Consider the following 47,809-nt stretch of genomic DNA (forward strand, 5'->3'; position numbering starts at 1 on the left):
GCCATGGCCCGCGCCGCTGCGCTCGCGCGCGGGCGGGGCCTGCGGCGGCGGCTTCGCGGAGCTGCCGCCGTAGAATTCGGCGGCGCGGGCTTTGCGTGCCGCCAGCCGCTCGAGGCCGGCGTCACGCGTGGCCTCGCCGGCAGGTGCCGGACGCCTGCGGAGCAGGGCGGCCAGCCTTGCGCCGATGGCGCCCCATGGCAGAGCCAGGCGCCGCACGGCAATGTCGGCGACCCACAACAGCAGGGCCGCCGCCAGCAGCGGATAACTCCAATCATGGAGATTCATCCGCGAGGTCGCCTGCCGGTCAAACACTTCGGCCGGGTTGTCCCAGGATAACACGCGGCCTCCGGTCGCCTCGGCCAGCCGTTTTATGGCTTCCTCTCCACTGCCAGAGGACAACCGGTATTCCGGCGAATACGGAACCACAAAACCGGTGCCTGGCGCCGCCTGCAGTGCTTCTTCCCCACTGGCATCCTCAAGAGACATGAGAAATGCTCCCGGCTTAGTAACCTTGACGAGTCCGGTATAACGGCCGGGAGCTTCCTGGATAAGCTCCACCGTCTGCTCGCCGGCTTCATCATCCCCGATCACCGCATTCAGCTTCTCCGGCGGATTCTCGCCCTCAGCCATAACCTGGAGCTTGACTTGGTTGCCGGCCGTTTCGGTAGTCACTTCATAGGGCGACGACGTAAACTGCGGGAACGTCCACTTCACAATTTCCGTCAACGTGTTGGCGAAGCTGGACCACGATACCCATTCCTTGGACCACTTTCCGCTTAAATCGCTCGTCCATGCCACCGTTCGCCCGGATCCGTATTGCCAGCGCGACAGGATCGGGTCCGGCTCCGGACTGGACAGAACCGTCTGGGCGGAAGACTTCGGCGTTGTTGCTACATAACCATATAGCCCCGGTACGCCCTGCTGGAATAGACTCGCCCAATCGCCCGCATTCTGAACGGCCGGGATAAAGGGTTTATCCACGATATAGGATTTGGCCAGCATCACGGCCTCCCGGCTGAATACCGCCGGCAGCGTCGTTTCATCCTCAACGAAGTAATAACGGCCTTTGGCCGCATCCGCCAAGGATTGAAGAAGGTTGGTGTCCGCGTCCATCCCAACCGCCACAGAAGACATCGTGATTTTGTTCTCCACCATCGTGTCGGTCAGATCCTGATAACCGGAATTCATGGCGGATTGTCCGTCGGTCATCAGAATGATATGTCTGCGCTGGGCGTTAATCTTCAGCATTTCCTCAAGCGCCGAGGAAACGGCAGGATAGATGTTGGTCCCTCCGGCGCTCGGAATCGACTGGATGCTGCTAAGTACCTCTTCCTTGTCCCCGAGCTTCTGCGGCGGAACAACCCACCACGGCTGATCGTCAAAGGCGACGACACCGACCGTATCCTTGGCTCTCAGGAGCTCCACCGTGCGCATCGCCGATTCTTTGGCCAATTCGATCTTATTTCCATCCATGCTCCCCGAACGGTCAATGACGAGGATGAGACCAAGCGATGGAATCTCCCGTTTGCCTTCCAGCTCCATCGAGACCGGCAGTGCTTTTTCAATTGGGGTTTTAAAATATCCGCCCATCCCAAAGCTGTCCTCGCCGCCCGCCATCATAAACCCGATGCCGAAGCTTCGGACCGCCTGCTCGATCAGCTCCATCTGCTTGCCGCCGACGTCACTGCCCGAGACGTTATTAAAGATGATGCTGTCGTACACGGCATACTTGGCAGCTTCCAGCGGAAGCAGCTCCGGCGGAATCACTTCGGTGCCAATCATTCCGGACTTGAGGGCTGCCGTGATATTACCCGACGTTCCCGGGGTTCCTTCAACGATCAGTACGTTCGGCGGGCCTTCCACCCGGGTAAAATCGAACGCCGCATTATTGGCGGATGCCTCATCCCCGTCCATGAAAATTTCGGCACGGTAGCGGTGAAGTCCCGGGCTCTTAGCCAGGCCTTTTACGGCATACCGGTTCTCGCCCGGGGTTACGTCGACGCGTTCCCGGCCGATCTCACGGTTGTCCTCGTAAATGCGCAATTCACCGGAGGTCTTAAACGTGCTGCGGATCATAACCTCCACATAGAAAGACTCCGCTTGATACAGCTTATCCGGTACCTTCAGTTCCTCCACCGCAACGTCACGGATAGCCTGCTTCGGAGTCGGAAGCACATCAACCGCAATGCCCCGATCCTTCAGCAGCCTTCCCGCCGCTGCCATGCTGCCTACATTCTCCTCCCCGTCCGAGATCAACACGATTCTGGAATCGCTGTTGCCCTCGAACAGGCTCCCTGCGAGCTGAAGACCGGACTCCAGCCCCGTAAACTGCTGCTCCAGCAGCGCATTTAAAGAGGCTCCTGCATTCTCCGTAGAGGATAATCGCCGTTCCACAGCGCCCTCAAGACCTGTAGAAACAACAGCGGTGCCATCCTTCTCGCCTTTTGCCGCAAGGGAATCATTAATCCAGTTCGAGATCCGGGCCGAATCCCCCATACTGCCGGAACGGTCCGCCAGGTACACGACCTGTTTATCCCGCAAGACCGTATAACCGTGCAGACCCGAAATCATAAGAATCAATAACAGAATGACGCAGGTTCTAAAGAATAAGGCCAATTTCTTGCGAAAGCCGCTGAGCCGAAAATCCGATTTGTGTGCGTAATAGAGAAAGACTCCTGCCGGGATCAACAGCAGCAACAACCATGGTTGGCTAAATTGAACGCCCACGCTGGTACACCCCCCATTCCGCTGCGATCACAGCAAGTGCCAAGGCCGCCAGCCACGGCATTAACGAACCGGCATCGCTTGCCGTCTCACTGTGCCCAGACGTCCCGGCACGTTCACCAGCTGCCGTATCATCCGAGTTCGGTGACGTTTGACTCACGACAGGGCCCTGATCGTTGCTCCAATCTGCCTCGTACGGGTCTGCCGTTACGGCCAGCCAAAACTTAAGCTTCTCGCCCGCTTCATTCTGCTGTTCAAAAGCGTACAGCCCCGGATATTCCGGCACGAGCTGTACCGGCGATATCCCTTGCTCGTTCCGGAGGGCTTCCGCAGCAGGAAGGCCGTCAGCAAGAGCAAGACCGCTCTTGGGTACCCATTTTGCTGCTACCGTATCCGCCGCAATCGGTATATCCGCCTGCGCGCCCGCCATATATCGGCCAAGACCGCTTCCCTTGCCCGAGGTCATCCACTCCAGTGCATTGCTGACCATGACCGGGAATTCCGGCGATAACGGAAGATCGCTATCCTGAAGCAGGAAATTAAACGACAACCGCGGTCGCCCGTTTTCGCTTCCCGCATAGACGATAGGTTGATCTCCCAGCTTGACTACAGGTTCCCCCCAAGCAGGGGCCTGATCCACCAGCGTACCGAAATAGACGCCCGATAAGGTTACATAGGCGGTCACCGGATGCTTCGCAAGCACGGCGCGTCCTCCTTTGCTTCCGACTTTGGTGCCTTCTCCGCCGATTGTCCAGAGCGCCGTTTTGGCGGTCAGCTCCGCCCACTTCCCTTGCTTGAACCCTTCTGGCATACTCCCGTCTACGACGAGCAGATCAAATTCGCCATCGGGTACGGGCGGTACATCCAATGCTGCGCTGCCCTTGTCCGTATTTTGATCCGTGACTGGATTCCCATCCTTCTTGTCTTCGGAGCCGTCCCAGGCAACCCGGGTGACTTCGGCTCCGCTTAGCTGCAGTGCCTTCTCCAGAAACAAATTGCCCGAAGTCAGCAGAAGTACGCGCGAGGAACCGTGACCCAAACCGAATGCAAAGGAATAATTGTCTGCCGCATACCCGTCATTCTCGGATAACTCAAGCCGATACACCTCCGCAAACGGGAGATCGGCAAAGGATTCCGTTAATTTCTTCCCCGGCGTAAGATTCAACACCTTGCTGGCCAGCAGCTGTTCATCCCCGTAAAGATTCACTTCGGCCGACATCGCTTCCTTGGCATTCGTGCTGAGGACAGCGACCGCCCCATAGGATGAACCTGTTTCACCCTTAGGTGAAATACCAAATTGGTCGATGGAAACGTTAAGAGGGGGTTCCCCCTGTACCTTCTCTACGGATACCGGAACCTGAAACGTTATGGGAGCTGTATCCTGCTTCCAGAAGCTGTCCGTAAAAATAACGACCTCTGCATCACGCTCTTCCCGTGTCAGAGCGGAAGCGAGCGATAAGGTTTCCCTGTAGGATGCCTGGCCGTAATAAGGCCGCAACCCATCCACGGCCTTATCGATGGCGGCGCGGTCGCTTTCATGGGAGACCAGCGTCGTGGGACTTGCTCCCACAGACAGGAGGGTAATCTCGCTCCGTCTCCCTTGGTCCTTTACGTACTCCTTAATTCGTTGCTGCATCATTTGCAGCCTGGATGCGGCTTCGCCTTCTGCCGAAGGCTGAATCTGCGCGCTCATGCTGCCCGAGGTATCGGCAACGATGACCACATGGGCGCTGCCTCCGCCAGACACCTGCATAAAGGGCTGCATCAGTGCGAAAACCATCAGCGCAGCAGCAAACAGCTGGAGCCACAGCAGGAGCCGATTCTGCAGCTTCTGCCACGGCCTATTCGCCTCCAGGTTCCGAAGCACCCTCTCCCACAGCAAGTGGCTGGGAACGGTTGTATCCACATATTTTCGTTTGAACATATACATAAGCACGATGGCCGGCAGCGTTAAACCGAACCATAGACTCAGCCAAGATTGAATCCCCAACGTGTCCCCTCCTCACTCCCGTGGCCCCTGACTAACACGACTTGGATGTTTTCTCAAAGCATCGGATGAAGGCTCGTCCATCTTTTCCTATTTGAATGAGTTCTCTTCTTATTTGTTCTAAAGATCACAGACAGGTGCTCGTGAAGCCTGCATTTCATAGTGTATATATTTACCGGTGTTACCCTGTCTACAAGCTTCCCAAAGCGTATGAAGTCCGGCAGATGCTTGGAACACTGCGTCCTGTATGAGGCTTGCTCTATCCAGTGACCAGACCTGCTCCTGCCAGCACCCCGAACATCGCGTCCGTAAGCGGCATGTCCGCCGGAATGAGCACGTAAGACATTCCCCGCTCCGCGCACACGCGGGACAGCATCTTCCGATACCGCTCCAGCTCCTCTTTGTAAGCATCGAGTACTTTACCCGTCAACGCCACTTCCTTGCCGCTCATCGTTTCGCTGTCGACCAATCGCAAATCGCCGGTCAATTTAGGCTCTAGTTCTTCCCTTGACAAAACATGCACCAGCACCACTTCCTGTCCGGTACTGGACAAAAGGGATAGCCCCCTGAACAATTCCTCCTCGCCGCCCGTAAGCCAAAAATCCGAGAACACCCAGGTCATCCCCGGCTGCCGAGGGAGTGCGCCAGGAACCGCAAGCGCGGCGCCCAAACTTCCCTCACCTCCCGTTTCTGCCCCTTGCAGGAACGAAAACAGGCGATGGGCCGAGCCCTTTCCTCTCATGATCGGAAGACGAGCATTAATCGAACGGCTGTAACAGGCGACCTGCAGCCTGTCGTAGGAGGACAATGCCATGTAGCCGATGCTTGCGGCGAGTTGACGTGCGAGCAGCCATTTCGTGCTTCCCTTCGTTCCTGCCGGATCCGCAGCGGATAGTTCGGATGACGATGACATAACGGCCCCCATCGATGCCGAGCAATCCACGAATAGGCTGACCGTCAGCTCCTGCTCGTCCATGAATTGACGCACGAATGCTTTTCCCGTACGAGAATAGACGCCCCAGTCAAACCTGCGGACATCATCCCCGGGAGTATACACTCGGTAATCGGCGAACTCGAGGGACGATCCGAGCCGACGGGATCGTCTCTTTCCCTGCAGCGTTCCGGCAACCCGTCGCTTGGCATCAAGACTCAATCGCTCCAGGCGCGGAAGCCATTCCGGAGGAAGCAGGTGCCCGCCCCCGCTCACGCAGATGCCTCCAGCGCTTGCAGAACCTCCTGAATGACATGGTCTGTCGTAATGCCGAGCGCCTGCCCCTCGAAATTCAAGAACAAACGGTGACGCAGCGCAGATAAAGCCACGGCTCGAATATCCCCCGTCGATACATGCATCCGCCCGCTGCACAATGCACGGACCTTGCTCACGGATATGATGGACTGGATGCCCCGCGGTCCGGAACCGAACTGGACGTATTTTCGTACCGCCTCCGGGGCTGCTGCCTCTTCCGGATGCGTCATCATAAGCAGACGAACCGCATAGTCCAAAATCTCCTCGGCAACCAGCACTTCCCGGGCTCCGCGCTGGATTTCCAGCAGCTCGTCTCCGGTCATTTGCCGTTCCACCTGGAATTCGTGGGAGGACGTCGTCCGCCTCACGATTTCCTTTAATTCATCCGCACTCGGATACGACACTTCGATCTTCAGCAGAAAGCGGTCAAGCTGCGCCTCCGGCAATGGATACGTCCCCTCGTTTTCCAGCGGATTTTGCGTCGCCAGAACAAAGAACGGTTTTGGCAGCTGATGGGTTACCCCACCCACCGTAACGGTCTTCTCCTGCATGGCCTCCAGCAAGGCACTCTGGGTTTTGGGCGTGGCCCGGTTAATCTCATCAGCCAGCACGATGCTGCTGAACAGCGGACCCTTTTGAAAGGTCATCCCGGTGTCCCCATGATGTCCGAACGACAAGATGTTGGTGCCCGTTATATCGCTCGGCATCAAATCCGGCGTGAACTGAATGCGGGAAAAGGACAATTCCAACGCTTCCGACACCGTGCGGACGAGCATCGTTTTACCGAGACCCGGAATCCCCTCCAGGAGGGCGTGCCCTCCTGCAAAGATACACCAGAGCATCTGCTCCACAACATCCTGCTGCCCGACAATCACCTTGCCGATATGTTCCCGCAGACCTGATATTTTCTCCATCCATTCCTGTGGTCTCACTGCAATATCCGACATGGACGAAACCTCCATCTTCTTGGTAAAGTTCAAGTACTCATTCTATATAAGGTGAACTAAAGATTCTTAGCCTGAGCATCACTACGAATACGGATTATTCTTCCGATCGCTGTTGCCCCCAGATTTCTCCTATTCATCTATATCTCGGTTGAAATCCGGGAGCAAAGGCGACCTCTTCGTTTCTCCAGAATAATTCCGCCTTCTCCGTTGAAGTTCTTCTTTTCTTTAGTCCAATCTTTATAGCTTCCGTTATTGGCTCTTCCATCCCTCACGGATTCGGATTGATTTGTATGAAATATTCCTCAACCAACCCTTGCATCTGGTCAGGCAGCGGATTGCGATCTAATGTTTTACGCGCTTCGGTCTCATAATCGCGGTACACTTCCTCATAAGGCCTGGACATGCCCGGAACGGTCGGCGAAACGCCGCCCTTCTGAATATCACCGCCACTGCCCTTGATCTCGCCGGAATCGTTCTGCACATTGCCGCTGCCCTTGTAATCCCGAGGGATCGTCACAAGCTCGCGACCGCCGGAGCCAAAGCCGGCTCCGCTGCCGGTCCCGCTTCCCGATCCTCCGCTGCCACCTGAGCCGGAGCCACTCCCCGAACCGGACCCACTGCCAGCGCCTTGACCTTCACCGGCCCCGGAGCCGCCTTCCCCGGAGCTTCCCTCCGAGCCTTCGCCTTCTTCTCCCGAGCCTGCCCCGGATCCGGCCTGCGCCAACGCCTCGGCACTGCCTCCGTTACTCCAGGCATCGGATACCGACATCCCTGCAGCCGTCATCTGATCGGCCAAGCTTAGTCCTTGCGAAGCAAGGGAGGACGCCAGCGAAGCGGCGGATTGCGACTGACTGTCCGACGCGGCTTTGGCTTGCGCCGCTTTAGCCAGCTCCTCGGCCAGCTGCTGGAGCGCTTCTTCCAGCTCCTTCGGCAGCTTGCCTTCCTTCAGCGAGTCGGCTGCTTTCTTGAGCTCTTGCTCCAGCTTCCCGTCCTCCAGCTGCTTGGCAGCTTCCTCAGCCAACTTTTTCAAAGCATCGGACAGCTCGTTCTTCTCTTCTTGGGACATCTTTTTCACCTGCTCGGTGAGTTTCTTCATTTCCTGCTTGAGCTCATCGGCCATGCCTTCGGCAAGCTTTTTCCCCACCTGGGACAACGCCTTCTGCTGCTGCATTTTTTGGGCCAGCTCAGACAATGCCTTCGCTTTTTCCTCCTGCTGTTTCGCCATTTTTTCAAGCTCTTTCATCGCTTCTTCCAGCTTCTCCAGCGCTTGCTCGGGATGTTTCTCACGGTCCAACGCTTTTTTCAAAGCATCCAGCTTCTCCTGCAGCTTCTTCCTGTCGGCAGGATCAATCGTTTCTTTCTGGAGCTCCTCCGCAAGCTTTTCGGTTTTGGCTGCCTGCTCCTTCATCCAGCTCTGCGCCTCTTTTGCCGCTTCCACTTTCTTATCCATCGGGTTCGGAACAAAAACAAGGATGAGCACGGCAGCCAGCGAAGCGCCACAGATCAAAAGATGTCTTTTACGATTAGGGTAAGGAAGACGCTCCGGCAATTGCTCCGCAAAACGCGCGCCATAGCGTTCCGCCTGCTCACGCTGCCATTTAGCGGCCTGCGATTCCTGTTCTTTGAACGATAGTGCCGTGACCATCATGTCGCTTCGCTCCGCTCCGTCCGGAACATGATCCATCGCAGAAGCGGCCTCTTCGATCGGAACCCGGTGCAGCCATCCCCATAACAAACCTACGAAGCCGGCTCCGACAGGAACGGCCACGGATGCAACGGGAAGCCAGGCAATGGGTATGAATCTCCCCAGCACCAGGAGCAGCAGCAGCGCGGCAAATCCTGCCATCAGTCCGTATAAAACATACGTTATGACGCGAAATCGCTGCAGCCGCCGTCTCGCAGCTTCGATAAAACGCACGATGTTGTCCATTGCTCTTCCTCCTTATCGTACTCTTATACTTTCAAGTTACGCTTCATCCCGCGTCATTTCCGATACTTGCGGGAGCTGTGCCTCATCCTTATTCTTACGTTTTCGCCTTGCGATTGGACGTATTTTCCGGATGGCAACCCACAGGGCAAGAACAATCACAACCGAATACACAATGAAGAATTCCAGCCACAATTCAATGGGGGCCTTGCTGTTCAAACTTCCGCCGTGCAGCAGGAATACGTCTTTTGAGAAGGACGGGTTAAACAAACTCATCATCGCCCCAGCCGGATTCAAACCCAGCAAGTATCCGACCCAGGAATAGCTGCCCGGCGCAGGCGCCTGCCCGCTTTGATACATATTCTGCTGCTCAATCCCCATGAAGAACAAATACAGCAGTCCTGTTATAAGGAAGATAATGAGTCCCGCACCGTAGGTGATAATAATCGCGACGATGGTTCTTTTGAATAAAGTCGAGAACATCACGCCAAGCGAACCGAGCAGCAGCATCACGAATAAATAAAAAACAAAAACGGATATAAGCTGTTTTGGGGAAATTCCCCCATACAGGAAAACAATGCTGTATACCGGCAGGGTGGCCAGCACGATCAGTGTCATAAAGCTGAGTGCCGACACCAGCTTGCTCAGCACAATCGTGGCCGAGCTCTGCTGCGTCGTCAGCAGCATGCTCAGCGTTTGCTTCTCCCGCTCGCTGCTGATGACGCCGGCGGTAAGAGCAGGTGCCATGAACGCGATGAGGACAAGCTGCGCAAAACTCAGCACATAGAACATCATTTGGCTCATCTGCGGATCGAATCGCTGAGGTCCCCGCTGTCCCAAATATAAGAAGAGGTAAATGAAGCCCATCGCAACAGCTCCGAGCGCCAACACATAAAATAACACCGACAGCATAGAACGCGTAGAACGCATCCGCAGCCGAAATTCCTTGTCAATGACCGGATTAATTAGCTTTCTGCTCCAATTCATTCGCGGGGTCCCCCTTTGGTAATTTCGAGGAATACATCCTCCAGATTGCTCTGTGCTTCCTGAAACGAGACAATCGGAATTTCCCAGGAGACCACCTGCCGCAGCAGAGCGCTTTGCTGCGCATCATCCCCGCCGTAATGAACATGGACACCGGTGTTATCCGTTAATACCGACGAGACAAAGGGTTCGTCCCGCAGCTTCTCGGCCAGTTCCTCTTCACGCTCGAGCGTGCGGATATGGATGACTTTTTTCACGCGGAGACGGCTCTGAATATCGGCCACCTTACCTTGGGCAACCATCTCGCCGTGCTCGATTACGCCGATTTCATCCACCATCTCCGCCAGCTCTGGCAAAATATGCGACGAAATGATGATCGTCTTGCCCATAAGCTTCAATTCCTTCAAGATTTCACGCATCTCGATCCGCGCCCGTGGATCCAGCCCCGAAGCCGGCTCATCCAGAATCAATACATCCGGATCATGCACCAGACACCGGGCAAGGCATAAACGCTGCTTCATGCCGCGCGAGAGACTGTCGACGTACGTATCCGCTTTGTCACTCAGGTTGACGAGCTCCAGGAGCTGCGGAATGAGCTGCTCCCGCTCAGCGCGCGGGATGCCGTAACTTGCCCCGTAAAAATGCAAATATTCGGTAGATTTCAGCTGGTCATACACGCCAAAGAAATCGGGCATGTAGCCGATCCGCTTGCGGACCTCTTTGGGATGCTGGGTCACGTCAAAGCCGCCGACCTTGGCAACACCCGAGGTTGGTAGCATCAGGGTGGCCAATATGGACATCGTCGTGGATTTGCCTGCTCCGTTCGGGCCGACAAATCCAAATACCGTCCCTTTTTCGATATGAAGACTGATGTCCTTCAACGCATGGAACGTTCCGTATTTTTTACTCAGGTTTCTAATCTCGATCATGGAGTGGTCTCCCCCTTCACAGACAGCTCCGGCATCATAAAGTTGGTCTGATCCTTGGCGGTGATCATGAAGCGGATCCGATTCCCTACGATATACTGCTCCGGATTTTTGGTAATGGTATGCACATTGTTCACGTCGGTAACAGGCTCCCATTCACTCTTCTTCGAGTTCCAGATCTCCATCGTAACGTTGTTGTTGAATTTGGTGCCTTTCAAGGACAATTCCGAATACTTCACGTTGCCTTCCGATATTAACGGGAATTCGGCGGTCAAGCTGCCCTGTCCCATCTCGACCCCATGAGGGGAAACCCCGAACATCGGCGCATTCACCTGCGATATTTCAGGAGACAGGAAGCCGTAAGGAATGTTGATCTCCCCGTTTAGTCCCCAATCCATCTCCACGGGCTGTATCCAGAAATTGAGCTGATCACTGTCCACCTCGGCGCCTTTCAGCGTATAATTCGTCAAATGGTCCTTGCTCCAGCCCAGAATGTAAGCATCCCTGTTGACCATTCTGTTGGAATATCCGTATTGGGACAAAATATCGCGCTCACGCTGTTTCGGATCATTCTGCGAATACGGGTACAGCATCCCAGACAAGTCACCGCCCGTAAACTTGATGATTTGTTTCGGGTCCTGAGGAACGGCAGCCGCCTCTCCCTTCTTGATATCTCCCAGCTTATAGGCTTTGCCTCCAATAACCAATGCAACCTCGGTCAAATCGTTAATCGTGTCATTGGTAACCTTACCGTTTAATTCTCCTTTGGCATCCAGCTTCAAATCCATGCCCAGACGTCCCATCTCCTCAGTCCCCTGATGGTCCACCCATACCTTGGCTAATGACCATTGGGACATGTCGCGAAGCTCCAGCGTCGTGGAGGCCTGCTCCACTCGGACAAAATTCTTATTCTCGCCCATTCCCCCAAACGTGTTTCGGGACTGCGCCGTTCTCAAATACGTATTCTCCGGAAATTCCAAGGCATAGTTCCCGCTTCGAGGCGTGAAAAATGCGGAAGCTGTCGATTTAACCGCATCCCCCTGACCGTTTAGTTCAATCAAGTTGATAGTATGTGCGAGTTCCCGCGTCTTGTCCGATGAACCGGCCACGTAAACGGAACCGCTCGCGATGACGGCAATGATCGGGATCAAGAACCAAGCCCATTCCCGTTTGTCCGCCTTTTTCAAGATGTAGTAGAGCAGCGGCGCAACGACCACCGCATAAATAATGAGCATCCACAACAGCAGCGTGAAGGAAGGCATCTTCAGTGATGGAAAATACTCCAGAACGTAATTCAAATTGTCCATCAGCGAATTGTAGTACATGCCATTCTGCGCACTCATCATGGGAAGGTTATTGCGCAGTATCGACGCCCAAGCATCCGGATGGCCTGCCCACGAGCTCACCGGTTCCATAGCCAGATCATAGGCCGCATATTGAACACTTCCTTGGCCATAGGTCTTCGAAGCAAACAAAGGTTGTCCATCCGCTTCAATCCCGATTTGGGCGCCTTCCACCGCTTTCGCTGTAGAAATGGTAAATGCCCCATCCAGTTTCAGCGGTTTCCCGCCAAGCTTCTCCAGCTCCGCCAGCGAGTTAACGGTGGTGGTGCCATTCGCAACGACCGGCGTTATGTCGGCAAACGGCGCCGCTGTTTTGGTATATCCCGCGCCTCCGGCCAGAATCAGGGTGCCGCCGCCATTTACCCAATCTGTAATCGCCTTGCGCTGAGGCTCTGACAGCGTATCGGAAGCAAAATTGTTGATAACAATGACGTCCAATCCGTTTAGCAGCATTCCATCCGACGGAACGCTGGCGTTCTTAAGCGGAAACACGTTCACGCTGTTGCCCTTGCCGTTAAGGACATTCATGAAATTCATCGTATCCGGATCATCCGATAACACGGCAATAAGTGCGCCTTGATAAGGAGAAGCCTGCATGTAGTTTTTACCTGTGGCAAACGGAATCTGCTTCCCTTTGGTATAAGATCCTTCATAGAAGAGGATCTGGTTATTATCTTTATTCAGCATGGCCCCTGGAATGCCGATCACGACTTCCTTCGGCGTATCCTTCGGCAGGTCCACCTGCTGGACGTAGGAAGTTTGATATCCGAAGCCATTGTAGTTCTGAATCTGCACGACCACGTCACCGGATATATCCCGGTCACTGGTTAAGGTCAGTTTGAGCGGATTCCATTTATCATGTTTAATCTTGCCTTGATAACCCATTTCGGATTGAATGCCAATCTTCGCTCCGTCGGCGTAGACGTTTCCGGCCGGAATCGACAAGGATAACGTGGCAACAATCAGCAGCGCCACCATCGGCAGCAACATCCACGTTTTTTTTGTATAAAACGACAACTGATGATTCCCCTCTCCACATATAAATTACTTTCACATGAAAAATGACACATATGTTCCGAAGACGTATGTAAAGGTTCTCTTCACAAGTTCAACTATATTGACGAGTCGAATTCATGAAAAGTTTGACGTTTCCTTCCACAAAGAGATATATTGGACTGTATTTTCAGCATTCCAGGGGAATTTAGCGTTTTTTACCAAGTCAACTATAAATAAAAATCCCACTCCAATAAGTGGAGCGGGATCAAGGGGTAATCCATTGCAGCGTTAAAGTGTTGGGCTGCTCCATCGTACTATCTATGATGAATCGTCCGAATACAGCCTCATATTCTTACTTGTATCTCAGGCACAGGCCCGGTTATTCCGGCATCGCTCGCCATCGTGTTCGGGCTGTTTCCGAACCTGCTGGCTGTCTTCCTGTCTGATTATACTTCCGCTTGCAAACCGTTAGTTGAATACAACCGTCTTATTGTTATGCACCAGAATCCGATCCTCGACATGCCACTTGACGGCTCTTGCAAGCACCACGCGTTCGATGGTACGGCCAATACGCTTCAACTCGTTGACATCGTCCCGGTGACTAACGCGCTGCACATCCTGCTCAATAATCGGTCCGCCATCCAACTCTTCGGTTACATAATGGGCGGTGGCTCCGATAATTTTCACCCCGCGGTTATAAGCTTGCGCATAAGGCTTGCCGCCGACAAAGGCCGGAAGGAAGGAATGGTGAATATTGATAATCCGGTTCCGGTAATGTTCGATAAAGGTTGGCGAAATAATCTGCATGTAACGCGCAAGGATAATCACGTCGATGTCATCGCCGATCACATCTAGCTGACGTTGCTCCGCTTGAGGCTTCGTATCCGCCGTAACCGGAATGTGGTGATACGGAATACCGAACGATTCCACGTATTCCTTCATATCCAGATGGTTGCTTACCACCAGTGCGATATCCGCATCCAGATCGCCCGCCTGCCATTGCCACAACAGCTCTACAAGGCAGTGATCTTCTTTTGAAACAAAAATCGCCAGTCGTTTCTTACGGACCGCATGATAGATATTCCATTCCATACGGAATTGATCGGCAACTTCCTGGAAGGACTCCTCCAGCTTGGGAAGCTTCGTATTCAAATCCTCCAGATCAAATTCAACCCGCATAAAAAACATGCCGCCGGCCGGATCCATCGTATATTGGTCAGACTGAACGATGTTCGCGCCATGCTGGTACAGAAACTGGGAGACCGCCGCCACAATTCCCGGTCCATCCGGACAGGAGATCAGCATGCGGGCACGATTAGGGTACTGACCTGCCGCAGACGGCAGATCCTTCTTGATGTGAATTTCCATGAGACTCGGTGATCCTCCTTTTAAATCTGCAATTAACGTCAAACGGCCTCGCAGGAAAACATCCCGCGACATGCGGACGTTATCCTGCGAATGCCTTAGTATTCTTAATATAAAGCCATTTCTAATGAAGCTTATGAATTCAGGGGAACACCGGACAACCAAGCGATCAGGCGCTGATTGATCTGCTCCTCCGAAAGGTCGGACAGCAGGCCTGCTGCCATGACCATATCGTACAGGCGCTCCATCGGTTCGCGTGGATCGGCCTTTTTGGCTTTCGCGTCATTCTTCAGAAGCGTCCAGGTATCCAGAACGAACGAACGGGATTCAATGCCTTCCTTAACAAAGAAAGCACCCAGTTCTTCTACTTGCTGAGCAAAAGTTGACCCGAAACGGCCTTCCACATCCCCACGCAGAAGCGCAATCTCGATCTCATACATCGGACGCTGCGTCTTCGGATCTTTACCGATCCACGGCGTCTCCAGAATGAACGGTCTGCCCTGGAGCTTCTCATGATGAACCACTCTTTGAATAGCTTCATAACCGATCCATCCGGTTCCAATCGGCGTATGACGGTCTTTACCCGCTCCACGCGGATTCTTGCTGTCATTCACGTGCACGACCGTTAACCGGTCGAGTCCGATCAGCTTGTCGAACTGCTCCAGCACGCCGTCCAGATCATTTACGATATCATAACCCGCATCATGAATATGGCAGGTGTCGAGGCAGATGGCCAAACGGTCATTGTACTTCACCTTATCAATAATGGAAGCAATCTCTTCAAAACTGCGACCCATCTCAGTGCCTTTGCCGGCCATCGTCTCCAGCGCAATCTTCACTTCGGTCTCATCCGTACCGCCGAGCACTTCATTGAGGCCTTCGGCAATTCGGTCGATGCCGTATTCCGCATCCTTATCGGTATATGCACCCGGATGGAGAACGATATTCTTCACACCGACCGCATGCGTGCGGCGAATCTCCTCTTGCAGAAAGCTCACCGCCAGCTCAAACGTATTGGGCTTGTACGATCCAAGGTTGATAATATATGGCGCATGGACCACAATCTCATCAATCCCGCTTTCCTGCATAGCGGCTCTGCCTTCTTCGATAAACATGGAATCGATCGGCTTGCGGCGCGTGTTTTGCGGTGCGCCGGTATATATCATGAACGAGCTTGAGCCATATGATGTAGCTTCAGCCGTCGCAGTCAGCAATCCCTTGTCCGAAAACGACACGTGGGAACCAATTTTCAACATGCTGTATCCCCCTTTTTTAACACACAATTACACCTATTTTAGCTTGTATATCGAAATAAATCTAGAAATGCGTTATAATTCTCATGAAAGTGTCATGTGACAATAATCATTGAGGTGATATACAAATGAAGAGCACAGGGGCCGTCATGGGCTATTTGTCGTCCAGTGCGCCGCCGTCATGGTTCATGAACTCCATTGCCTTCTGGGGATGGGTCATGCTTGGGCTGATGGGCATCGGCGGATTTTTCATGTTCCGCAAGTTTCTGAAAGTGCTTCCCAAAGCCGACGGTAAATCAAAGCTCGATTGGCAAAATTACTGGGTAGAGCGAAGCCTCCCGCTGTGGACGGATGAATCCAAAGCATTTCTGGACGAACTGGTGCAGCCTGTTCCAGGACCGTTCCGGGATATCGCCAAACACTCCATTGCAGCCGAAATCGGCAAAATCGCCGTCGAATCCGGCGCAACCGAAGTAACCCGGGATCACTGCATCAAAGGTTATATCGTGGCTACGCCGAAGCGGGATTACAAATTCTTGATGAATTTCCTCCAGAAGAAGGAAATCGACTACAAGCCTTATCAGCATTTGATTAATAAGTAATAACACAACCTTAAATGGAACGGCGGTACTTGCTTCATTCAAATGTTCGGACAAACCGTTTGGTCCGGAAAATAACTCCCCCTAGTCCTCATACAGAGGATCAGGGGGATTCGTTTTTTAATTTCGTTAAATGGAAGGGATACGAATGAACTTGGCCTGTTTTTTTACTCTTATACAGAAACAACAGCGTATTCTCCTCCTGTTTATTGAAGCGAATGATAAGCTCGCGGTCCGGTTCATTATTTCTGTCCAAGGCAACTTCTTCAAGGAACTGTTTCTCCGCAGGCGGAAGCGGGAGTATCTCATGAACATAAGCTGTGATCTCGCGCATTCGATGATAGAGTATCAGATGCTGCGTACCATATTCCCGTAAGATCATATACGAATCCGTGACATATTCGATCATATAGACCTCGTCTTCTTTTCCCGTCAACTCTCCTAGATTATAGGAAGCCACCACTTCCCCTTCATGATTTAGAAACTCTGCATGCTTGCCATCCGTGAACAATAATTTTTCTTGCAAATCGTATAGGTTATACGTATTGGTATCCGGATAATATCCCATGAATCCGAAGTGCGATTCCTTTATGATTTGTCCGTTCTTCACAAAAACCTGGCCGGATCTCTTACCTAATGCGGACATCCCTACTGCTTCATATAGTCGCACGTACGAACTGTGGTCGGACAGTCTATCCACTTGGAGATGTCTCAGTTCCTCCACCCTAATATCTAATGTCCCGATAAACGACGGCACTTTGTTCCCGATGGCTTGATAGAACTCGCCGTTCTTTCGATTAAGCCAAAATGTAATGCCCTTATCTGTTCCCACAGCATAAGTACTGCCAACAGATAGCGTCTTCGTATGGGAGTTCCACTTTACCTCTTCATTCACGGCTTCGGCAACAAACCGGAGAGGAATGTACAGCTTTCCGTTGATGACTTCCGCAGAAGTCTGGAGTTTTTTCTTTTCCTTGTTCACGTAAGCAGCATCGTTGCCGGGTTGCAGCGTCATTTCAAGATTTACGCCATACAGACTCGCCCTTTGCTGTGCTTGATTCCAATGAACCTTCAAACCCAAAATATCGCCGACCTCCCGCAGAGGAAGCAATACTCTCCCATCCTTCATCATTACCGGGTCTTCCAAGGTGAAGAGCGATTTGAATTGCCCATATTCCACGTTTGCTTTTACGAAAGATGTGGCCGCATGGGATGGGCTCGGTAGCAGCAACCATAACATAAAAAACAAGGCTGACCATAATAAGGCTCTTTTTATCACATCGATCATTCTCCTTCATTTCCATGAAATTAGAATCCTATGTATTAAACCCTTATATATGGGTAGTGGTTACGGCGCGGAATAAACAGTTCATCTCATAGCCAGATAAGATGATGAAGCAGGTTGATATCGAGAAAATTATGGAAATTAGCCATGGTTCAAGTATAATAGACTGTTATAAGAAATATAATCCGATAGTCCTAGGAGGAACGAATGGCGTGAAGTTGAAATTAGCAATTATTATAGTTTTACTATTTACATGTATTGTACCGGCCGCAGGAGCGGCACCAGCCAATATCGTCAATGTGGATGGCGTTAAAGTGGGGCTGCGACAGTCCCCTATTTTGCGAGACGGGGTGACCCTGGTACAATTCGCTCCTATATTCAAAAGCTTAGGTCTCTCTGTAAAGTGGGATCCCGCTAAACAGCAGATTACAGGGACTAAAAAAGGAATCAACCTTGTACTGACTGTTGGCAACAAAAACGCCTATGTAAACGGCTCGCGAATGCTGCTCGAATCTCCCCCGGTATCCTTGAACGGAAATATTTTCGTTCCGCTTCGCTTCATTAGCGAAGCCACTGGAGCAACCATGGCCGTAAATGGAAACACCATCAACATTACCAGTTACAAAGGGACAGAGCCCTTTGTTCCTAAGCCTACACCGATCCCACCGGTAAAAACGAAAGCCGTAAAAATCGAAGAGGAGTTGGAATCCAAATACTCGAATCTCTCTTTCGGAAAATTGCACCTAAACAACTTAACTTATGGCGTAACCGACGATTCGGATACACTTTCCATTGCCGTAGAAATTTCGGATGAACAAACGATGCAGAACATTATCGACACCTTTGACAGCAAACCTTCAACGGGGCATCAGCTGACCAAAAATATTGCCAATCATGTACATAAAAAATATGGCTACAAAAAAGTTAATATCTTTATTATTACTTTCTTTATCCATTCGTCTTATCCAAGCGGATATGATGCACAATATAATATCTTCGTTCCGGAATACAATGTGTACGTTACACGCTGGCCCTTATACGGAGGATCTTATAATTACTCAAAAAAGGTCGCTAACTGGTACCTGGACCCAACCGGAGATACGGAATACCTGATCTATTCAAGCTCGTTATAAAAATTCCGCACTCACACTTCAATAAAAATTAGAAAAAGAACCCTGGGTATTATGTTAAGGCAGATCACTGCCTTTCAAACCCGGGGTTCTTTATGTACTATAAAATATTATCTCTTACGCAGGGTAAACGACCATGCGGCAATAATAAAGACATCCCCCTCCATTAGAGGATATTGTTTATAAGGCACCATGGGCTCCCCCTTCAACACCGTGCCGTTTCTCGAACCTAGATCCTTCAGGACGTAACCTCCGCCTTCACGCGAAAGTTCGACCCTTGAGGTCGCCTCGCCCTGAATATAGAGGAGATCTTAGCCAGTTAAATTAAATAGATACACCATTATCCCTACAAGCAAAGGTCCTATCACTAAAAACCCGAATATCAGGGCAATAACTTTTAGAGTTCCTGATATTCCTTTTGACGAGTTCAAGGTGTCTAGTTTATTATTGATTTCTTTTAGCTCTTTCAATATTTCTCTATTTAGATCTTCAGACACATCAAAATCCTCCCTAACATATGAATCAAAAAACACAAGATATTTTTTCAATTAATCGTTAACATATACAAACTTAATCATATTATAGTCATTCGGTATATTTTACCATAAATCATACCAGATGTTTTTATAGATCTAGTAAAAACAAAAAAACCAAAAGCACCTACACCTTTGGTTTTCTGCAATATCCGAATTTTCTCTAAACTTCATAGAATAGCTTTGCAAATCTTACTTCTACTATAATAACCCCGTATCAATATAAACCCTTGCGCAGGGTAAACGACCATCCCGCAATAATAAAGACATCCCCCTCCATCAAAGGGTATTCTTTATAAGGCACCATGGACTCCCCCTTCAACACCGTACCATTTCTCGAACCTAGGTCCTTCAGTACGTAACCTCCGCCTTCACGCGAAAGTTCGACATGCGCCCGTGAAGTCCCCACTCCCTGTGCAACGAATTGGGCTACGTCAGGAGACCGGCCGATAATGAAATGGGGCTGATGCAGTTCAATCCGCTGGGGGGTAGCAGCATTCGGTTCGTTTAGCTCGAGGTAAGTACCTGCTGAAGGTTGCACGGCTGGACGGGCTGCGGCATCCGGACTTAGCAGCACGGTAGCTCCCCCACCTCCAGGAAATGAAAGCACCTCCGTCCGTTGGGACAGCTGGGCATAATAATCCCCCTCTTCCCCATATGGATCCGCAGCCGCAGCCGCTGCCTCAGATGAACGCCAATATGTTGCATGGCTCTGCGGAAACTGTGCGGGATATCCCGCTGAATGGTGATCTCTCTCGGAGTTAACTTGAGATTTAGGGACCCGCCATCTCCAATTCTCTTTCCCCTCCTCAAGCTCTGCTTCTGCTTTTCCAGCGTCTGTTTCCCGGCTATCCCCAAGAAGACCCGATAAAGGGTCCGCCTGAAAACGTGGGACAGACTTCCACTTGGAGTCCTGCGGACTAAGCTCTGTTGACTCGAATATGGGCAAGGAACCGGACCAATCGCCAGATCTTCGTGAGAGCAGCTTGAGTTTACCTGTCCAGCCAAGCCAAGTTACTGCAGCAAGCAGAACCGTAATCCCTACCGACAACCCCAGCATCAGTGAAGTAGGCTGATTCATGTACAGCAATCTCCAAGCTCCCGCTGCGGCGAGTAAACATCCTAACAAAATATAGGTGCGAACCGGCGAGGCTTTGCCATTGTCCGAAGCTTCTGAATTTGTATCATCTGTATCAGGGAGCCACGCAGGATTAGAGCTCAAGGGGCTTCGATCCACGTGAGAATTCATTTCCTCGCTCTTGCCCCTCTTCCCAAACATCTCATTCGTACGTTCCGCCAGACCTCGGATTAAACTCTGTTTATCCGTGTGGATGTCACTCTCTGTCTGCGGCACTGCTGTCCGCCCGCGAGCCGGTTCTGTAAATGCGAATGCAGGCTTGGAGCCTATGCTGCTTGATTGACTATCGGTATAGGGCGATCCTTGATTTAGACCTGAAGGCATTGCTGTATTTGCTTGAGTTACTGTACGCTGATCTTCACCCTCTCCAGCTAATAGCTCAACCACAAGCTTCTTAAGTCCCGGCAGATTGAAGCTCTGTTCACTGCAGAACGACATCAGTGCCTGTATCCCTCCCCCTTTTAACTCCGTCACCGATGCGAGCAACCTTGTCATTAGCTCTTTGAGCATAACTGGAAGACGAGTGCCGCTTGCTTCGGTAGCTGCAACGGGAACATAAGTTAAATATAAAGTGCCAAGATCCAGGGAACCTTCAATAAATAGATAATCCTCATGAAGTATGTAATTCTCCGGCTGAAGCATATACAGCTTGCTGTCCTCCAGAGCGGTGACGATTTGCAACAGCAATCCAAAATATTCGGTCAGCGTCATTCGCTCGCTCTTTAACGCTTGAGATAGCATTTTTTTGCCGGTGATATCATACTCCAGCGTTACCTTATAATCGACTTCTTTCATATGCAGCTTCAAGAAATGAGGGATTCTCGAAGAACGGATCATTCCCAGCTGTACATGATTAAGTTCTGATGATTGGATTCCTTCAGCCCGGTCCAGCACCATAATGGTTCCACCGTTCTGCATAAAATCCGCCTTTAATCCGAGCATAAGCTCCCCCTCCTACAAGTGCAGTACTACATACGTGCTGATTACGCCAGGAAGGACAGCAATCATAAAGGGGAATCGCAAGTGTTCCTCCTGGCTGTTGCGCAATGGCAACCAGCTCTTCATAACAAAAACGCCAGCGATACTGCCAACAACATTGCGTATTCGCTTCATCGTTTCCCGGCGCCAGAGCAGGATGAGCAAACCGATGACACCGGCAAAAATTACAGAATACATGATGCCCTGCAAGGTAAACCATAAACCGGTCCAGGCACCAATCCCCCCAAACAGCTTAACGTCACCCGCTCCTACAGCCCCAATAAAATACATGATCAACAAAATGAGAAACCCGGCTCCAAGACCCTGCAAAGAAAAGAGCAGCCCCTCCCACCCGTCCAGAACGCCATGATAGACAGGGCCGGACAGCATAGCCGAAACGGTTAAAACATTCGGTATTTTCATGGAACGAAGGTCTGTAATGAATGCTGCGATCAGATAAACGGCACAAACACCAAAAGCAACGGCCATACTACATCAAAACTCCCTTGCTTAAACTATTCACTGGAATAGCCTTGATAAGATTTTAACTATGGATGAACAACGAATGCTTCTTTAGAATGACTCTCTTAAAAACTTATTTGAAACACTTCTTTGAAACACTTCTCTGAAACGCTTCTTAGAGAACACTTCATTTCGGACTCTTGCTATCAAGCCTCAAGAACCTGACCGCGCCACCACCGTAAACGGAACCTCAATCCGCTGCCCGTCTGCTGTCTCAACGACAAACAGCCAAGTTCCCGGCGTTGTATTAAAGCCTACATTCCATTCCCACTCGATGTAGCCGTTCTCGTCCGCGGTCTCCCAGCCCAAATATTTAGCCGTACTCTGACCGCTCTTATAATAGACTGACAATTGGGCACTGCTTCCCGGCTCCACTTTCACTTTCACCTTAGCCTGCATGCTAGCAACGGCCGGATTCGGCTTCTCTAACAGCTCAATAGCCCCGTTAGTCCCCGAGCCATCCCCTGACCCCGTCCCTCCTTCGCCGGTGTCACCGATCCATAATCTCTCCTGAGCTTTTGCCTGCAGCACGATGCGTTTGTTCAAGAAAGGAACCCGGATCGGAAGCGCGTAATTCACCTCAATGCCAAAATAGGGACTCGCCCCGCTCTTCAAATTCGGAATGTGAACATTGGACACATGGATTCGATCATAGTCCAGAAGATTTTCCGGCATAAATGGCTTCAGCAGAGGCTTGACCACCGGGTCGAGTACAGCTTCCACGGTTTGATTCTTAAGCTGCTGCAGCGGCTCCTCGCCTGACGCTACAGCTTGCGTTATCCATTCATTAACAGGAGAAGGAAGAGAGTCGCTGTAATTCGAAACCCAATCAGAAAGTGACAATTTGGGAATCTCCCAATGGGATGTGCTTGGTGAGCCTTCTCCTGTTCCACTACCATCAGTATTGGCCTGCACGGCTAGCGAGACGGGATACATATGAGCCGCTACGGTTTTGACCGTATCCGAAACGGTACTCTGGAGTGCTGTCGATATCAACGTCATTTGCACGATATAAATGAGAAAAATGACAAAAAACATAAACATCGGCAGCACAAGTGCAGCTTCCACCACCATGCTTCCTTGTTCCGATGACGCTTTACCTTTATGGAGAGGTTTCTGTATTACCGATAATCGTTTCATTCAAGTACCCCTAATCCTAATAGGAAAAATCCGCCTTGCGCTTTACCATGTAACGACTTCCCTGAACTTCGTCCCCATCGCTTCCAAATACAACGCCGATCGCTTTTGTCACCCCTGGAAGAAACCATAAACGCATGGCCGTCTTGACCTCTCCTGATGCGTAGGTAAATCGCTCCGCAGGATTGGTGCCGGTGTTCAATCGAATCAACGCCAACATGCGCGACAGCTTCTTCTCGTTATTGCTGTGAATAAACAGAAATATTCGCAAATGATCCCTGTAAGTCAGCTCAACGGGGACATACTTGGATAGCTGAACGCTCCCCTTCTGACACAACTGGATCATATCCTCAATGGCCTTCTCAATCCCATACAGAATCGCTGCCGCCAAAATCGCCAACGGATTTCCCAATTTACTATTCACAATGAATCCTTCCATCGTCCGGATCGCGAGCCTGGAACCAAAGATCTCTGCATAGGCCGCCGAGATATTCCCGGCGGGGTTATGAAATCCGTATAGAATGTACTCCACTTCCTGGTTCCCAATGGCGAATTCCTGGATGACATCCCCGCCCGTGTTGGAACCATCAACCATTCCGGTTAATTTCCCAATATCAAAATGCTGATAATAATGAACGGCGTACTCATTTTGAAACAGTTCATCCCTGACACCGCCCAGCACGTTCCCCATAAATCCAAACATACCGTCCATATTATCCATTGCTTGTTTACCGGCATCATACGGATCATCGTCCATAGGCTTTCCCTTATTTATGTTGTCCGCTTCAGAATTAAATTGAAGGCTTTCGTCATAGTACTGCTGAAGTTCACGGAACTCATCCATAATAGCCTGATGTTGTCCATTCAACCCGTTAATCGCCTCAATGACTTTGGATGCCTGCTTCAGCTTCTGACTGGCCTGCTTCTCCATCGCCTTCCGTTCCTTATCCGATGTGCGGAACTGCTCCAATGACGCCTGTTCCCGATCTATAATATTTCCACTGCCTGATACTCCATAATTAGACACAAAACTTTGTAATGTGCGACTGGCTTCAAGCACCGTCCCCTTCATTCCCTCTCCCCCCAGCGAAGACTGAAGAGTGGTGACCGCTCGGGCAACCTGTTGGTATCGACTCTCCTGGCTATCAATCTCTTGCCGGAAGCCGTTCAAGAACTCATCGCTGTGAATTAATTTGTCAGCTTGCTTCCGTATGGATTGAATCATCTCCGCTTCTGCCCCGGATGAATCGTTAGACCCTGGTGTTACATCATTCGTGACCTGATCATATCCCCTATTAGATGAACGGTTCTCGGAATCCTTGATGACCTGCTTCATCTCTTCATTCAGATTCCTTGCTTCCTCCCATAATTGATGCGCATCCGAGAGCAGCTTGTCATTCTCCTTCTGAACTCGGCTGGCCTCCCTCGAAATCTGTGAGCCAATGGAAGAAATTCCACTCCGGTAAGCCATGAGCAGCAGCGTATACTGTTGTTCCTTAGGAGGCCTGTCCGCATCTTCCTGTTGTTTAGCCTTATAATCCTCGTATTGCGATGCCACATCAGCGGCGGTATACATACTGCCCCCCAGCGAAGTGTCGGAGATCGATTGTCCCAGCGGATCCATAACCAGCTTCGAAAGCCGGATTGCATGCTCCCCTGCTTTTCGCTGCTTTGCCAGCATTTCATCCAGCGCCGCTTCCCGCTTGTCATACAATTTGCGAAGCTTCTTAAGGACATCAACTGTAATGGAAGCTTCCTTCATGGACTGCGATAACGGTTTGAACTTGCCCACTAATTCCAAAGTGAAATCAATCGGCGCTTTATATTTCATATCCTCGATAATCTGCCGGTTAAATATGTCATAAGTCCCCAGCGGACGCTGCAGCTCAAGACCCGAACTATCGAGCTCCATTGCCATTAACCGGAATGCATCGCTACGTTCTCCCGGATTCATGCTGTCATTCAGCACATTGCCCATAATGAGATCACCGCTGGTGTCTCCAAGGGCATATAATCCATATTCCTTCTGCAGCTGCGGATCATAGGAGGACATCACGGAGCGTACGGCTGCTCTAGTCAGCCTTTCGCTTTGCACCTTCATCGCTGCTATGCGGGAATAATCAATAAAGATAGCTACAAACATGAATACAGCAGCTAGGGCGATAATCAAAAAAACAGATACAGATCCATCGGACGATCGGCCACCCTCTCTCCTTCTCCGACTCGACCGAGCTTCCCTATGCTTCGTCATGACTATCGCGAACCTCCGAACTTTTGTAGAACTTCTCCTGCGGCAGCCTTATCCGTTCCATTACTCCCGCCTTGAAACTTCGATCCGTAATATCGCATTAGATCCACCGTGCGAATAAACTCAACAGGATCCACCACGATCGATTGTGCGCTGACCTTGATCTGGCCTCCATCGTCCAATATTTGACTCAATGGCGTCAGAGATACCTGCTCATTTAACGAAGTCGTCACCTTTCGAATGAGCAGCTGATTCGTATAATGCATCTCTCCCACCATGCTAGCGGGCACAGCCGTACCGCCCTTGGACATTTTGAGTTCAGGCAGCTTCCCACCGCCTTTTTCACCATGCGGCAATTGTATCGACTTCGTGCCGTCTCCACCAGCCAAACCAAATAGAGTTCCTAACACGTGATCATCCGTCAACCGCCAATATAACGAATCATATTGTCCCTGCTCTACGGATCCCGTGGCTGCAAGCTTATGGCTGTTATCCCAGCTATACGCAGTCCGCTCGGATGCTGCAGCTGAAGCCTGGGCCAGCATAGACTGTTGGTAGATGTACAAGCATAGGAACAGAAGCAATACGGTCACCATCAACACAATGGGAAGTACCAGGGAAGCTTCCACCGTGAAGCTCCCTGACTCGTCCTTCCATCTTCTCTGAAACCCTTTACTCAAGAAAACCTTTACTTTTATTGTCAATATTACGAAACAAATTATTTACCAACGCCGTAATCTTATCTTTAAATATCAGCGCGATAATCAAAATAACAACAAGGATCAGAATCATCTCAAGGGTTCCAATTCCTTTCTCATCCTTCCAAAAAGCTTTCAACCCGCTCTTTACCATGGACAACATCATCATTCATACACCGATCCCTTCTACATGTTCATCATCATAAATGCAGGCGCTCCGAGCAAAACAATCACGATCATGAAAATGACCACCATTGGCAGTACCAGCTTCGAGGAGGCCTGCTCCCCCCTTGTTCTTCCGATGGCCTTACGCTTCTCCCAGAGTACTCGGGACAAATCGCGCAGTGCCAAAACAAAGTCATTCCCACCGCGTCGAAAATTAAGCAAAACAGTTGTTGTAAATATCGATACTTCCTGAACGCCACACCGTTTATTGAACTGTTCGAAGGCTTGCTGAAATGAATGGCCTCCTTCCCATTCAAGCACCATTCGCTTCAGCTCGACATACAGAGGATGGTTCGTGTCCTTACTCCGCTCTACACAATGTATGACCGCCCGCTGTACCGTCTCGCCTGCCCCAACAAGCAACACGATTTTGTTTAGAAGCTCCGGCAGCTCCATAACGATATCCTGCTCGCGCAGCATTACCTTTTTGTGGAGATCCTTTACCAAAGCGACAGGCAGCAACACCCCTAATCCCAATCCGGCCAGAAGTCCGATAACATCTCCCGACAGTAATGACCATATACAGCCACCGATCAAAATGAGCCATGTATATGCAAGAGCTTCGGCCATAAACAACAACGTCATTTCTGTGCAATGCCGCAAGCCATGTATCTTCTGGATGGAGCCCTGCATCCGATAGAAAACGATCGGAATGCGCATCGGAATCTTTCCCTGCTCCAGCAGGAACAGCAGAGGCGGTGCTAACCGTTGCAGCCTAAGACCTTCCATGGGCACTTTGCTGAGACGATGGTATCGTTCACCGCACATATGATTCAGCACCACCCAACCACCCACAAGCAGAACCACCAGCGCGCCCGCTACCCATGGCAACATGCCCGCCTCACCTCCTTACACCTTGATATTCATCATTTTGCTGATCCACAAAAAGCAGCCTCCTAGAGCGGCCAGCGCAACAGTAGAGATCATAATCCCCGGTCCGCTATACATCGTTTCCATATAATCGGGAGACGTCAGGTTCATGAACAGCAGCAGCAGGAACGGCGCAGCCAGCAGCGCCTTGGATTCGAACCGCTTCTGGGCGATCATCACGGATATCTCCTGCTGAATATCCAGCTTTTCTCCGATGACAGAAGAGGTTCTGCGCACAACTTCAACCAGATCGCCGCCTGTGCGTTTGCAAGTCGAGAAGACATCCGCAAAATTCGCTATATCTTCCATCCCTGCCCTTCGGGCAAAATCCTGCAAAGCCATCTCAATAGGCTCGCCGTACTCCATCCGAGACACAATGACTTTGAGCTCAAAGATCAGATCACTATGGCCTCCGGGATCAAGCAGCAGCAAATCCTGTACCGCGTCCCTGAACCCATTCTCCACGGAGCGGCCAGCCGACAGAGATGAGGACAAGGAATACAAGGCTTGCTTGAAGTGAAGATTCAGCGTCTTGCGCCTGCGTTCCAGCATAAACCGTCGCCAAAATTTAGGGACCGTGAGACCTCCCGTTCCAAGCAGCAGCGACAAAATCAGATTGTGATAAAACAGATAACCGATGGAAAAAAACACAAGACCGCCAAGGATAACACAACCCATTCTCTGTCTCATCGAGAGATGATAGACGCCGTAATCCGGGAGAGTGTTGGTTCGAGCTGGGGCAGCATGCACACTCTTTCCAGCCCCCTTACTCCTCTTGATCACCCGCTCACCTTGACCCTCTTCCGGAGTCAATACAGCACCGCCAGATCGCTTCATGACGTCACCTCCATCATCTTCTGCAGCGGCCAAGCTGTAATCCCGGCCATATGAAGCTTGTCCGCTGATTGAAGTGGGTTACCGCAAGGTTCAAGAGATCCAATCACCCGGCCGCCTGATTCGCCCGTCTCGCGGAACCGGTACAGCGGATTCAGCAGCACCTCGCCGCCCTCCATTCCAATCACTTCGCTAATCTCCGTTACGCGCCGCGATTGATCTCTAAGCCGGGATAAATGAACGAAAATATCAATCGCCGAGCTAATCTGCTGACGGACTACGCTGATCGGAAGATCCGCACCGCTCAGCACCATCGTTTCCAAACGACTGATCATGTCCTTGGTGCTGTTAGCGTGCCCCGTCGACAGACTTCCGTCATGCCCGGTATTCATTGCCTGCAGCATATCCAGCGCCTCACTTCCCCGTACCTCCCCCACCACGATCCGATTGGGACGCATCCGCAGCGAGGAACGAATCAGATCGCGTATCGCGATTTCCCCCCGGCCTTCCGTGTTGACATTCCGGGTCTCCAGCGACACGAGATTCGGAACCGTCACGATCTTCAATTCCGCCGAATCCTCGATCGTGATGACACGCTCATCAGGCGGAATATACTGCGATAATGCATTCAGGAAAGTCGTCTTCCCCGAACCCGTCCCTCCGCCTATAAAAATGTTGTATTTACCCTTGACCAGAATCTGAAGCTGCTCCGCTGCCTCCTCTGTTAGCGCGCCCCTTCCAACCAGGTCATCCATCGTCATCGGTGATTCCGGAAACTTACGGATCGTCATGGTCGGCCCTTTCAGCGCTATTGGAGGCAGTACGATATTTACCCGCGAGCCATCCTTCAATCTGGCGTCAACGATGGGCGTTGATTCATTCACCACCCGGTTTACCGTACCGACAATGCTCTGAATGATATCCTCCAGGCGGCTCTGCGATTCGAATTGGAGCGGCAGCTTCTTCACCTCGCCATCCTGCTCTATGAATATGTCCTGGTGGCTGTTAATCATAATTTCCGTAATTCGGGGATTATCCACTAATGGTTGAAGCACATCCAACCCGCGAAAAGAATCAAATACCCTGCGCACCAGCCTCCGCTTCTCAGCGGCTGTCAGCTCCATAAGTTCGCGTCTTCTCCACACCATTTCCTCGATGCGGGCCATCAATTCCGAATTGTTAATGCTCGCACTCATATCAAGCTCGGAACGAACCTGGTCACGAACCGACTTGAACGGATCCTCCATCATCACTGCCCACCACCCGCTTGCACTGGTGTGATACCCGTGCCCACCAGCAGCTGCTGGCAGAGCTTCAATACCTCTCTCTGATAGATGGGTGAGGACAACAGCAGTTCTTCCCGATGGATCTGTTTCCATGAAGGAATATAAGGCAGTACGCTGTCTATGCTGATATCCTTGCGGGGGAATCCGTTAACAAGTTGTCCTGTGTATCGATTGACAATGAATCGGCTCCGCTTCTTCAAGTTTCCGAAAAGCGCGGAATCCTTGAGCTCCAATTGATCCATCCATATACCGCTCTTATACATACTCATTAGATCATCCAGTAAAATCCAGAATAGCACTCCGGCCTGTTCAAGAACCGCCTGCATTCGTTCCTCCATGTATCCCTCGGTATCCACGACAATGGCATCATATTGATTACACGATACGAGGGAAGCCAGCAGCAAAGCGGTGTCCTCCATGGTCATCTCCGTGATTTCCTTTACATTGAAGCTGGGCTCAAAGGAATCGCACTTCAGGCCATGATGTCTGATGATATAAGGGGTTATCGACAACTCTGTCCCCGAAGCCGATTCTTGTGAGGCCTTAATGTCATACAACAATCTTGAAAAGCTGCCCTCCATGCCCACCGAACCGGAAGGAAATAATGCACTGCTGTTCACCGTCTCCAAATTGAGATAGAACACCTTCAATCCCAGCACGCCCAGCTGCTTCGCCATGTTCATGGCTATCGTTGACTTCCCGCTCCCGCTTAGGGGAGATACGATGCCAATCACCGAGGTTGTTCCGACATTCAGTTTCTCCAGCGCCCCACCGCTTCGCTTACAGTGGGTGATGATGACTTCCATCAACTGAGGCAGCGGTTGATACTTGAATGTACTGTTGCCCCCCTCTACGAGAGAAGATGATGAATGGCCTTCACTTAGAAGCAGCCAAGGAACCGAAGTCTCCCTCCGGCTGAGCCAACTCTCCAGCATTTCCGTATCCCCCGCGACCAGATTCGGTACTTCCCCCACTTCCATATAATGTAGAAATGAATCGGTGCGGGTAAATGCGGTCACCTGAAGAGCCGATCCGTAAGAACTTCCATGCACATAACTCAGCAGCGGTTCGACATACCGGGAATCCTGCACTGCCAGCACAAGTCGGGCCGGTATCATAAAGCCAATCCCTCTTTTCTGTAACAACGCCAAAAAAGCACCGTCAAAGGCCGCAATATGCGGTCAATGAACGGTGCTTCCGTTGTCTGTTATAATTTGACATTAGAATATCACAGTTGCAGCAGAACGGCAAGATTTTATTTTTGATATACAGATAGCCCTTAATCACTATTGTCAAAACAAGGATAAATGTCCTACTATATAGGCTTAGAACGAGTGTTCTCTATATAGAAACTTCTTATATAGAATTAACATATATAAACTCCTAAACCATCTAAACCAATACTTCCAAGCTTGGAGAGTGACACCCATGAACAAACGTATATTAGCCGCGTTTCTAACCGCCCTGCTGTTATTATCCGGCTGCAGCCAGCCGCTGATGTCCCCTGCGACATCAAACAATGAAACCGCAACAACCGTTAAATCTGAAGCCAAGTCAAAGACCAGCACGACGAATTCCAAACAAACGACCTATCCAACCGATGATCTGAATCTTCCGCGGGTAGCCGTGGAACTGGTTAAAGCCGTTGACGGAGACACCATCAGCGTAATGTTCGAAGGCAAAAAGGAGAACGTTCGGATGCTCCTGGTCGACACGCCTGAGACGAGTCATCCGAAGCTGGGCGTACAGCCATTCGGGCCCGAGGCCAAGGCTTTTACGAAGGATCTGGTGGAACAAGCCGATCAACTTGAATTGGAATTTGATATCGGTCCGAACCGGGATAAATACTCCAGGCTTCTTGCTTATGTATATGCCGACGGAAAAATGGTCCAGGAATCGCTGCTTGAAGAAGGACTCGCCCGCGTGGCCTATATCTACCCGCCCAACACCCGCTATGTAGACAAATTTGATGACTTGCAGCGGATCAGCCGGGACAAGGCGCTTGGCATATGGAGCGTAGAGAACTATGCCCAGGAAGACGGCTTCCATCCGGAGGAGCAGGACGACGCCAACAACAAGAACAACAGCAGCCGCAATGGCACAGCAGCAACCCAAGCCCCGAAAGAGAACAGCCAAAAGTCAAAGCAAGGCTGCGACATCAAAGGCAACATCAACTCGAAGGGTGAAAAAATCTACCACACACCGGAATCTCCATACTATGGGCGCACGAAGCAGGAGCAGTGGTTCTGCAGCGAGGCAGAAGCCGTCCAGGCCGGTTTCCGCGCCCCGAAGTAAACTCAATTGATATATGAAATGAACGCTCATGTTCATCTTATATAAATTTTAGCCGTCATTGAAAAGGAGCCACCAGCCATGGGGAAAAAGAAACCTCCAGCAAGCAAACCAAATGAAAGTCAAACGCCAAATCCAAGCTCTGCCGCATGTTACAAAACCGTCTGGAGATGGCACTTCTATGCCGGCATCATCTTCGCTCCCTTTCTGATCATCCTGGCTATCACCGGCTCCGTTTACTTATTTAAGCCTCAGATTGAACAAGCGCTATATCGGGACTACTACACGGTAACCCCTCAGGTTGAACGGGTAACGCCCAGCAAGCTGGTCGGACAAGTTAAAGCGCTCTACCCTGACGCTGCGATCACGAAATACCGCCCCGGCGAGTCGGACTCCCGATCTACAGAGATTAGTTTGACCTCAGGGGGCGAATCCATGACCGTCTTCATGGACCCCTATACGGGAGAGAAGATAGGCGAGTTGAAAGACAAAGACCGCATCATGGACAAAATCGAGGAATTCCACGGCGAACTGATGGTCGGAACCGTGGGGGACCGGATCGTGGAGCTTGCCGCCTGCTGGGCGATCGTGCTGATCATGACCGGGGTGTATTTGTGGTTTCCGAAAAATAAAAACAAAAACAAAAGCAAAAAGAAAAGAAGCCTCGCGGGCATCCTGTACCCGCGTCTGGGCAAGGGCAAGCAGATTCTTCGCAGAGACCTGCATGCCGTTCCCGCATTCTGGATTGCCGCAGGCATGTTGTTTCTTATTATGACCGGATTGCCCTGGTCAGGCCTGTGGGGCAGTAATTTTCAAACCATGGCAACCAATACCGGTGCCGGCTATCCGCCTTCCATCTGGTCGGGCAGTGCGCCATCCTCCCATGTCATGCAGACCAAGGAAGTGGCCGAAGTACCTTGGGCCGCCGAGAATCTGGCGGTTCCCAATTCGACCATCTCCGACTTTACCCCGCTTCCCATCGAAGATGTGATGTATGTGGCCCGAAGTGAGGGGATCCATCCAAGCTACACCATCAGCATCCCGCAGCAAGCGGACGGGGTGTACACATTGTCTGCCTATCCGCCCAAAGCACAAGACGAGGCTACCATGCATATCGACCAGTACAGCGGCGCGGTCTTGGCGGATTATCGCTATGATCATTACGGAATCGTCGGCAAAGCCGTTGCCCTTGGCATTACGCTGCATAAAGGAACGCAGCTGGGCATCGTCAACCAAATCTTCAGTTTGCTTATATGCATAGGAATCATTTTTATTGCGGTAAGCGGTTTGTACTTGTGGTGGAAGCGAAAACCGGAGCATGGACTGGGGGCACCAAAAGCGCCCGAGGTAGATGCCAAAAAAATGAGGCTGTTTCTTCTGCTGCTCATCGCTTTGGGGATCCTATTCCCGCTTGTGGGCTTGTCCCTCATCATCGTGTGGATCATCGATTATGTCATCGTTCGGAGGGTACCGGCGATCAAGACATTTCTGAATGCCTGATTCGGTTATATACTCAAACTACAATAAGGGGTGGCGGTTTCATGATCATGAAAAGCCGTTTTATATTATCCGTACTGCTATCGTCCCTGCTGCTGAGCGCTTGCTCGGCCAATCCCGATGCAGCCAACCGGTATGAAAAAGAAATCCCGCTGATCGCCGAGGTGAACATTCCCGAGACGTTATCTGTGCATCAACCGGAGACCATCGAGATTATCCTTACCCAGGATGGCAAAAGAGTACCCGATGCGGATTTTGTTCATTACGAGCTGTGGAGCCATGACGGCTCCCTGCGGGATCCCATGACGGATGCGGTAGAGGTCGGTGATGGCAAATATAAGGTAACCAAAACCTTCGATAAAGAGGGGCTGTATTTTTTCAAGCTGCACAGCGGCAACAACGGTTCCATCATCATTCCCCAGAAACCGTTCGCGGTCGGCAAACTGTCGGAGGCCGAGCTTGCCTACCTGCAAGCAGGAACTCCGACATTTCAAGAAGGTACGGCAGAACATCATCATTAATACAATTGGATTAGGACAAAAACCGGCGCCGAATCTCCGGCGTCGGAACCATGCATTCAGTGGATTGTCCGAACCATCGGTAACGGTTCTTCGCCACCCAGCGGTACACCAGGTTCCGTAAAAAAGGAGGGATAAGAATCAGAATGTACGACAGCGGCCAAGGAAAACGAAGGCGTCGTGCAATCCGAAGAGCGCCCGTCGACCTTGTGTAATACTTCCCCTGTTCAATTAGAACCATCGTTTCCGTAGTATCTCCACTAAGCCCTCCCTGCCTCAACAGCTCCTGCCCAATCTCGGATTGCAGCGAAGCAAAGCGAAAGGCACCCGCAGGATCTCTCTTGATAATGAACTGCGTCAGACCCTGGCACAAATGGCACACACCATCAATCAGCACAATGGCATATTCCTCATGATTTTCCGTTGCACGATCCTTCATATACTCCTTCGCTCCCTTCCCATACCCTTAAACAAGAAAAAACGCAGGAGCCCTCTCCTACGCTTGATCAAGTACGCTTATTGGTTTATTACTCAGCAGCTTTGTTCAGCCACTCGCCGTCTTTCATCTGCTGGTCAAATTCGTTTGAGAATTTCTCCATGCATTTGCATATGAAATCCTTACGACAAACCGGGCAAGGTACTTTCCCAAGTCGGCTAAGCGCAGTCAGTTTCCATTCCGGGAAGCGGTTATAGAATACGCGAATATCCGTTCCGTCAGCCGTGTGGATAATGAATTCGTAAAGCCCTTCTTTTTCATTGCTTCCAGCTGTGGTCACATTTGCAATCTGCGGTCTGTATGGCATGTTCATCACCCGTTTATTTTATTTAAATTCCCTATGACTGGTTTGTACTTTCTGGTACTTAGTCATATTAAAGAATTTTAGGGGTGATGTCAACCGAAGAACACATCCAGGATCGAGCCAAGCTGCCCCCTCTTTTTACCTTCTAATATATCCGGGTTGAACACTTCCACATATCCGCAGTTCGTGCAGGAAACAAATAGGAAATGATTGTGCTGAATATCAAACATCTTACTCAGCCCGGCCCCTGACATCGAGACCTCTTTTGTCTGGCAGTGATTCCCTCCACATTTGCTGCATACAAACCGTTCCTCTATCATTTGTTCAATACGCATCTTAAGCGCCCCTTTCCATTTCATAGCTTTAACTGAAATACGGAGCATCATGTAAAAAGTTTCATATTCAGCATCATAAGCCGACAAAAAAAGATGACCCTCCATTGTCAGAGAGCCATCCGAATTCCTTCTTTTATGGTCAGCTTACGCTTAACTCCACGTCGATGTTGCCCCGGGTTGCTTTGGAATACGGACAAAACGCGTGCGCTTTCTTCGCGAGATCCTCCGCCTGGCTTCGTTCGATACCCGGCATTTCGATCTTCAGCTTCACTGCAAGCTTAAAGCCGTCAGCGCCTTCGTCCTTTCCGATCATAACCTGGGAGTGTATCACAACGTCCTTGAGCTCGACGCCCTCTTTACGGGCGATATTAGCCAGGGCGCTTTCGTAACAGGCGCCATAGCCGGCCGCAAACAGCTGCTCCGGATTGGTTCCGTTACCGCCCGGTCCTCCAAGCTCCTTCGGCATGCTTAATTTGTGATTAAGCACCCCATCCGTAGATTCAACAGAGCCTTCACGCCCTCCAATGACTTTTACATCTGCTGTGTATAATGGTTTCATGTTCGTTCATCTCCTTCATGCCCTATTATGGTCTCTACATGTATTCTTTAAACTTGCAGCACAAATTGAAACGATAAATAGGGCAACTCGCAAAAGAAACAGCATGTTCCCAGCTCGGGATAGGCAAACAAAAAAGCTGTTTATCAAAGGAAGAATTCCTCTTGATAAACAGCTTCTTCATAAAGTATGCGGTAGAGAGGACTCGAACCTCCACGGGTATACACCCACTACCCCCTCAAGATAGCGTGTCTGCCATTCCACCACTACCGCATGTTATAAGGGATGTTCTGTAGCGAACATTCCCTATTATACTGTTCCATCATACAAAAGTAAAGAACCAAATTATGGGTCATTGGCTTAGGCGGAAGAGCAGCTAGTTCTAGTCGTTTCGCTTTTCCTTCCGGTAGGCTGAAAACTCAATATATTCACGGATAAACTCCTTCTCATTCTCTGCCAATCCGGACATTAAGGGAAGATCGGAAGATTCCGAGTCCACTCCATACTCCCCACGCGCCTCCCTGACTCGGGTAGGGTTGCCCTTGCCAATAATCAGCCAATCCAAGCTTACGGAAAAGAATGCTGCAATCTCAATTAATTTATTCGTGCTCGGCGTTGTTTTCCCCCTCTTCCAATCACCAAAATTTCCTGTGCTGATCCCGAGGGTTTCACAAAACGCCTTCTTGGTCATGCCTCGGCTTTCTATGAGATGTTCGATTCGTTGGTAAATAGACTGCATCAAACAACCGCCTTCCTAGTTCTCTTTGAAAGAAAATTACTTATGTACGTATTTTTCTCTTGCAAAACCACTTAATTAAGTGTATAATCAATATATATTGCCTAAATTATACCATAGTACTCATGGAACGTTGTATCTTTTAGTCATGAGTCTATTTAGTATGAGGAGCGAGTCATTTGCCCTACGATACCATGATCACATCCTGGAATAATGCGGTTCATTCCTTGAATAAAGGACTGATGATCCTTACCCCGGATGGCATCATAGACAAAATTAACGATCCACTCATTACCATGGCCGAAAGATATGGTGTTTCCGCTGAGTTTGGGTGGGAGGGGGCATCTTTTTTTAATATCGCTTCCCAGCCCTTGAGTTTGGCTTCATTTGATCATTTTTTCCATGAGTTGGATGTGCCCTCCGTAAGAGATGTTATGCTGGGTAAGCTGCCTGATTATTCCTTTGAATATGCGGTGCAATGGAATGGCCAAGAGATTTGGGTTTTATGTGAGGTACTGCCGCTGCTTATCAACAAGGACAGCCGTATTCACGGAGCTATGATATTATTTACGGATATTACGAAGTTCAAACACAAGGAACTGCTGCTGGAACAAGCGCTGGCTCACAGCTTTCCCCTTCCCGGGCATATTCCGATCTGCGCCGTATGCAAATACGTTCACCACGGGCAAGAGTGGGAACCTGTGGAGAGCTATTTGGAGAGCCGCCTCCCTATTGAATTCACCCACGATATCTGTCCGGGTTGCATTCGCAGATTATACCCGAAGTACTCTTCCATCCTTGATGATCCGGAATTACTGGATTAACTCTCCGCCTACATGCAACAACACTGAATAAGCAGCTTCATTATCCGGCTTTATCACTGGATATGAGGCTGCTTATTTATGCTTAAATCATCATTCTCATATTACGCGTTCACAAAACGAAGCAGAGGGCTTATCAGAGCAGGCAGTACCGAGACGTGGCCTTCTCCCTCAATTTCATGAAACGTAGTCTCCAGCACCTCATCATGCCCTTTGAGGAATGCATAGAGTTCCCTGGCGTCTTGCACCATGGACGGCTTCTCCTCGGCTCCCACGTACAGACGCAGCGCATTGCGCTGTCCACTCTGCTGTAAACGGATTTTTCCCTCTTCCCATCGCTTGTACAGCACGTAGTTTTTCCACCACACCGAGGGACAGGCCGCAATATACCGCGAAAAGGCTTCCGGTCTGGTGAATAATGTATACAAGGTAAAAAAACCACCGAGCGAGTGCCCGAACAACGCCTGCTTCGAACGGTTCACCGCGTATTGACGCTCTACGGCTGGCTTCAGCTGAGACTCGATAAACGTAAGGAATGCTTCAACGCCGCCTGTTTCCGGCCAATCCAATCCGTTAGGACGGACCGGCAGTTCATGGTCTTCCGCATATTCAGTAAAGTTATAAAAACGCTCGCTGCTCACAATGGGACTGTCGCTGTCAAAGCCGATCCCGACAATAAGCGCCGAGGGAATGCCACGGGGCGTCCGGGATTGCACTCGAATTGCCTCCGCAAGCGATCCAAAGGTCGCATTGGCATCCAGCGAATATAATACAGGATAACCGCCTTCGGGTGGCGGCCCCATCGGTTCGGCAATAAAAATACGGTATTCACGGCCTGTGACGTCGGATTGCATGGACCATGTCACCGTTCCCGGTATGTCAAACAAAGGGCCCTTTTTGTGGTTATCATGGTTATCATGGTTATCGCGGTTATTGTGGTTATTGTGGTTATTGTGGTTATCGCGGTTATCGTGCTCTTGGTCCTTTTCGTGCTTTTTGTGATTACCCATACCCTCATGCTGAGCTTGTGCCATCCCCGACGCTTGGTCATATGTTTCCTTGACGAACAACCACCGCAGTGCATCCGGAAATCTTCTGGCCATAAAGATGGGATCATGGGTTCCATCAGGATCTACCGCCAGTTGGATCCGCTCGGGGCTCACCCCTTGTTCGCTCCAGAACCGATGGGCCTCGACGTTATTCGAAAACATATGTTTCTGCGCATTTTTCTTATACGCACCTTCCAACTGTCCAACAGACATATACACTCTCAGCCCGGCGGGCAATTCTCCCTGCTGTCTGATGTAATCCATAACCCCGTCATACCATAACGAAGCCGACAGCATCCCGATCCGTCCAAAGGTCTCTGCGCGCCAATACCCCGCGAACATCGAGATCAAACCACCAAAGGAACCGCCAATGATCGCCGTGTGCTCGGGTTCTGCAAGTGTACGGTACTGTCTGTCTATGTATGCCTTGATGACATCCGCAACCTCATCGACATAAGCTCTGCCCTCCCCGCCGAAAGGCGGGTTGCCCTCCAGCAGCGGCTCAGCCGGCCAAGGCGTATACTCACGATTCCGGTTCGTAGACGATATGCCGACCAGGATGACCTCGACCAGTTGGCCTGCTGCAAACAGATGATGCAGATAGTTGAGGCAGTCCGTGAACATATCTCCTTGATCCTGTACATAAGCAACAGGATAGGAACGGTCCGACTCGTGATAAGAAGGAGGTAAATACAGTGTGAGTTCCCTGTCCTCAACCACCAGCTGTTGATAACGATTCATGTGATCCTCCCAAAAGCTGCTTTTATTTTCTCATGCGAATTAATAGATAGACAAAATACGGAACCCCGATCACGGACACCACAATGCCTGCAGCCAGCTCGGCCGGAGCGAATATCGTTCTGCCGATGAAATCGCCTATGACCACAATCGCCATACCTGCAATACCGCTGATCGGGATGATATGCCTGTGCCGCAGCCCAACCAGTTGCCTCGCCAGATGCGGAGCGATCAGACCGACAAACCCAATGCTGCCGGATACGGCAACGCTCGCGCTGACCAAACCGATGCTGCATAGAAGTAATACCTTTTTCTCACGCTCGACGGATACCCCGACACTCTTCACGCTTTCCTCGCTCAGCTGGAATAAGTCGAGCACTTGAGAGCGGAGCCAAATGATAGGCGGCAGCATAATGAGCCAAGGAAGCATCGTGACCACGAACTTCCAGTTGGCGCTGTGAAGGCTGCCGGCCAGCCAAGCTACGGCCATCTCATAGTCAGATGGATTCATTTTCAGCGAGAGGAACATCGTAATAGCACCGAAGCCGGAGGCAATCGCTATCCCCACAAGAATTAGCCGCTGTGGATCCAGCTTTCCGTTTTCTCTCGCGAACATAAATATGGCCGTAGTCGCCGCCAAGCCGCCAGCGATACCGAACATCGGCATCATCATAACCCCGAGCCAGCCGGTCATCGTGATCTGTCCTTGCAGCAAAAACATAAACAACACAACCGCCATGCCTGCACCTGCATTGATGCCGAGTATGCCCGGATCCGCGAGTCCGTTGCGGGTAACCCCCTGGATAACGGCACCGGCCATACCCAGCGCAAACCCAACGAGAGCGCCAAGCACAATACGCGGCAACCTGAATTCAAACACGACGAGATCAAAATCGGAATTGGGACTCAGCCGCAGCAGTGTCTGAAATACTTCCTTGATGGACATATCAAACGTCCCGTTAGTCAGACTGAAATATACGGCAGTCAATACAACCAAGATTCCTCCAGTAAGAACAATCGGGAATCGATAGTAGGTGTTACGCACGCTGAGCCCCTCCCCTCGTCTTGATCAAATAAAGGAAGAAAGGAACGCCGATCAACGAAGTAATAACACCCACGGGCGTCTCAAACGGATCATTCACAAACCGTGCGAGAATATCGCATAATGCCAGAAACATGCCACCAAGCACGCCCGACACCGGTACGATCCATCGATAATCCGAGCCGGACAGGAAACGGGCAATATGAGGAATAATCAAACCTACAAAAGCAACCTTACCCGCCAGCGCAACAGATACGCCGGTCAGAATAACAACAGCCAGCATCGCAAGGGCTTTGATCAGCCATGTATTCACACCGAGCCCCTTGGCCGTTTCGTCCCCGAGCGACAGCAGCGTGATCGATTTGGACAAAACGACGGCAAGGCATAAACCGACGATTGCAAACGGAATGCTCAATTTAATCAGCTCCGGGTCCATTGCGTGCAGTCGGGCATTGTACCAGAAGCTGATATTTTGCGATACTTGAAAATAGGCCGCCAATGCCTCTGCGGTACCGCTAAGAAACGTCCCAATTACGGTTCCGAGTATAGCCAGTCGAACCGGGCTGAGTCCGCCAGGAATAAGCCATGCCAAGCCGAATACGACGGCTGCTCCGATGGCGGAGCCGATCAACGAACTGACAATGTACATATTGGAGCTGGCGTTCGGGATAAATACCATAAACAGTGTCACCGCGAACACCGAACCGTCGGATACCCCCATGATGGATGGGGACGCCAAATAGTTCCTTGTCATTCCTTGCATTAACGCACCTGATACCGCGAGAAAAGCGCCGATGAGCATGGCGCCGACGACTCTCGGCAATCGAGAACTCACAATGATCTGATGATCGATGTTCTCCGAATCAAAAGCAAAGATGGAATCCCAAACGGTATCCATCGTAATATTCTTGGCTCCATACAGGATGGAGGCCGCTATGAGCAATAAACAGACTGCCGGGGCCATCACAAGGATGACAGCCGGCAGTGATTTTTTGAACCCCATGAACAACACGCCTTATAGGTTTATACTGAAATGTTTGATGTTACTTTGTCAGGCTTTCGACCGCAGCTTTCAGAAACTCGATTTTGCTGTACGCAGTTCCGCCTTGAGCGAGTGGATCCACCACGTTGACAAAAGCGGTGCCGTTCTTGAATGCATTCAAGTTCTTCATGATTGGATCATTCTGCAGTTCTTCCAAAGCATTCGGCGTATCTTTATTCTCATCTGGCGAGAATTGGACAAATACGTAATCCGGATTCATCTCTGCAATCTTCTCTTTCGAGATCAGTTCCTGTGCTCTGGCTGCGGCTACTTCAGCCGGTACTTCAATCCCCAAATCCTCATACAATACCGGGTTAAAGAACACCCCTGCCGGATAGATGTACATCTCACCTGCACGAACCCGAAGCGCCAGAACTTTCTTGTCCTTCAGGCTATCTCCAATCGTCGCTTTGACTTTTTCCAAGTCCTCTTTATATTTCGCGATTTCCTGTTCCGCTTGTTCCTGTTTGCCACTTAACTCGCCGAGCAATTTCAGGTTGCTTTCCCAGTTGGTCGAGATATGGGAGTACGGAATCGTGGGAGCAATTTTGTTCAACTGTTCAATGACTTCAGGCTTGGCTTTGGACGATGCCAAAATCACATCCGGCTTCAAAGACAGGATCGTTTCAAAATTCGGCTCCATTTTCTCACCAACCGACTGGGCGTCCTTCGTGATCGACTCAAACATCGGCGGGAATTTACCCGAGAAAGTGATGGCTCCAATCGGATTCACTTCCAACACAATGGCATCCTCCATGGCTTCAACGGCACCCGTGATGACGATGCGCTCCGTTTTGGCCGGAAGCGTATATTCCTGATCGAGGTATTTCACAACTTTAGTATCGGACGATGCAGGGGTCGCTTCTTCTTTCGCAGCGTTATCCTCCCCGACTGTATTCGTGCTTTCTGCTGCATTATTCGTGCTTGCTCCGTCTGTATCTTTAGCCTCGTTACCTCCACCGCAAGCGGACAGTACCAACGCAAATGCCAGCAATAACCCCAAAACCCATTTCATTCGTTTCATCTCTCTCCTGATACCCCTTCCATGATCTATGATCACTCGAATAATTGATAATGATTATCATTATTGATCATAGTATAGGATTTGCTCTCTTAGTACCATGGACAAATACCCGGATTCCTCATGGACAATTTCCGGAAAACAACCGGAAGGCCTCTTCCGCCATCTGCTCCATCGCAATGGGAGAGTACTCGCGCCAAGGGTAAGAGGATAATGGATGGAACGTTCCCTCTCGCACCGCAGGAATGGTCATCCACTCCGGCGTTGCCTGCAGTTTTCTCCAATTCGCCAACGTTTCAGAATCCTGACGGATCAAGAGCAGAATGTGGTCTGCGCGGCTCTCCTTGATCTGCTCAATCGTTAAACATCCCGCATCTTCCCAGTCCACAGGCATAGCCGGCTGAAAATTGAAATAATCAAATAATAGTTCCTTCATGCCCGGATGGCTGTAAGCCATCAGGTCATCCTGATGCAGGCGTGCGGTCAAAAGCGTGCGTGCTTCCATCATTTCAGTGGGGAGCTTCTCACGATAAGTCGATATTTTATGATGAAACGTTTCAATCCATTGCTCTGCTTCAGGAAGCTTGTTCAGTAATTTAGCGAGACCTAACAGATTAAACTGCCACCCTGCCTGCTCTGCCGGCATTTCGTAGAGGGGGGCAATCAGCCGAAGCTGCTCCTTCTCCCAATCCTCCACCCCCTGTGCACAGACGATGAGCTCCGGGCGTGCCGAGGCCAGCTTCTCCAGATTGACACATTTGTTATGATTCTGGCGGTATGCATCCAGATGGACCGGGATATCCGGCCCAAGAATGTTATAGTAATGCTGTGACCACTTCGGATGAAGCGGAGCCGCATACGGCGTGAAATCCAGCGGCATGGCGTAACCCAGGAGGGCTGTGGAGCCGTACATCGCCAGTTTATTTTTCCTTGTCTTCATATACACCGAGGGGGAAATCCCGAATGCCTTCTTAAACTTGCGGCTAAAATAAAATTCATCCTTATACCCCACCATATGCGCCACTTCACGCAGCAAAGAATCCGAGCCCAGCATCAGCTGCTTCGCCTTGTTCAAACGGACATGGGCCAAATAATCCATTGCGCTGCACCCATACGTCTTCTTATATACTTCTACAAAATACTTAGGACTCAGCTCGGAGAGGTTCGCCAATTGTTCAATCGTTAAATCTTCATCATAATGCTCCTCAATATACTCCTTCACCCGCTCCAGCGCTTGCCGCTTATCATTCTTGGAGTATGGGCTGCACTCGGCAATCATTGTATATAGCAGCTCTTGAAAATCCAACTGAACCCTCCATTGCTTCATGGGCTCCTTGCTGTGAAAATCCTTGTACATCGACCTGCAGACGAGATTCAAGCGGTCCGGAGAGCTGATGACAAAGATGCCGTCATAGGGCATGAAAGCGGGGCTGTCCACCTCATGTAATCGACCGCAGCCTGAGACACCTTCCATGAAACTAAAATGAAGGATTGCAACCGAAGCCTGCTCGTGTTCCTCGGAACTCTTGTGATCCGCACTCGTAATTCCGAAAGTGGACCCTGCTGCACAAAAATAAACACACCCCTTATTCATACGGGTGATCTGCTCTGCCTGTTGTAAACAGGTTTCTCCGCTCAGCGGGATGATAAGGGCTGGCTGCACTGCCAACTGCTGCTCCAAGGAGAGCTCTTGTCCATGAACAATATCCATATTCCATAAACGGGCCATGAGCCCGCTGTATTCACGTGGTGCTTTTTTGCTACTGCTGTTCGTCGATAGGTTTACCATATGTACAGACCCCAACCTTAAATGAGAATGGTTATCATTATCATATAATTATCACACACCGTCCCAAAAGTCCAGCACGATCTTCTCTTTTCCACCTTAACGTATGACGATGTAAGGCAAAAAGAAAGCAGCCACGCGCTCCCTGTCAGGGAGTCGTAGCTGCTGCTTTTCAAATGGTGTGGATGAGGCGGATCTTTCGCATGTTAGCAATTCAGTCCTCTCCAAGGGAGGGAAACTTTATCTCAAATACACCGGATTGTCATTAGTTCCCCCGTTGGCGCTGCCTAGCTCTCGCCTCGCCGCCTTTGCGGCCCGCTTCTTCACGGCTCATCTTGCCGTCCCCGTTGCTGTCGCTGCCGCTTCTGGCTTCGCCGCCCTGCTGCCCTATCTCTTGATAGAACTCACGTCCGTGGGAATCCGAGGTAGCCTCGCCGCCTTTGCGTCCGATGTCCTCATAGAATTCTCTGCCATGGGAGTCGGAAGTCGCTTCCCCACCCTTCTGGCCGATTTCCTGATAAAATTCCTTATCATGAGAGTTTGACGTGGATTCTCCGCCTTTTTTACCGATATCCTGATAAAAGTCTTTGTCATGGGAACGGGAAGTTGCTTCGCCGCCCTTTCGTCCGATTTCTTGGTAGAATTCTTTGTCATGTTTGTTCGCAGTTGCTTCTCCACCTAAACGTCCTGCTTCTTCACGGCTCATCTTTCCATTGTTGTTATTAGCCATTCTGAATCACTCCTTATAGGTAATTTGAAGTTGTTGCTCGTCCACGTTATGATATTAAACTTCTGACCAGAGATGAAACACCCGCTTTGCATAAACGCGCACTGAAAATCAATGAAAACCGTGATAAATCCTATGTAAACCTTGATATAGAAAAAAACGTCTATCGACGTCCATTCTAGAGAAGACAGACCCGTTTAGATGTTGTTTTTCTTGCGATATCAGGCAGGCCATGCTTCGAAGTTTATACTTTCTCATATCTCTTAAACGCAAAAAAAGCCCCGCACAAAGTGCGGAGCTTCTTCTTAATGTTCGTATGCGGTAGAGAGGACTCGAACCTCCACGGGTATACACCCACTACCCCCTCAAGATAGCGTGTCTGCCATTCCACCACTACCGCATAATATAAGGGATACATCATTTCATTACTTCATAAAAATGGTGAGCCATGAAGGGCTCGAACCTTCGACACCCTGATTAAAAGTCAGGTGCTCTACCAACTGAGCTAATGGCTCTCGATGACAATCGTGCGGCTGCCATATAAGAAAGTTATATAGAAAGTGGTGACCCGTAGGGGATTCGAACCCCTGTTACCTCCGTGAAAGGGAGGTGTCTTAACCCCTTGACCAACGGGCCACTTTAACCACGTCGCCGTGACGACAAGATTGAGTATAGCATAATTTCAAAAATGCTGGCAAGCTTTTTTTTCGTGAATTTTAATATTTATTTTCGGAGCTTTTTCGGCTTATAAATCAGCCTAAAAAATCCGGCGTTAACTTCTCTTCTTGAACGCGATTTCCTTCGAGTCCCACATGGTATGCATGTGCATTTTTCCTTGAGCTTACGACCCTATGCAGCCGTCCGTCCATAAAATGCAAAGCAACCCCATCATCAGCAGCATATCCTGCTTGTGCCTCACCTTGAAGCACAAGTTTATGATAGGCAGGTCTTCTTTTGCTCTCACCATCATAATGCGGGCAATGACTGCCTTGTAATATACCCAAACCCTCAAGCTTGTACAAAGGCGCGTTCAACGGGTCCGTCACTCCTTGGTCAAACCAGCAAATGGAACCAGCGCTTAACCCGGTTAAGATGACACCCCGTTCATACGCCTCTTTGAGTATCTGATCCAGGCCCCATTCCTTCCACAAGACCAGCATATTCCGGGTATTGCCCCCGCCAACATAGATGATATCCTTCTCGAGCACAAAAGACCGAAGATCGGCAAAGTTCGGTTGGAACAGCGACAGATGACTGGGAGTACACGGCAGTGTCCGGAAAGCATGATAGAAACGTTCAACATAACCATCCGCATCCCCGCTTGCCGTCGGAACAAAACACACCTCAGGTATTTGTTTCGGTACTTGTGCCAAAATATAGCGATCAAGCAGCAGATTATCCGGTTCCATCGAGAAACCGCCGCCACCCATAGCAATTATCTGTTTCATTGTTCTCTGCCCCCATTTACGCTAGGCGAAAGAGAGAGGGATACTCTCCCTTCGGTCGAGACTGCGAAGTATTCCTAACGCTGCTTATGCTCCGACGAACCCTATCCAGGGTTCTCATCCCTATGCAAAAAAAGCCCCCGATCACTTTGTGATGGGAGCTTTCTTCGATGTAATGCTCAACGGAGAGAGAGGGATTCGAACCCTCGCACCGCTTACGCAGTCTAACCCCTTAGCAGAGGGTCCCCTTATAGCCACTTGGGTATCTCTCCATATGGCTCCCCGAACAGGACTCGAACCTGTGACAACTCGATTAACAGTCGAGTGCTCTACCAACTGAGCTATCAGGGAACATTAAGTTGGATATTAATAATTTATCATGACTTCATAGGGGAGTCAAGCTTCAGAAGCGTAAGGCGTCCGGCGCACTTTCCGCACCGATAACGAGCCGGATTCATCTTCCGTTTACGCAGATATTCAGTCCCGCAAGCGCTGCAGCGAAGTTTATATCGATAAAGTTCCGGCTCCCGACGGCCCGCAGCCTTGCCCTTCGGCAAGGACTTGCAGAAACGGCTCCCTCCAACGGCTTGCAGCAGGTTTTTGAAATCAGCGTCCCGATGCCGATATCCCCTACCAGCGATATGCAGATGATAATGGCACAGCTCATGCTTGATGATCTTCTCCACCTCTTCCCTGCCGTGCGTAGCGAGCTGATGCGGATTAATCTCGATATGATGGCTTTTCATGAAATAGCGGCCGCCTGTCGAGGACAATCGCCGGTTAAATGTCGCCTTATGCCTGAACGGAACCCGGAAGCTCTCCAGCGAGATTTTCTCAACCCATGCCTGCAGTTCTTCATTGCTCATCTCGTTCATCGTCACCATGTCTATCCTTTCTTTTGCCTTATAAATGCTACTTGAATTTTAACTTCTCTCTGGGCTACACTGTCAAGTAGAAAGTATGGAGGGAGAACCTGCAATCATGCCAAACATGCGCTACGTTATTTTAAAAGGACAGGACGAGCTGTTATTTGTCGAAATGCCCAGTGACTATGCTTACCAGCTCAGTGCTCTAAATTTACGCCTCAATAAGGAAATTGATAAACTCACCGCCGCAGGCAAACCTCAGCTGCCTCTAGCTGTAGCCGAATGCGACAATCTGGATCTGCTGCAGGAATCGCTGAGCATTCAAGGTGGTCTGGAATACATAAATGAGCTTGAGTTGGCCTTTGCTTCCCTTAAGGAAACGGAATATCCAGTTATCTCGCTGCTTACCGAAATTCGGGCTCTCCAAGCGCAGCTTGAGCAATGGTACGAGGAAGAAGCGTTATAATCGAGGTAGACCTGCACGCTTTGGGCTTTTTCCCCATATGCTATCCATACAGATGGAATTAGCAAGAGGAGGAGATACCCTTGCCGCAATGGCTCTGCAATCAATTGACACGCGCCTTTCGCAAAAAGGACAGACGTCAGATCAAGCTGCTTAACGAATGCTGGTACTTTTACCGGAATTCCCCGGGCGAAGAAAACTCGAATGCCCGTTAGTGCACTGAACCGATCCATAGGTATGACAATAAGCCGGACATCCTGTCCGGCTTATTTTTGCATTGTATTATGATGGCTGAATGGTTGAATTTCGCACTTATAATTCGCTGCGTTTAGCTGGCCAGGAGCCCTGCAGCTTCCGGAGAAAAACAATTTGTCCCGTATGATATGCATCATGCATGATTAAGCTAAGTATTCGCTGCGGCGTTTCGATAACCTCTGTCTCCGGCATCTCCTCAATCTTCTGTCTTAACGCAGCATGAACTTCCTGAAGCTGCTCCCGAGCCGTATTCCATGCCTCCTCACTTGTGTCATGAATGAGAAACGTCTCGTCATTGCCTATCCCTTCATTATGGAGCGGTGTCCCTTCCAATTTTCCGAGCAGACGCTGTTTGTAATACAGCAAATGCTGCACGTTCTCCCATATGGAATTCGCAGCCTGCCCTTCCGGTTTCCACAAAGCCTGCTCGACCGTAACATCCTTCAGGGCAGGATGAATCGGCGGATACCAATCCTCTTGCACCATCGCATAATCCCAGTTTTGGAGCAGCACTTCCTTCATGTTCATAACCATCGCCTCCGCCTCATAAATGTAACCACCATAAATAAAATAGAACGTTACATAAAAATTAACACACTTCAGACCCCATTACAAGTAACTATATAGGCTGAACTTAAG

General features: G+C 50.4%; 45 protein-coding genes and 6 tRNA genes. 8 read left to right on the forward strand and 43 right to left on the reverse strand.

The window, feature by feature from the left end; translation table 11 throughout:
- The 10 genes from J7E85_RS13150 to J7E85_RS13195 all read right to left on the reverse strand — a co-directional run.
- A partial coding sequence (locus J7E85_RS13150; protein ID WP_215158467.1) for a VWA domain-containing protein occupies positions 1 to 2,727 on the reverse strand: 2,727 nt, incomplete at its 3' end.
- Positions 2,711 to 4,714 carry a vWA domain-containing protein gene (locus J7E85_RS13155; protein ID WP_215158469.1) on the reverse strand — a complete coding sequence of 668 codons (2,004 nt, stop codon included), beginning with the start codon at positions 4,712 to 4,714 and terminating at the stop codon, positions 2,711 to 2,713. The genes J7E85_RS13155 and J7E85_RS13150, both read right to left, overlap by 17 nt.
- A gap of 256 nt (positions 4,715 to 4,970) precedes the next feature.
- The gene (locus J7E85_RS13160; RefSeq protein WP_215158470.1) at positions 4,971 to 5,918 is read right to left on the reverse strand and encodes a DUF58 domain-containing protein; all 948 of its coding nucleotides are present in this window, start codon (positions 5,916 to 5,918) and stop codon (positions 4,971 to 4,973) included.
- Positions 5,915 to 6,904 carry an AAA family ATPase gene (locus J7E85_RS13165; RefSeq protein ID WP_215158471.1) on the reverse strand — a complete coding sequence of 330 codons (990 nt, stop codon included), beginning with the start codon at positions 6,902 to 6,904 and terminating at the stop codon, positions 5,915 to 5,917. Before J7E85_RS13165 ends, J7E85_RS13160 begins: the two co-directional genes overlap by 4 nt.
- A 268-nt stretch (positions 6,905 to 7,172) precedes the next feature.
- Entirely contained in the window at positions 7,173 to 8,834 is a 1,662-nt protein-coding gene (locus tag J7E85_RS13170; protein ID WP_215158472.1) for a phage tail tape measure protein, read from the reverse strand.
- A 36-nt stretch (positions 8,835 to 8,870) separates the two neighbouring features.
- Positions 8,871 to 9,818: an ABC transporter permease gene (locus J7E85_RS13175; protein WP_215158473.1), complete on the reverse strand. Its 948-nt coding sequence runs from the start codon at positions 9,816 to 9,818 to the stop codon at positions 8,871 to 8,873.
- On the reverse strand, positions 9,815 to 10,744 hold the full coding sequence (locus J7E85_RS13180) for an ABC transporter ATP-binding protein (protein WP_076324640.1): 930 nt from the start codon (positions 10,742 to 10,744) through the stop codon (positions 9,815 to 9,817). Before J7E85_RS13180 ends, J7E85_RS13175 begins: the two co-directional genes overlap by 4 nt.
- A complete protein-coding gene (locus J7E85_RS13185) occupies positions 10,741 to 13,101 on the reverse strand; it encodes a DUF7408 domain-containing protein (RefSeq protein WP_215158474.1) in 2,361 nt (786 codons plus the stop codon). Before J7E85_RS13185 ends, J7E85_RS13180 begins: the two co-directional genes overlap by 4 nt.
- A 447-nt stretch (positions 13,102 to 13,548) precedes the next feature.
- The gene (gene purU / locus J7E85_RS13190; protein ID WP_098748691.1) at positions 13,549 to 14,448 is read right to left on the reverse strand and encodes a formyltetrahydrofolate deformylase; all 900 of its coding nucleotides are present in this window, start codon (positions 14,446 to 14,448) and stop codon (positions 13,549 to 13,551) included.
- A 131-nt stretch (positions 14,449 to 14,579) separates the two neighbouring features.
- On the reverse strand, positions 14,580 to 15,701 hold the full coding sequence (locus J7E85_RS13195; protein ID WP_215158475.1) for a deoxyribonuclease IV: 1,122 nt from the start codon (positions 15,699 to 15,701) through the stop codon (positions 14,580 to 14,582).
- A 125-nt stretch (positions 15,702 to 15,826) separates the two neighbouring features.
- Between J7E85_RS13195 and J7E85_RS13200 the strand changes: the two genes are divergently transcribed.
- Positions 15,827 to 16,300, forward strand: coding sequence for a DUF2621 domain-containing protein (locus J7E85_RS13200; protein ID WP_215158476.1), 474 nt, complete (start codon positions 15,827 to 15,829; stop codon positions 16,298 to 16,300).
- Positions 16,301 to 16,400: 100 nt separating this feature from the next.
- Here J7E85_RS13200 and J7E85_RS13205 read toward each other — a convergent pair whose 3' ends face one another.
- Complete coding sequence (locus tag J7E85_RS13205; RefSeq protein WP_215158477.1) at positions 16,401 to 17,576, reverse strand: copper amine oxidase N-terminal domain-containing protein; 1,176 nt, start codon at positions 17,574 to 17,576, stop codon at positions 16,401 to 16,403.
- 218 nt (positions 17,577 to 17,794) lie between these two features.
- Between J7E85_RS13205 and J7E85_RS13210 the strand changes: the two genes are divergently transcribed.
- Positions 17,795 to 18,715: a copper amine oxidase N-terminal domain-containing protein gene (locus J7E85_RS13210; RefSeq protein WP_215158478.1), complete on the forward strand. Its 921-nt coding sequence runs from the start codon at positions 17,795 to 17,797 to the stop codon at positions 18,713 to 18,715.
- A gap of 107 nt (positions 18,716 to 18,822) precedes the next feature.
- Here the strand turns inward: J7E85_RS13210 and J7E85_RS13215 are convergent, their stop codons facing one another.
- The 12 genes from J7E85_RS13215 to J7E85_RS13270 form a co-directional block, all read right to left on the reverse strand.
- Complete coding sequence (locus J7E85_RS13215; RefSeq protein WP_483311317.1) at positions 18,823 to 19,011, reverse strand: FHA domain-containing protein; 189 nt, start codon at positions 19,009 to 19,011, stop codon at positions 18,823 to 18,825.
- A gap of 12 nt (positions 19,012 to 19,023) precedes the next feature.
- Positions 19,024 to 19,209 carry a hypothetical protein gene (locus J7E85_RS13220; RefSeq protein ID WP_076324645.1) on the reverse strand — a complete coding sequence of 62 codons (186 nt, stop codon included), beginning with the start codon at positions 19,207 to 19,209 and terminating at the stop codon, positions 19,024 to 19,026.
- A gap of 253 nt (positions 19,210 to 19,462) precedes the next feature.
- A complete protein-coding gene (locus J7E85_RS13225; RefSeq protein ID WP_215158480.1) occupies positions 19,463 to 21,325 on the reverse strand; it encodes a DUF6382 domain-containing protein in 1,863 nt (620 codons plus the stop codon).
- 12 nt (positions 21,326 to 21,337) lie between these two features.
- Positions 21,338 to 21,850, reverse strand: a complete 513-nt coding sequence (locus tag J7E85_RS13230; RefSeq protein WP_215158482.1) for an A24 family peptidase — start codon at positions 21,848 to 21,850, stop codon at positions 21,338 to 21,340.
- Positions 21,851 to 22,036: 186 nt separating this feature from the next.
- Complete coding sequence (locus tag J7E85_RS13235) at positions 22,037 to 22,957, reverse strand: pilus assembly protein (RefSeq protein WP_215158521.1); 921 nt, start codon at positions 22,955 to 22,957, stop codon at positions 22,037 to 22,039.
- A gap of 82 nt (positions 22,958 to 23,039) precedes the next feature.
- A complete protein-coding gene (locus J7E85_RS13240; RefSeq protein ID WP_215158484.1) occupies positions 23,040 to 25,271 on the reverse strand; it encodes a hypothetical protein in 2,232 nt (743 codons plus the stop codon).
- Between the two features lie 2 nt (positions 25,272 to 25,273).
- The gene (locus tag J7E85_RS13245) at positions 25,274 to 25,948 is read right to left on the reverse strand and encodes a TadE family protein (protein ID WP_215158486.1); all 675 of its coding nucleotides are present in this window, start codon (positions 25,946 to 25,948) and stop codon (positions 25,274 to 25,276) included.
- Positions 25,941 to 26,135 (reverse strand): Flp1 family type IVb pilin, encoded by a 195-nt coding sequence (locus J7E85_RS13250; RefSeq protein WP_397329698.1) that lies wholly within the window; start codon positions 26,133 to 26,135, stop codon positions 25,941 to 25,943. Before J7E85_RS13250 ends, J7E85_RS13245 begins: the two co-directional genes overlap by 8 nt.
- A gap of 17 nt (positions 26,136 to 26,152) precedes the next feature.
- Positions 26,153 to 27,025 carry a type II secretion system F family protein gene (locus J7E85_RS13255; protein WP_215158488.1) on the reverse strand — a complete coding sequence of 291 codons (873 nt, stop codon included), beginning with the start codon at positions 27,023 to 27,025 and terminating at the stop codon, positions 26,153 to 26,155.
- A gap of 15 nt (positions 27,026 to 27,040) precedes the next feature.
- Positions 27,041 to 27,898 carry a type II secretion system F family protein gene (locus J7E85_RS13260; RefSeq protein WP_215158490.1) on the reverse strand — a complete coding sequence of 286 codons (858 nt, stop codon included), beginning with the start codon at positions 27,896 to 27,898 and terminating at the stop codon, positions 27,041 to 27,043.
- Positions 27,895 to 29,145 carry a TadA family conjugal transfer-associated ATPase gene (locus J7E85_RS13265; protein WP_215158493.1) on the reverse strand — a complete coding sequence of 417 codons (1,251 nt, stop codon included), beginning with the start codon at positions 29,143 to 29,145 and terminating at the stop codon, positions 27,895 to 27,897. The genes J7E85_RS13260 and J7E85_RS13265 overlap by 4 nt, the downstream gene beginning before the upstream one ends.
- Complete coding sequence (locus J7E85_RS13270; RefSeq protein ID WP_215158495.1) at positions 29,145 to 30,299, reverse strand: P-loop NTPase family protein; 1,155 nt, start codon at positions 30,297 to 30,299, stop codon at positions 29,145 to 29,147. Before J7E85_RS13270 ends, J7E85_RS13265 begins: the two co-directional genes overlap by 1 nt.
- A gap of 310 nt (positions 30,300 to 30,609) precedes the next feature.
- Between J7E85_RS13270 and J7E85_RS13275 the strand changes: the two genes are divergently transcribed.
- From J7E85_RS13275 to J7E85_RS13285, 3 genes are all read left to right on the forward strand, one after another.
- On the forward strand, positions 30,610 to 31,476 hold the full coding sequence (locus J7E85_RS13275) for a thermonuclease family protein (RefSeq protein WP_215158497.1): 867 nt from the start codon (positions 30,610 to 30,612) through the stop codon (positions 31,474 to 31,476).
- A 78-nt stretch (positions 31,477 to 31,554) separates the two neighbouring features.
- The gene (locus J7E85_RS13280) at positions 31,555 to 32,973 is read left to right on the forward strand and encodes a PepSY-associated TM helix domain-containing protein (protein ID WP_215158499.1); all 1,419 of its coding nucleotides are present in this window, start codon (positions 31,555 to 31,557) and stop codon (positions 32,971 to 32,973) included.
- A 41-nt stretch (positions 32,974 to 33,014) separates the two neighbouring features.
- Positions 33,015 to 33,491, forward strand: coding sequence for a FixH family protein (locus J7E85_RS13285; protein ID WP_215158501.1), 477 nt, complete (start codon positions 33,015 to 33,017; stop codon positions 33,489 to 33,491).
- A 10-nt stretch (positions 33,492 to 33,501) separates the two neighbouring features.
- Here J7E85_RS13285 and J7E85_RS13290 read toward each other — a convergent pair whose 3' ends face one another.
- The 6 genes from J7E85_RS13290 to J7E85_RS13315 form a co-directional block, all read right to left on the reverse strand.
- Positions 33,502 to 33,927, reverse strand: a complete 426-nt coding sequence (locus tag J7E85_RS13290; protein ID WP_215158503.1) for a thiol-disulfide oxidoreductase DCC family protein — start codon at positions 33,925 to 33,927, stop codon at positions 33,502 to 33,504.
- An 88-nt stretch (positions 33,928 to 34,015) separates the two neighbouring features.
- The gene (locus J7E85_RS13295; protein ID WP_076324660.1) at positions 34,016 to 34,291 is read right to left on the reverse strand and encodes a hypothetical protein; all 276 of its coding nucleotides are present in this window, start codon (positions 34,289 to 34,291) and stop codon (positions 34,016 to 34,018) included.
- 89 nt (positions 34,292 to 34,380) lie between these two features.
- The gene (locus J7E85_RS13300) at positions 34,381 to 34,623 is read right to left on the reverse strand and encodes a zinc ribbon domain-containing protein (protein ID WP_006212369.1); all 243 of its coding nucleotides are present in this window, start codon (positions 34,621 to 34,623) and stop codon (positions 34,381 to 34,383) included.
- Positions 34,624 to 34,762: 139 nt separating this feature from the next.
- Positions 34,763 to 35,182 carry an Ohr family peroxiredoxin gene (locus J7E85_RS13305; RefSeq protein ID WP_076324661.1) on the reverse strand — a complete coding sequence of 140 codons (420 nt, stop codon included), beginning with the start codon at positions 35,180 to 35,182 and terminating at the stop codon, positions 34,763 to 34,765.
- A 187-nt stretch (positions 35,183 to 35,369) separates the two neighbouring features.
- A tRNA-Leu gene (locus J7E85_RS13310) sits at positions 35,370 to 35,452 on the reverse strand.
- A 109-nt stretch (positions 35,453 to 35,561) separates the two neighbouring features.
- Positions 35,562 to 35,918, reverse strand: a complete 357-nt coding sequence (locus tag J7E85_RS13315; protein WP_076324662.1) for a helix-turn-helix domain-containing protein — start codon at positions 35,916 to 35,918, stop codon at positions 35,562 to 35,564.
- A gap of 176 nt (positions 35,919 to 36,094) precedes the next feature.
- On the opposite strand from J7E85_RS13315, the gene J7E85_RS13320 reads away from it, so the two are divergent.
- Positions 36,095 to 36,739 carry a PAS domain-containing protein gene (locus J7E85_RS13320; protein WP_215158505.1) on the forward strand — a complete coding sequence of 215 codons (645 nt, stop codon included), beginning with the start codon at positions 36,095 to 36,097 and terminating at the stop codon, positions 36,737 to 36,739.
- 101 nt (positions 36,740 to 36,840) lie between these two features.
- On the opposite strand, the gene J7E85_RS13325 is transcribed toward J7E85_RS13320, so the two are convergent.
- The 13 genes from J7E85_RS13325 to J7E85_RS13385 form a co-directional block, all read right to left on the reverse strand.
- On the reverse strand, positions 36,841 to 38,526 hold the full coding sequence (locus J7E85_RS13325; protein WP_215158507.1) for an alpha/beta hydrolase: 1,686 nt from the start codon (positions 38,524 to 38,526) through the stop codon (positions 36,841 to 36,843).
- A gap of 22 nt (positions 38,527 to 38,548) precedes the next feature.
- Entirely contained in the window at positions 38,549 to 39,568 is a 1,020-nt protein-coding gene (locus J7E85_RS13330; protein ID WP_076324665.1) for a FecCD family ABC transporter permease, read from the reverse strand.
- Entirely contained in the window at positions 39,561 to 40,568 is a 1,008-nt protein-coding gene (locus J7E85_RS13335; RefSeq protein ID WP_215158509.1) for a FecCD family ABC transporter permease, read from the reverse strand. The genes J7E85_RS13330 and J7E85_RS13335 overlap by 8 nt, the downstream gene beginning before the upstream one ends.
- A 40-nt stretch (positions 40,569 to 40,608) precedes the next feature.
- Complete coding sequence (locus tag J7E85_RS13340; protein WP_215158511.1) at positions 40,609 to 41,631, reverse strand: ABC transporter substrate-binding protein; 1,023 nt, start codon at positions 41,629 to 41,631, stop codon at positions 40,609 to 40,611.
- Between the two features lie 118 nt (positions 41,632 to 41,749).
- Positions 41,750 to 43,417: an AraC family transcriptional regulator gene (locus J7E85_RS13345; protein WP_215158513.1), complete on the reverse strand. Its 1,668-nt coding sequence runs from the start codon at positions 43,415 to 43,417 to the stop codon at positions 41,750 to 41,752.
- 262 nt (positions 43,418 to 43,679) lie between these two features.
- Positions 43,680 to 44,144: a KGG domain-containing protein gene (locus J7E85_RS13350; RefSeq protein ID WP_076324669.1), complete on the reverse strand. Its 465-nt coding sequence runs from the start codon at positions 44,142 to 44,144 to the stop codon at positions 43,680 to 43,682.
- A 314-nt stretch (positions 44,145 to 44,458) separates the two neighbouring features.
- A tRNA-Leu gene (locus J7E85_RS13355) sits at positions 44,459 to 44,541 on the reverse strand.
- 39 nt (positions 44,542 to 44,580) lie between these two features.
- Positions 44,581 to 44,656: transfer RNA gene (locus J7E85_RS13360), tRNA-Lys, on the reverse strand.
- A gap of 46 nt (positions 44,657 to 44,702) precedes the next feature.
- Positions 44,703 to 44,777, reverse strand: a tRNA-Glu gene (locus tag J7E85_RS13365).
- A 116-nt stretch (positions 44,778 to 44,893) separates the two neighbouring features.
- Positions 44,894 to 45,589, reverse strand: coding sequence for a Type 1 glutamine amidotransferase-like domain-containing protein (locus J7E85_RS13370; RefSeq protein ID WP_215158515.1), 696 nt, complete (start codon positions 45,587 to 45,589; stop codon positions 44,894 to 44,896).
- 180 nt (positions 45,590 to 45,769) lie between these two features.
- Positions 45,770 to 45,858: transfer RNA gene (locus J7E85_RS13375), tRNA-Ser, on the reverse strand.
- 3 nt (positions 45,859 to 45,861) lie between these two features.
- A tRNA-Asn gene (locus tag J7E85_RS13380) sits at positions 45,862 to 45,937 on the reverse strand.
- Positions 45,938 to 45,963: 26 nt separating this feature from the next.
- Positions 45,964 to 46,470 carry a SprT family protein gene (locus tag J7E85_RS13385; protein WP_251035694.1) on the reverse strand — a complete coding sequence of 169 codons (507 nt, stop codon included), beginning with the start codon at positions 46,468 to 46,470 and terminating at the stop codon, positions 45,964 to 45,966.
- 97 nt (positions 46,471 to 46,567) lie between these two features.
- Between J7E85_RS13385 and J7E85_RS13390 the strand changes: the two genes are divergently transcribed.
- Complete coding sequence (locus tag J7E85_RS13390; protein ID WP_215158517.1) at positions 46,568 to 46,918, forward strand: hydrolase/acyltransferase; 351 nt, start codon at positions 46,568 to 46,570, stop codon at positions 46,916 to 46,918.
- Positions 46,919 to 46,998: 80 nt separating this feature from the next.
- The gene (gene cmpA / locus J7E85_RS13395; protein ID WP_015737250.1) at positions 46,999 to 47,130 is read left to right on the forward strand and encodes a cortex morphogenetic protein CmpA; all 132 of its coding nucleotides are present in this window, start codon (positions 46,999 to 47,001) and stop codon (positions 47,128 to 47,130) included.
- A 97-nt stretch (positions 47,131 to 47,227) separates the two neighbouring features.
- Here the strand turns inward: cmpA and J7E85_RS13400 are convergent, their stop codons facing one another.
- Positions 47,228 to 47,698: a DinB family protein gene (locus J7E85_RS13400; protein ID WP_215158519.1), complete on the reverse strand. Its 471-nt coding sequence runs from the start codon at positions 47,696 to 47,698 to the stop codon at positions 47,228 to 47,230.
- Between the last annotated feature and the right edge of the window lie 111 nt (positions 47,699 to 47,809).

Source organism: Paenibacillus sp. ISL-20, from assembly GCF_018613005.1.
Classification (GTDB): Bacteria; Bacillota; Bacilli; order Paenibacillales; family Paenibacillaceae; genus Paenibacillus_AQ.

Coding starts and splice junctions, on each gene's coding strand:
- J7E85_RS13165 (WP_215158471.1), bottom strand. CDS start 6,904: ATGTCGGATATTGCAGTGAGACCACAGGAATGGATGGAGAAAATATCA.
- J7E85_RS13170 (WP_215158472.1), bottom strand. CDS start 8,834: ATGGACAACATCGTGCGTTTTATCGAAGCTGCGAGACGGCGGCTGCAG.
- J7E85_RS13175 (WP_215158473.1), bottom strand. CDS start 9,818: ATGAATTGGAGCAGAAAGCTAATTAATCCGGTCATTGACAAGGAATTT.
- J7E85_RS13180 (WP_076324640.1), bottom strand. CDS start 10,744: ATGATCGAGATTAGAAACCTGAGTAAAAAATACGGAACGTTCCATGCG.
- purU (WP_098748691.1), bottom strand. CDS start 14,448: ATGGAAATTCACATCAAGAAGGATCTGCCGTCTGCGGCAGGTCAGTAC.
- J7E85_RS13195 (WP_215158475.1), bottom strand. CDS start 15,701: ATGTTGAAAATTGGTTCCCACGTGTCGTTTTCGGACAAGGGATTGCTG.
- J7E85_RS13200 (WP_215158476.1), top strand. CDS start 15,827: ATGAAGAGCACAGGGGCCGTCATGGGCTATTTGTCGTCCAGTGCGCCG.
- J7E85_RS13225 (WP_215158480.1), bottom strand. CDS start 21,325: ATGCTCGGATTAAAGGCGGATTTTATGCAGAACGGTGGAACCATTATG.
- J7E85_RS13230 (WP_215158482.1), bottom strand. CDS start 21,850: ATGGCCGTTGCTTTTGGTGTTTGTGCCGTTTATCTGATCGCAGCATTC.
- J7E85_RS13235 (WP_215158521.1), bottom strand. CDS start 22,957: ATGGTGGTGGAAGCTGCACTTGTGCTGCCGATGTTTATGTTTTTTGTC.
- J7E85_RS13240 (WP_215158484.1), bottom strand. CDS start 25,271: ATGACGAAGCATAGGGAAGCTCGGTCGAGTCGGAGAAGGAGAGAGGGT.
- J7E85_RS13250 (WP_397329698.1), bottom strand. CDS start 26,135: ATGATGATGTTGTCCATGGTAAAGAGCGGGTTGAAAGCTTTTTGGAAG.
- J7E85_RS13255 (WP_215158488.1), bottom strand. CDS start 27,025: ATGTTGCCATGGGTAGCGGGCGCGCTGGTGGTTCTGCTTGTGGGTGGT.
- J7E85_RS13260 (WP_215158490.1), bottom strand. CDS start 27,898: ATGAAGCGATCTGGCGGTGCTGTATTGACTCCGGAAGAGGGTCAAGGT.
- J7E85_RS13265 (WP_215158493.1), bottom strand. CDS start 29,145: ATGATGGAGGATCCGTTCAAGTCGGTTCGTGACCAGGTTCGTTCCGAG.
- J7E85_RS13270 (WP_215158495.1), bottom strand. CDS start 30,299: ATGATACCGGCCCGACTTGTGCTGGCAGTGCAGGATTCCCGGTATGTC.
- J7E85_RS13275 (WP_215158497.1), top strand. CDS start 30,610: ATGAACAAACGTATATTAGCCGCGTTTCTAACCGCCCTGCTGTTATTA.
- J7E85_RS13280 (WP_215158499.1), top strand. CDS start 31,555: ATGGGGAAAAAGAAACCTCCAGCAAGCAAACCAAATGAAAGTCAAACG.
- J7E85_RS13285 (WP_215158501.1), top strand. CDS start 33,015: ATGATCATGAAAAGCCGTTTTATATTATCCGTACTGCTATCGTCCCTG.
- J7E85_RS13290 (WP_215158503.1), bottom strand. CDS start 33,927: ATGAAGGATCGTGCAACGGAAAATCATGAGGAATATGCCATTGTGCTG.
- J7E85_RS13295 (WP_076324660.1), bottom strand. CDS start 34,291: ATGCCATACAGACCGCAGATTGCAAATGTGACCACAGCTGGAAGCAAT.
- J7E85_RS13300 (WP_006212369.1), bottom strand. CDS start 34,623: ATGCGTATTGAACAAATGATAGAGGAACGGTTTGTATGCAGCAAATGT.
- J7E85_RS13305 (WP_076324661.1), bottom strand. CDS start 35,182: ATGAAACCATTATACACAGCAGATGTAAAAGTCATTGGAGGGCGTGAA.
- J7E85_RS13315 (WP_076324662.1), bottom strand. CDS start 35,918: ATGCAGTCTATTTACCAACGAATCGAACATCTCATAGAAAGCCGAGGC.
- J7E85_RS13325 (WP_215158507.1), bottom strand. CDS start 38,526: ATGAATCGTTATCAACAGCTGGTGGTTGAGGACAGGGAACTCACACTG.
- J7E85_RS13335 (WP_215158509.1), bottom strand. CDS start 40,568: ATGGGGTTCAAAAAATCACTGCCGGCTGTCATCCTTGTGATGGCCCCG.
- J7E85_RS13340 (WP_215158511.1), bottom strand. CDS start 41,631: ATGAAACGAATGAAATGGGTTTTGGGGTTATTGCTGGCATTTGCGTTG.
- J7E85_RS13345 (WP_215158513.1), bottom strand. CDS start 43,417: ATGGTAAACCTATCGACGAACAGCAGTAGCAAAAAAGCACCACGTGAA.
- J7E85_RS13350 (WP_076324669.1), bottom strand. CDS start 44,144: ATGGCTAATAACAACAATGGAAAGATGAGCCGTGAAGAAGCAGGACGT.
- J7E85_RS13370 (WP_215158515.1), bottom strand. CDS start 45,589: ATGAAACAGATAATTGCTATGGGTGGCGGCGGTTTCTCGATGGAACCG.
- J7E85_RS13385 (WP_251035694.1), bottom strand. CDS start 46,470: ATGGTGACGATGAACGAGATGAGCAATGAAGAACTGCAGGCATGGGTT.
- J7E85_RS13390 (WP_215158517.1), top strand. CDS start 46,568: ATGCCAAACATGCGCTACGTTATTTTAAAAGGACAGGACGAGCTGTTA.
- J7E85_RS13400 (WP_215158519.1), bottom strand. CDS start 47,698: ATGAACATGAAGGAAGTGCTGCTCCAAAACTGGGATTATGCGATGGTG.